The 57,671-nt window shown below is 47.4% G+C and carries 53 protein-coding genes (2 of these 53 running past the window's edge); 32 read left to right on the top strand and 21 right to left on the bottom strand.

From position 1 onward, the window contains the following. The 3 genes from QWY22_RS16210 to QWY22_RS16200 form a co-directional block, all read left to right on the top strand. Positions 1–153: the 3' end of an O-acetylhomoserine aminocarboxypropyltransferase/cysteine synthase family protein gene (locus tag QWY22_RS16210; RefSeq protein ID WP_300981860.1), read on the top strand. 1,140 nt of this gene lie to the left of the window's left edge; the window shows 153 of its 1,293 coding nt (coding positions 1,141–1,293); its start codon lies off the left edge, out of view; it ends in the stop codon at positions 151–153. Positions 154–166: 13 nt separating this feature from the next. Continuing rightward, positions 167–1,180 carry a homoserine O-acetyltransferase MetX gene (metX, locus tag QWY22_RS16205; RefSeq protein WP_300981859.1) on the top strand — a complete coding sequence of 338 codons (1,014 nt, stop codon included), beginning with the start codon at positions 167–169 and terminating at the stop codon, positions 1,178–1,180. A gap of 129 nt (positions 1,181–1,309) precedes the next feature. Next, positions 1,310–1,966: a YjgB family protein gene (locus QWY22_RS16200; RefSeq protein ID WP_300981858.1), complete on the top strand. Its 657-nt coding sequence runs from the start codon at positions 1,310–1,312 to the stop codon at positions 1,964–1,966. A gap of 54 nt (positions 1,967–2,020) precedes the next feature. On the opposite strand, the gene QWY22_RS16195 is transcribed toward QWY22_RS16200, so the two are convergent. Continuing rightward, positions 2,021–2,251, bottom strand: a complete 231-nt coding sequence (locus tag QWY22_RS16195; RefSeq protein ID WP_036805687.1) for a helix-turn-helix domain-containing protein — start codon at positions 2,249–2,251, stop codon at positions 2,021–2,023. 239 nt (positions 2,252–2,490) lie between these two features. Between QWY22_RS16195 and QWY22_RS16190 the strand changes: the two genes are divergently transcribed. The 3 genes from QWY22_RS16190 to QWY22_RS16180 all read left to right on the top strand — a co-directional run bounded on the left by QWY22_RS16190 (position 2,491) and on the right by QWY22_RS16180 (position 6,444). Continuing rightward, positions 2,491–3,381: a DMT family transporter gene (locus QWY22_RS16190; RefSeq protein WP_300981857.1), complete on the top strand. Its 891-nt coding sequence runs from the start codon at positions 2,491–2,493 to the stop codon at positions 3,379–3,381. A gap of 92 nt (positions 3,382–3,473) precedes the next feature. After that, positions 3,474–4,166: a response regulator transcription factor gene (locus QWY22_RS16185; protein WP_300981856.1), complete on the top strand. Its 693-nt coding sequence runs from the start codon at positions 3,474–3,476 to the stop codon at positions 4,164–4,166. A gap of 142 nt (positions 4,167–4,308) precedes the next feature. Continuing rightward, positions 4,309–6,444 (top strand): histidine kinase dimerization/phospho-acceptor domain-containing protein, encoded by a 2,136-nt coding sequence (locus tag QWY22_RS16180; protein WP_300981855.1) that lies wholly within the window; start codon positions 4,309–4,311, stop codon positions 6,442–6,444. A gap of 204 nt (positions 6,445–6,648) precedes the next feature. On the opposite strand, the gene QWY22_RS16175 is transcribed toward QWY22_RS16180, so the two are convergent. From QWY22_RS16175 to QWY22_RS16155, 5 genes are all read right to left on the bottom strand, one after another. After that, the gene (locus tag QWY22_RS16175; protein ID WP_300981854.1) at positions 6,649–7,284 is read right to left on the bottom strand and encodes a response regulator transcription factor; all 636 of its coding nucleotides are present in this window, start codon (positions 7,282–7,284) and stop codon (positions 6,649–6,651) included. Beyond that, positions 7,281–8,306 (bottom strand): sensor histidine kinase, encoded by a 1,026-nt coding sequence (locus QWY22_RS16170; protein WP_300981853.1) that lies wholly within the window; start codon positions 8,304–8,306, stop codon positions 7,281–7,283. Before QWY22_RS16170 ends, QWY22_RS16175 begins: the two co-directional genes overlap by 4 nt. Further along, the gene (gene liaF, locus QWY22_RS16165) at positions 8,303–9,001 is read right to left on the bottom strand and encodes a cell wall-active antibiotics response protein LiaF (RefSeq protein ID WP_300981852.1); all 699 of its coding nucleotides are present in this window, start codon (positions 8,999–9,001) and stop codon (positions 8,303–8,305) included. The genes QWY22_RS16170 and liaF overlap by 4 nt, the downstream gene beginning before the upstream one ends. 65 nt (positions 9,002–9,066) lie before the next feature. Then, positions 9,067–9,705, bottom strand: a complete 639-nt coding sequence (locus QWY22_RS16160; RefSeq protein WP_074508642.1) for a PspA/IM30 family protein — start codon at positions 9,703–9,705, stop codon at positions 9,067–9,069. A gap of 12 nt (positions 9,706–9,717) precedes the next feature. Beyond that, positions 9,718–10,059 (bottom strand): lmo0954 family membrane protein, encoded by a 342-nt coding sequence (locus tag QWY22_RS16155; RefSeq protein ID WP_036805711.1) that lies wholly within the window; start codon positions 10,057–10,059, stop codon positions 9,718–9,720. Positions 10,060–10,235: 176 nt separating this feature from the next. Between QWY22_RS16155 and QWY22_RS16150 the strand changes: the two genes are divergently transcribed. From QWY22_RS16150 to trhO, 6 genes are all read left to right on the top strand, one after another. Next, positions 10,236–11,321, top strand: a complete 1,086-nt coding sequence (locus QWY22_RS16150) for a metallophosphoesterase (protein ID WP_300981851.1) — start codon at positions 10,236–10,238, stop codon at positions 11,319–11,321. Positions 11,322–11,334: 13 nt separating this feature from the next. Beyond that, on the top strand, positions 11,335–11,952 hold the full coding sequence (locus QWY22_RS16145) for a DedA family protein (RefSeq protein WP_300981850.1): 618 nt from the start codon (positions 11,335–11,337) through the stop codon (positions 11,950–11,952). Between the two features lie 83 nt (positions 11,953–12,035). Continuing rightward, entirely contained in the window at positions 12,036–12,986 is a 951-nt protein-coding gene (locus QWY22_RS16140; RefSeq protein ID WP_300981849.1) for a 2-hydroxyacid dehydrogenase, read from the top strand. A gap of 12 nt (positions 12,987–12,998) precedes the next feature. Continuing rightward, positions 12,999–13,412, top strand: coding sequence for a VOC family protein (locus QWY22_RS16135; RefSeq protein WP_300981848.1), 414 nt, complete (start codon positions 12,999–13,001; stop codon positions 13,410–13,412). A 53-nt stretch (positions 13,413–13,465) separates the two neighbouring features. Beyond that, complete coding sequence (locus QWY22_RS16130; RefSeq protein ID WP_300981846.1) at positions 13,466–13,669, top strand: hypothetical protein; 204 nt, start codon at positions 13,466–13,468, stop codon at positions 13,667–13,669. A gap of 670 nt (positions 13,670–14,339) precedes the next feature. Further along, the gene (trhO, locus tag QWY22_RS16125; RefSeq protein WP_300981844.1) at positions 14,340–15,302 is read left to right on the top strand and encodes an oxygen-dependent tRNA uridine(34) hydroxylase TrhO; all 963 of its coding nucleotides are present in this window, start codon (positions 14,340–14,342) and stop codon (positions 15,300–15,302) included. A gap of 57 nt (positions 15,303–15,359) precedes the next feature. Here the strand turns inward: trhO and QWY22_RS16120 are convergent, their stop codons facing one another. From QWY22_RS16120 to QWY22_RS16095, 6 genes are all read right to left on the bottom strand, one after another. Then, positions 15,360–16,886, bottom strand: a complete 1,527-nt coding sequence (locus QWY22_RS16120; protein ID WP_300981843.1) for a tripartite tricarboxylate transporter permease — start codon at positions 16,884–16,886, stop codon at positions 15,360–15,362. Positions 16,887–16,904: 18 nt separating this feature from the next. Continuing rightward, positions 16,905–17,354 carry a tripartite tricarboxylate transporter TctB family protein gene (locus tag QWY22_RS16115; protein WP_300981842.1) on the bottom strand — a complete coding sequence of 150 codons (450 nt, stop codon included), beginning with the start codon at positions 17,352–17,354 and terminating at the stop codon, positions 16,905–16,907. A 49-nt stretch (positions 17,355–17,403) separates the two neighbouring features. Continuing rightward, the gene (locus QWY22_RS16110) at positions 17,404–18,327 is read right to left on the bottom strand and encodes a Bug family tripartite tricarboxylate transporter substrate binding protein (RefSeq protein ID WP_300981841.1); all 924 of its coding nucleotides are present in this window, start codon (positions 18,325–18,327) and stop codon (positions 17,404–17,406) included. Between the two features lie 138 nt (positions 18,328–18,465). Then, positions 18,466–19,143 (bottom strand): response regulator, encoded by a 678-nt coding sequence (locus QWY22_RS16105; RefSeq protein WP_436836765.1) that lies wholly within the window; start codon positions 19,141–19,143, stop codon positions 18,466–18,468. Further along, positions 19,136–20,758 carry an ATP-binding protein gene (locus QWY22_RS16100; protein ID WP_300981840.1) on the bottom strand — a complete coding sequence of 541 codons (1,623 nt, stop codon included), beginning with the start codon at positions 20,756–20,758 and terminating at the stop codon, positions 19,136–19,138. Before QWY22_RS16100 ends, QWY22_RS16105 begins: the two co-directional genes overlap by 8 nt. Before the next feature lie 238 nt (positions 20,759–20,996). Continuing rightward, complete coding sequence (locus QWY22_RS16095) at positions 20,997–21,905, bottom strand: MerR family transcriptional regulator (protein WP_300981839.1); 909 nt, start codon at positions 21,903–21,905, stop codon at positions 20,997–20,999. Positions 21,906–22,158: 253 nt separating this feature from the next. On the opposite strand from QWY22_RS16095, the gene QWY22_RS16090 reads away from it, so the two are divergent. The 3 genes from QWY22_RS16090 to QWY22_RS16080 are packed head-to-tail and all read left to right on the top strand — an operon-like array spanning position 22,159 to position 26,041. Next, positions 22,159–23,640 (top strand): aldehyde dehydrogenase family protein, encoded by a 1,482-nt coding sequence (locus QWY22_RS16090; protein WP_300981838.1) that lies wholly within the window; start codon positions 22,159–22,161, stop codon positions 23,638–23,640. After that, a complete protein-coding gene (locus QWY22_RS16085; protein ID WP_300984415.1) occupies positions 23,630–24,826 on the top strand; it encodes a saccharopine dehydrogenase family protein in 1,197 nt (398 codons plus the stop codon). Before QWY22_RS16090 ends, QWY22_RS16085 begins: the two co-directional genes overlap by 11 nt. A 21-nt stretch (positions 24,827–24,847) precedes the next feature. Beyond that, complete coding sequence (locus tag QWY22_RS16080) at positions 24,848–26,041, top strand: acyl-CoA dehydrogenase family protein (protein WP_300981836.1); 1,194 nt, start codon at positions 24,848–24,850, stop codon at positions 26,039–26,041. Positions 26,042–26,244: 203 nt separating this feature from the next. Here QWY22_RS16080 and QWY22_RS16075 read toward each other — a convergent pair whose 3' ends face one another. Then, positions 26,245–27,162, bottom strand: a complete 918-nt coding sequence (locus tag QWY22_RS16075; protein WP_300981834.1) for a diacylglycerol/lipid kinase family protein — start codon at positions 27,160–27,162, stop codon at positions 26,245–26,247. Between the two features lie 200 nt (positions 27,163–27,362). Here QWY22_RS16075 and QWY22_RS16070 point away from each other — a divergent pair, with 200 nt between their 5' ends. From QWY22_RS16070 to QWY22_RS16050, 5 genes are all read left to right on the top strand, one after another. Beyond that, positions 27,363–28,559, top strand: a complete 1,197-nt coding sequence (locus QWY22_RS16070) for an alanyl-tRNA editing protein (protein ID WP_300981833.1) — start codon at positions 27,363–27,365, stop codon at positions 28,557–28,559. A 58-nt stretch (positions 28,560–28,617) separates the two neighbouring features. Further along, positions 28,618–30,765: a beta-propeller domain-containing protein gene (locus QWY22_RS16065; protein WP_300981831.1), complete on the top strand. Its 2,148-nt coding sequence runs from the start codon at positions 28,618–28,620 to the stop codon at positions 30,763–30,765. A gap of 104 nt (positions 30,766–30,869) precedes the next feature. Further along, positions 30,870–32,009, top strand: a complete 1,140-nt coding sequence (locus tag QWY22_RS16060) for a zinc-dependent alcohol dehydrogenase (RefSeq protein ID WP_300981830.1) — start codon at positions 30,870–30,872, stop codon at positions 32,007–32,009. 172 nt (positions 32,010–32,181) lie between these two features. Further along, complete coding sequence (locus tag QWY22_RS16055) at positions 32,182–32,937, top strand: threonine/serine exporter family protein (RefSeq protein WP_300981829.1); 756 nt, start codon at positions 32,182–32,184, stop codon at positions 32,935–32,937. Positions 32,938–32,948: 11 nt separating this feature from the next. After that, complete coding sequence (locus QWY22_RS16050; protein ID WP_300981827.1) at positions 32,949–33,416, top strand: threonine/serine exporter family protein; 468 nt, start codon at positions 32,949–32,951, stop codon at positions 33,414–33,416. Positions 33,417–33,440: 24 nt separating this feature from the next. Here the strand turns inward: QWY22_RS16050 and QWY22_RS16045 are convergent, their stop codons facing one another. Then, positions 33,441–35,447, bottom strand: a complete 2,007-nt coding sequence (locus QWY22_RS16045) for a bifunctional diguanylate cyclase/phosphodiesterase (protein ID WP_300981826.1) — start codon at positions 35,445–35,447, stop codon at positions 33,441–33,443. 307 nt (positions 35,448–35,754) lie between these two features. Here QWY22_RS16045 and QWY22_RS16040 point away from each other — a divergent pair, with 307 nt between their 5' ends. The 5 genes from QWY22_RS16040 (at position 35,755) to QWY22_RS16020 (ending at position 42,025) form a co-directional block, all read left to right on the top strand. Continuing rightward, complete coding sequence (locus QWY22_RS16040; RefSeq protein WP_300981825.1) at positions 35,755–36,318, top strand: copper resistance CopC family protein; 564 nt, start codon at positions 35,755–35,757, stop codon at positions 36,316–36,318. Continuing rightward, positions 36,315–37,376 carry a CopD family protein gene (locus QWY22_RS16035; RefSeq protein WP_300981824.1) on the top strand — a complete coding sequence of 354 codons (1,062 nt, stop codon included), beginning with the start codon at positions 36,315–36,317 and terminating at the stop codon, positions 37,374–37,376. The genes QWY22_RS16040 and QWY22_RS16035 overlap by 4 nt, the downstream gene beginning before the upstream one ends. Positions 37,377–37,432: 56 nt before the next feature. Next, entirely contained in the window at positions 37,433–38,368 is a 936-nt protein-coding gene (locus QWY22_RS16030) for a DMT family transporter (protein WP_300981823.1), read from the top strand. A 113-nt stretch (positions 38,369–38,481) separates the two neighbouring features. Continuing rightward, a complete protein-coding gene (locus QWY22_RS16025; protein ID WP_300981822.1) occupies positions 38,482–40,209 on the top strand; it encodes an ABC transporter ATP-binding protein in 1,728 nt (575 codons plus the stop codon). Continuing rightward, on the top strand, positions 40,202–42,025 hold the full coding sequence (locus QWY22_RS16020) for an ABC transporter ATP-binding protein (protein ID WP_300984414.1): 1,824 nt from the start codon (positions 40,202–40,204) through the stop codon (positions 42,023–42,025). The genes QWY22_RS16025 and QWY22_RS16020 overlap by 8 nt, the downstream gene beginning before the upstream one ends. A 539-nt stretch (positions 42,026–42,564) precedes the next feature. Here the strand turns inward: QWY22_RS16020 and QWY22_RS16015 are convergent. Further along, entirely contained in the window at positions 42,565–43,614 is a 1,050-nt protein-coding gene (locus tag QWY22_RS16015) for an acyltransferase family protein (RefSeq protein ID WP_300981821.1), read from the bottom strand. Between the two features lie 145 nt (positions 43,615–43,759). Here QWY22_RS16015 and QWY22_RS16010 point away from each other — a divergent pair, with 145 nt between their 5' ends. After that, positions 43,760–44,599 carry a GNAT family N-acetyltransferase gene (locus QWY22_RS16010; RefSeq protein ID WP_300981820.1) on the top strand — a complete coding sequence of 280 codons (840 nt, stop codon included), beginning with the start codon at positions 43,760–43,762 and terminating at the stop codon, positions 44,597–44,599. Between the two features lie 49 nt (positions 44,600–44,648). On the opposite strand, the gene QWY22_RS16005 is transcribed toward QWY22_RS16010, so the two are convergent. Next, complete coding sequence (locus tag QWY22_RS16005; protein WP_300981819.1) at positions 44,649–45,158, bottom strand: YusW family protein; 510 nt, start codon at positions 45,156–45,158, stop codon at positions 44,649–44,651. Positions 45,159–45,277: 119 nt separating this feature from the next. Between QWY22_RS16005 and kynA the strand changes: the two genes are divergently transcribed. After that, a complete protein-coding gene (gene kynA / locus QWY22_RS16000; RefSeq protein WP_300984413.1) occupies positions 45,278–46,132 on the top strand; it encodes a tryptophan 2,3-dioxygenase in 855 nt (284 codons plus the stop codon). 11 nt (positions 46,133–46,143) lie between these two features. After that, on the top strand, positions 46,144–46,857 hold the full coding sequence (locus QWY22_RS15995) for a glycerophosphodiester phosphodiesterase family protein (RefSeq protein ID WP_300981817.1): 714 nt from the start codon (positions 46,144–46,146) through the stop codon (positions 46,855–46,857). A 79-nt stretch (positions 46,858–46,936) separates the two neighbouring features. Here QWY22_RS15995 and QWY22_RS15990 read toward each other — a convergent pair whose 3' ends face one another. The 3 genes from QWY22_RS15990 to QWY22_RS15980 all read right to left on the bottom strand — a co-directional run bounded on the left by QWY22_RS15990 (position 46,937) and on the right by QWY22_RS15980 (position 49,625). Then, positions 46,937–47,956: a DUF2804 domain-containing protein gene (locus QWY22_RS15990; RefSeq protein WP_367281312.1), complete on the bottom strand. Its 1,020-nt coding sequence runs from the start codon at positions 47,954–47,956 to the stop codon at positions 46,937–46,939. 113 nt (positions 47,957–48,069) lie between these two features. Continuing rightward, positions 48,070–48,924: a DegV family protein gene (locus QWY22_RS15985; protein WP_300981814.1), complete on the bottom strand. Its 855-nt coding sequence runs from the start codon at positions 48,922–48,924 to the stop codon at positions 48,070–48,072. A gap of 134 nt (positions 48,925–49,058) precedes the next feature. After that, positions 49,059–49,625: a glycerol-3-phosphate acyltransferase gene (locus QWY22_RS15980; protein ID WP_300981813.1), complete on the bottom strand. Its 567-nt coding sequence runs from the start codon at positions 49,623–49,625 to the stop codon at positions 49,059–49,061. Between the two features lie 156 nt (positions 49,626–49,781). Here QWY22_RS15980 and QWY22_RS15975 point away from each other — a divergent pair, with 156 nt between their 5' ends. After that, complete coding sequence (locus tag QWY22_RS15975) at positions 49,782–50,660, top strand: SDR family oxidoreductase (protein WP_300981811.1); 879 nt, start codon at positions 49,782–49,784, stop codon at positions 50,658–50,660. 66 nt (positions 50,661–50,726) lie between these two features. Here QWY22_RS15975 and QWY22_RS15970 read toward each other — a convergent pair whose 3' ends face one another. Continuing rightward, positions 50,727–52,103, bottom strand: coding sequence for a dipeptidase (locus tag QWY22_RS15970; RefSeq protein ID WP_300984412.1), 1,377 nt, complete (start codon positions 52,101–52,103; stop codon positions 50,727–50,729). A gap of 144 nt (positions 52,104–52,247) precedes the next feature. Here QWY22_RS15970 and QWY22_RS15965 point away from each other — a divergent pair, with 144 nt between their 5' ends. The 3 genes from QWY22_RS15965 to QWY22_RS15955 all read left to right on the top strand — a co-directional run bounded on the left by QWY22_RS15965 (position 52,248) and on the right by QWY22_RS15955 (position 56,173). Then, positions 52,248–53,501 carry a CNNM domain-containing protein gene (locus QWY22_RS15965; RefSeq protein WP_300981809.1) on the top strand — a complete coding sequence of 418 codons (1,254 nt, stop codon included), beginning with the start codon at positions 52,248–52,250 and terminating at the stop codon, positions 53,499–53,501. 566 nt (positions 53,502–54,067) lie between these two features. Beyond that, positions 54,068–54,604, top strand: coding sequence for an RNA polymerase sigma factor (locus QWY22_RS15960; RefSeq protein WP_036803003.1), 537 nt, complete (start codon positions 54,068–54,070; stop codon positions 54,602–54,604). A gap of 111 nt (positions 54,605–54,715) precedes the next feature. Beyond that, positions 54,716–56,173 carry a phospholipase D family protein gene (locus QWY22_RS15955; RefSeq protein WP_300981808.1) on the top strand — a complete coding sequence of 486 codons (1,458 nt, stop codon included), beginning with the start codon at positions 54,716–54,718 and terminating at the stop codon, positions 56,171–56,173. A 55-nt stretch (positions 56,174–56,228) separates the two neighbouring features. On the opposite strand, the gene QWY22_RS15950 is transcribed toward QWY22_RS15955, so the two are convergent. Further along, positions 56,229–57,671: the 3' portion of an ABC-F family ATP-binding cassette domain-containing protein gene (locus QWY22_RS15950; RefSeq protein WP_300981807.1), read on the bottom strand. Its footprint extends 117 nt past the window's final position; only the last 1,443 of its 1,560 coding nucleotides appear in the window; its start codon lies beyond the right edge, outside the window; its stop codon occupies positions 56,229–56,231.

The raw sequence follows: 57,671 nt of genomic DNA, 5'->3' as shown, positions 1-57,671 counted from the left end.
TCGACCACGCATCAGCAATTGAAAAAAGAAGAACTGGAATTGTCAGGCGTTACCGAAGAATTGATCCGCTTGTCAGTAGGGCTTGAAAATCCGGAAGATTTGATTGCCGATCTTGAACAAGCCATCCAGGCAGCAGTTTTGGAAAACGTGTAAGGAGGGAACGGACATGACGACTGTATCCATAGGATCACTGACCTTAGAATCTACGGAAGTCTTGCATGATGTGAAACTTGCCTATGAACGCTGCGGAAAAGAAGGGGCTCCGGCCATCCTCGTCTGCCATGCGCTGACAGGCGATCAGTTCGCTGTAGGCACTGCTGAAAATCCAGGTTGGTGGTCGGGGCTGATCGGGCCTGGCAAAGCTGTGGATACAGACGTTTTTCAAGTCATTACCTTTAACGTGCTCGGCGGCTGCCATGGTTCAACGGGACCAACGTCGATAAACCCGGAAACCGGAGAACCTTACCGGGCCTCATTTCCGCTGCTTACGATACGCGACATGGTGCGTGCGGAATATGCCGCTTTGAAAGAACTTGGCATCTCTCATCTGACAGCGGTTCTTGGTGGTTCGCTCGGCGGGATGAAAGCGCTGGAGTGGGGGCATTTGTATCCGGATTTTGTAGATGGCATTTTGCCGCTTGCAGTGACGCCCGCCTATAGCGATTACGGAGTAGCATTCAACTGGATCGGCATTCAATCCATAGAAACTGATGCACTTTTTGAGGGCGGGAATTATGTGGATTCTGCAGATCTAAAAGGGTTTGAACTGGCGCGGATGGCTGCGATGGTCACTTACCGGAGCGGCAATTTGTTCGACCAGCGCTTCCGGCGCAGCACCAAAGAAGGACAGTTTCAGGTAGAATCATATTTGGACTACCAGGGGCAAAAACTGGCGAAACGCTTTGATGCCAACAGTTACCTGACTTTGTTGAAAGCGATGAATACCCATGACGTGTCACGGGAGAAAATCGATGTGGAAATCTTTACTCTATCCTTTACGTATGATTTGCTGTACCCGAGCGAGCAGATGATTCCGTGGTTAAAGAGCATGGCAAACGCTTCGTGGGAAATCATCGAAACCCAGTTCGGACATGACGGATTTCTGGTCGAGTTCGAAAAATGGGGAGAGTATATCCAAAAGAAATTGAATAGCCTGGTCGTTCCTGAACTCATGCGATAAGCATGGGTTTTTCTTTTGTGCAATGGATTTCACTTAACTTATTGAAAGCGAAAGTTTTTGGTATGCAACAAACCCTGAGTTCGAGCGTCTGTAAAGTAGAATATTCGAAATTCGGGAGGGGGTTGTTTTATGGTTAAAAAGCTATTTTGGTTAGGCAGCGCAGCCACGCTGGCTCTCAGCTTAGCCGCGTGCAGCGAAGCGAGCAGCAACGAGGATGTGCCAAAAAGCCATACAGAAGAACATTCAACTGAAACAGTGGAAGAAACAGCAGCAGCAGAGCCGGAACAGGAGAAGGCGGAAGAGAGTGAAAGTGGAGTGGAAGAACCGGTAGTCGATGACGAGCAAAAAGGAATGGCAATAGACACTTTAAAAGAAATTGTAAAAAACGCCGAAACCGGTATTGTCTACCGATTCTCTGATGGGTTTCAAGTCGGGAAAGCAACGCGCGATGAAGTGTATGCCGCAATAGGCGAACCGGAGGAGCAAGTGGATGAATTCGATTTTTATCACGGTTCGATGGGAAATGCTTCTTATCAAATTGCCTATGACAAAAACAATGTCATGGAAGAAGCACGCTATTTCGGCACCAACGTGGAGCGCCAAACGAATCTTGGCGGCATTACAAAGAAAGATTTGCTTGAGCATGTTGGAGAGCCGGCGGAAGAACGAAAAATTCCAGCTACCGGTGAAACAAATCTTGTCTATCATGCAGGAGATTACGAATTGCAGTTTGTCCTGGCGAAAAATGGCACGACAGATCATGTTAATCTTTTGAAAAAACAGTAGAGAGAAAAACGACACGGCCGGTAAATTTCCACGGCCGTGTTGTTTTATGTTTTTTTAGTCTTCATCTTGGATATCCACATCATCCGGGATCGGAGTCGCACGCCATTCTTCAAGGGCCTGTTTGGCTAATTCAAGCTGCTGGAAATGCGTTTCAAACTGTGAGGTGTTGACCAAGTACTGCTCTCCGTCATGGACTGCGCGAATGCGGCCTTCAAGCACATAACTCAAGATTTGTTCTTCAGGCATCGACAGAAAAGCGGCAGTTTCCGGGATTGTCATATACATGTGATCATCTCCTCTCTTTTCTTCCATTATAATTGATGAAGACAGGTATCTCAAAGCATTCATTTCATGATAAAGTGAAACTCAATTAATGGGGATTTTCTTCATCCCCATTGATTGTTAGTTGGACCAATCGGACTTTTACGATCAGTGGATCTCCCGCTCGGAAAAAGCGGGAGTCTTACTGCCCGTTAAAGCGGGATAAAGTTACTGCCATAATACGAAAAAAAGAGGTGTTGGATATGAATTACTGGCCATATATATGGGTATTGCTTGGGGCAATGCTGTGGGGGACGACGGGAACTGCACAAAGTTTTATCGATGGAACGGCCCATCCTCTGACAATCGGTGCGCTGCGTTTGAGTATAGGAGGCTTTACGCTTTTGGCGTTTGTGCTATGGACAAAAAAATTGAAGCTTCGCTCAATCCCATGGAAAGCTGTCTTGTTATCAGCAGCCACAATGGCACTGTTTCAGCCCTTATTTTTTTCATCAGTCCAGTTGACCGGGATTGCGATCGGAACGGTTGTTGCCATCGGCAGTGCACCGGTTTTTTCAGGCATTTTGGAATGGGCGGTGCTAAAAAGAAAACCCGACCGCATTTGGAGCATGGCGACCGGCTTAGCGATTATCGGCTGTTTGCTGCTGTTTGCGGATAAGGATGCACCTGCTGTTGACCCGGCAGGCATTTTGCTCGCACTGGGTGCCGGGTTGTCATTCGCAACTTACGCCGGTGTCAGCAAGAAAGTGTTGGAACGTATGGACGCTGTTCCGGCAGTTGCGGTCATTTTCTCGTTAAGTGCACTGTATTTAATGCCGTTCTTATTCTTTTTTGATTTGTCATACATAGCAGCACCGGAAAATTTAGGTGTCATTTTATATCTGGGATTAGGAGCGACCAGTCTTTCCTATATTCTATTCTCCAGCGGCTTAAAGCTTATACCATCTTCTTCTGCGGTGACCTTGTCGCTTGCTGAGCCAATGACAGCCGCTCTGCTCGGCGTATTCATTGTCGGGGAAGTGCTGACGGGAATTGCCTGGGTCGGCGTTTTGCTGCTGCTTGGCGGGATTTTGGTTTTGACGTTCGGCAGAAAAAAGGCTGATTCAAAACGCAAAGCTCTTTCTATAGAATAGCTAAAGGTTTCTTAAGAATTTCTTCAGATTTATCCTAAGCTGTACTTAAGAATTTTCTTTTACAATAGACTTCATAGAGGAAAGAGGTGCAGATGATGGTGCATACAGTACTGGTCACGGACGACGATCAAGATATCCGGGACGGCATTGAAATATATTTGAAAAATGAAGGCTACCATGTATTGAAAGCGGCAAACGGCTTGGAAGCGATCCAATTGCTTGAAGAAAATGAGGTGCATGTCATGATTCTCGATATCATGATGCCGAAAATGGACGGGATTTCAGCGACTTTTAAAATCAGGGAACAGCGCAATATCCCAATTATTATGCTAAGTGCAAAAGCGGAGGATTCCGATAAAATCCATGGCTTGTCAGTAGGGGCGGATGATTATGTCACAAAACCGTTCCATCCGATGGAACTGGTAGCCCGGGTAAAATCCCAACTCAGACGTTACGTGACGCTCGGGAATTACGAGGATAAAGCCCAGCGCATTGAAATAGATGGGCTTATATTGGATACGAATGCGAAAGATGTAACGCTTCATGGCGAAACGATCAAGCTGACGCCGATAGAATTTAAAATAACGGAATTGCTCATGGCCAATGCCGGACGTGTGTTTTCAATCCATGAGATTTACGAACGTGTCTGGAACGAGCCGGCTTACAACGCTGAAAATATCGTTGCAGTACATATTCGCAAAATCCGCGAAAAAATCGAAGCAGATCCGAAAAATCCGAGATACGTAAAGGTGGTGTGGGGCATTGGCTACAAAATGGAAAAATGATGTATGGTCGATTGTAGCGGTTATTTGTGCCTTGTTCAGCTTGCTTTACTGTTTTTCGTTTATCGTAGAATTTTTTTTCGTGTCGCCATTTGAAGGATTGCTGGCTTCTCTTCGCAATTTATCTAAAGGAGAGGTTTGATCAATGAAGAAATGGCTTTGGTTATTAACTGCATCCATGGTTTTGATTGGCATTTTCAGTGTTATGGAACTGGGGCAGAAATACTTGGGGAAATCCTATACAGACACGGCGGATTTCGAGAATGATTTCGCATCTTTTACAGACCGCCTGATTGCCTTGGAATTGGATCCGTTATCGTCCGAGGAGACGGTACCGGTCACTTCAGAAGAAATTGAGGAATACCGCAATCGCTATGGATCGCTTGCCGAACAAATCCTCAGTATCCAAAATCAATACACAACCGATATTGAAGACGCGGCTTTAGCAGACAATAAAAGCTTGGAAGAAGCATTGATTCAAGAGCGGGATAAGAAAATCAAAGAAATCCGCAATAATTTTTCAGAAAACGAAACAGTCATCAAAAAAATAGAGGAAGAGCACAAGGCTGAGATTGAGCGGATAATCCGCGAACAAAGAAGTGAACGAACCGCTTTCCTCGAAGACTCGCAACACTACGTATACGAATTGACAAATTCCGAAACCGGAGAAACGTTTACGAAAGGAGACTTTTCTGGAAAACCATATTTTGAAAAGGCTTATTCAGGCAGCAACCCTTTAAGTGCCGAATCTGCTCTCTACACGACAGATTTCGGCACTGAAATTAAATCAGATGCCAACTTTGTTGGAACGATTCAAATTGACCGGTCATTGCTGGCGGCATCGAGCCATGGGAAAAGTTTTATGCATTTTACAACCGTTAAGAGCATACTTTATGGATTAACTGCTTTAGCAATTGCAGGAGGAGTTCTCTTATGGACACATCTGCGGTTTGATCTGAACTGGTTCACCCGAATGCACCTTTACAAGAAATGGATCGGCTTAACAATGGATGTCCGCTTTTTACTGGTGTTTTTATCATCGTTTTTCGGACTGTATGCAGTGACGAAGCTTTTCCGGTCGTTGATGGCTATCGGATTTTCTGATCCTATTGGGTTTGGATTGGACTTCGGGTGGAAACTGTTTGTCGCACTTGGATTAATCGGCATATCTCTTTTGCAGATTATCTGGTTGTTTGCTTATTATAGAAAAGTAGAATTGCTGAAATTTGAGTTCCAGCAAAGCCTTGTCCTCCGGAATATACGGAATGCAAAAGAAGCCTTCCTGGATAAATCGATTGGAGTCCAGAGTTTAATGCTGCTTGTTATCGTCTTTTTATGGGGAGCTGGAACCGTAATGGCGCTCGTCTATCCGCCTTTATTTTTGGTATGGATACCGTCAACTTTACTGATCGGCATCCCGGTCCTGCTCATGATGATGAAGCGTTTCGGTTATTTAAATGTGCTGATGATGCAAACAGAAGCGATTGCCAATGGACAACTGAACCAAGAGCTTCCGGTACGCGGCAAATCGCCTTTGGCCCAGCATGCCAAACAGCTGAACCAGTTGAAAGAAGGCGTGCGCTTGTCGATGTCGGAGCAGGCGAAAAGCGAGCGGCTGAAAACGGAATTGATCACCAATGTCAGCCATGATCTGCGAACGCCTCTGACTTCAATCATCACCTATACCGATTTAATGAAAACGCCTCATTTATCGGACGAAGAACGCATATCCTATGCAGAAATCCTGGACCGCAAATCGCAGCGTCTGAAAACATTGATTGAAGACTTGTTTGAAGTTTCCAAGATGGCAAGCGGCAATATGGAACTTCACTGCACCCGCATTGACCTAAACCAATTGCTTCAGCAGGCGATTGCCGAACATGCAGAAGACATTGAACTTTCCGGTCTCGATTTTCGCATTTCCCAACCCAATAAACCGGTCTATGCACAAGTGGATGGCCAAAAATGGTGGCGGGTGCTCGATAATTTGATTTTGAATGCCATTAAATATGCGCTGCCTGGCACACGGGTTTATTTATCGCTTGAGGAAGCGGAAGGACAAGCAGAATTTACGATAAAAAACATCACGCGCTATGAGCTTGGCGAAAACACCGATGAATTGTTTGAGCGTTTTAAACGGGGAGATGAATCGCGGCAAACGGATGGCTCCGGGCTTGGGCTTGCCATTGCCCAATCGATTGCCGAACTTCACGGAGGCGCTATGAAAATTGAAGTGGACGGGGACTTGTTTAAAGTGAAAGTTTCAATTCATACTGTATAAATAAAAACAGCGATTCCGGTTTTATGGAATCGCTGTTTTATATTTAATGAAAAAGAAGTATAGCTTTTTAGCTTTTTATTTCATGTCCAGACTCCAGCGCCTAGCCCCTCGAGACGCTTCAGGCTGGCCTGCGATGGCAGAAAGCGCCATCACTGGCCAGCCTTCCAGCGCTTGTCGGGGCTAAACAAGGCGCTTGCGCTTTTCTTATTGCGGAGGAGAGACCAGTTTGTGCTGGAAGGCGTAAATGACGGCTTGGGTGCGGTCATGGACTTCCAATTTTGAAAGCAGATTACTGACATGGGTTTTGACGGTTTTCAATGCGATAAAGAGTTCATCCGCTATTTCCTGATTGGTATAGCCATTCGCCAACAGCAGCAGGATTTCCATTTCGCGCTCGGTCAGATCTTCATGCAGCACATGGTCATGGCGCATTTGCTTCATCATTTTGCTCATCACTTCAGGTTCGAGCACCGGGGTGCCGTTCATCGTTTCACGGATGGAATCGGCAATGCGGGATGCTTTCGACGTTTTCAGTATGTAGCTGACGGCACCTGCCTTCAGCGCCGGGTAGACTTTGTCGTCATCCAAAAAGCTGGTGACAATCATGATTTTTGCTTCCGGCCATTGGCGGATGATGGCTTCGGTGGCTTCTGCCCCGTTCATGACCGGCATGACCATATCCATCAAAATAACATCGGGGCGGAGATCGAGCGCCATGTGGACCGCTTCTTCACCGTTCACCGCTTCACCGACCACTTCCATATCGCTTTGCGACTGCAGATACGCCGAAACGCCAATGCGCACCATTTCGTGGTCATCAACCAATAAGATTCGAATCATTGAGAAACCTTCCTTTCGATAGGGACTTTTACTTCCACAATGGTGCCTTCGGAAGGCACAGAAACAATTTTGCTGGTAGCACCGATTTCAATGGCTCTTTCTTCTATATGCTTCAGCCCGTAGGAAGTCGATTTCGACTGTTCACTTTCAAAACCGACTCCGTTGTCCTGGATGCGTAAAATGGCAAAGTCGTCGCGTTCAATGAATAAAATGTGGACTTCGGTCGCTTTGGAGTGGCGCAGCGTATTCGACAGGGTTTCCTGGGCGATGCGGAATAGATGGTCTTCCGCGCCTTTTGGCAGCGGCACTTCTTCGAGTTTGTGCTCAATGGTGAAATACACTTTTTCTTTCAGTTCGGATACGAGTTCAAACAAGCCTTGGCGCAGGCTCTTGTCATGAAGCGCAGCCGGTCGCAGATGCAGGAGCAGGGCGCGCATTTCAAGCTGGGCCTGCTGCACCATTTTTTCGGTCTGCAGCAGGCCGGGAGATGCCCCTTCCTGCTCAGTCATCGAAGACAGCAGCATTGAAGCGGCAAACAATTGCTGGGAAACCGAATCGTGCAGTTCGCGCGCGAGCCGCTGGCGCTCCATAATCAACCGTTCCTGAATGATCTGGTCCTGGGTTTCTGCCCGTTCGTTGGAAATGCGTGCTAAGCTTTTGCGCTGGGATTCCAGCAGTTTCTGCAATTTTAGAATCGATAAGGACAACTGATTCGGCAAAGTTTTCATTTGGGCGGCTTGGATGACGGTTTGGTCTTCGTTGCGGAGCAGTGCCTGAAAAATGTCATCGAGCTCCTGTACCTTTGAACGCGACAAAGATTCCGACCACCAGGCGATTCCGGACGACAAGGCAAGCATCAGCACGAGGATCCAGATGCCAAAAGGAAGGCCGGCGACAAAATCTTCCCATAGCACCGACCATGTGCGTTCAGTCGGAAGCCCCAATAATACAATCAAGATACCAAATATGATGAGAGCGAATAAGCCGACGAAGAATAAGCTGCGCGGAAGGATTTGTCTCATCTGCGAATCACCTCGACATCGCCCATCCAAGTTGAAAGGGAAACAATCAGCTCGGTTTTACTGTAGCCATCTGGGCTGTAGCCGTCTTCTGCATGGATGGTGCCGTTCCAGATGCGCTTCTTTTCACCGGTGAAAAATTGAGCATCGCCTAAAATCGTCGTGTAGTAAATGCGTACGGGAATTTCATAGGGCACGACAATTCTAATTTTGCCAAACCCTTGGCGGATAGAGATCAAGGAAGTTTTTTTCGGGAGTACGGTTTGCGTTACATCCACCAGCAAATCGCCGACAAACCCTTGGACGTGGATGTCTTTCCATTCATAGGATTCAATAGGGGTGCTTTGGGCAGACAAGATTTTGTTCTGAATGAGGCCTTTATCGACGGTGCCTTGAATCGGCACGCGCTGCTCCCATTCCTCGCCTTTCCACAAGCGCACCAGCAGATAGACCGCTATGACAAAAATCATTAAGCGCAGGCTCCACATCGACAGCACCGAGATGCCAATCAGGATTAAGCCTGTCCACATATAGGTTTTTCGCGTTTTGGCACTTTTGTTCATTGCGTAATAAATGAGTCCGATACCAAGAAGAACCAAAAATACGCTGCCATTTCCGAAAAATGCAGCTTCCACGAATATGAGAAGTAAAGCGCTCAATAGGAAAAACGCTTGTTTGTTAGTTGTGAACTGTTGCATCGCAGTTTTGCCTCCTTCTTTGTAGCGGAAAAGCGAGAAGAAGGAATCCTTCTTCTCACTCTAGTTTAACCAATTTCTTCGTGTTTGGGGCTGTTTTTTTCCAAAGCTTCCAGCCGGCGTTCCATAGCGGAGCGTTCGTGTTCCTCTTCAACTTTTGAACCCAGCGTTTTGATGTACGACGCCATGTCGTCATAGGATCCGATGCGTTCCGCTGCCAGTTGCGGATTCAGAACTTTGTCCATCTGGTGATGGGCGCGTGTGGCATTTTCCTTGCCCATGAGCTGGAGCTGGCGCACTTTCATGTCTTTCACTTTGTGCTTCATTTCTTCGTAGCGCTGTTCAAGGCCTGTCAATTCAGCAAGGTTCTCCGTAAGAGTCTGTTCCAGCTCCGCTGTGCGGTTTGAATAAGTGGCCACTTCCATTTCTGCAAAAGCAGACAAATCGCTTTCTCCGGAATTTCGGGCTAATTCGAGCTGTGCCTGCCGTTTTTCGAGCATAGCTGAAGCTTCCGCCAATTCCTTTTCAAACTTGCTGTTAAGCTTGGCTTGGCGTTCCACCCATTTGCCGGTTTCTTCTGTTTGCTTTTCGGCTTCCACGATGTAGCGGTTCAAGACCGCCAGCGGATTTTTCTGTTCTTTCTTTGATACAAGTGTGTCAACGTCTGTTGCGACTGCAAATTTTAAACGTTCCCATAAAGATGCCATTTGTTTTCCTCCTTATTTTGTCAGTTTGTCCCATTGTCTTTCGAAATTCATAAACGGATCGTTTGTTTTAGCAGCAACGATTGGGCGTTCATTCCAGTTGCGGTAAATCCACCACAGTCCGGCAGCTGCCGCAACTCCGATCAAGGCCGGCACGTTGGAGATGGCTGATAATACACCGACAGCTCCGACAAACCCCCACCAGATTTTTGCTGCAGTCGATATGCTTTTCAAGTAGAAATGCACACCCATGTAGAGAATCAAACCGGAAACTGCCAATCCCATCATAGCGCCGAGGTTGGATAGTACGATGATGCCGGCAACGATGCCGAGTGTAATCATCCAAAACTTATTCAATTTAACTCCTCCTCTCAATTTGTAACCTAATCTTATCAAGGAAAGAATCTTTCCAACACGGTCCCTGACTGCATCTTTTACTAAGACCTGAGGCGTAGTTGGAGCTAGGTAAGGTGGTGCTGAACGAAAAATGCTATAATATCCCTACTATAGAACAAAGAGGAGGGACAGCTGCTATGAAAATCATTGCGTCGATTATCGGATCGCTGGCAATTTACCTGGCTCTTGTGGCGTATTTAGGCTGGAACGTGTATATATGGATGGACTCATGGGCGCAGTGGATTTATCCGACCCTGTTCGGGGTTGTTTGGCTCCTCATCGCGTTCAGTTTCTTTATCGGACGTTTAGGGCACCGCTTTCTGGCTTTTACCATCATCGGCGCGTATTGGTTTGCATTTCTGGAATATGCCCTCCTTCTCTTTCCGGTAGCGAATATTGTTAGTTTGCTTTGGGAGGGGACTCAAGAAGCGCTGATTCTTGGAAATGCAGTGGCGGTTATTTTCCTGCTGATTTTTATTGCCGGAACTTTTCTCGCTTACAGCCCGGTTGTACGGAACTTGGAAATTACGGTCGATCGTCCAGCGGCAGAGCCGCTTCATCTTGTTATCGGGTCAGATTTTCATTTGGGGATACTGTCCGGCAGGCGGCACCTGAAGCGTTTTGTCACCCATGCCAATAAACTGAATCCGGATGTCGTATTGCTGGCCGGCGATTTAGTAGATGACGACCCTGTTTGGTATGCAAGGTACGGGATGAAAGAGGAAATGGAAAAACTGGAAGCGAAGCTCGGGGTTTATGGTGTTTTAGGGAACCATGAATACTACGGCAAAAAAATTCCTTTATTGGTCAAGCTGATGGAAAGTTCGGGCGTAAATATCCTGCGGGATGAAACTATTCTGGTTGGAAATCGTTTCTATTTAACAGGACGAGAAGACCGGACCAATGGAAAGCGGCATGCGCTGCAGCTCTTGCAGCCAAAAGACAAGCTGCCGTGGATCATCATGGACCATACACCTTCGGATTTAAAGACTCCTGTACAATTGGGGGCAGATTTACATATATCGGGCCATACCCATAAAGGGCAAATGTGGCCGAACCGCTTTATCACAAAAAAAGTATTTGAACTGGATTATGGACATCGTCTTGCAGGAAAAACCCATCTTCTTGTATCTTCCGGTTTTGGCTTTTGGGGTCCGGCTATCCGGATCGGAAGCCGTTCGGAACTTTGGTCAATCAAGATGAAATTTGAGCCGACAAGCTAAGGAGCGCAATGGAATGGAACAATGGATTACATCAATTATGTCTGACTATGGTTATCTCGGAATCTTTTTGCTGATTATGCTGGAGAACGTATTTCCGCCAATTCCGTCCGAAGTGATTTTGACGGTTGGCGGCTTCATGACGACAACGACGGATATGACGATTCTGGGCGTCATCTTGGCTTCCACAGCGGGATCCGTGTCCGGTGCACTGATTCTTTACGGAATCGGATTGTTGCTGGATGTGGAGCGCCTGGAAAAAATCGTGGAGAAATACGGCCACATCCTGCGGGTGAAAAAAGCGGATATTCACCGGGCCGATGCCTGGTTTGACCGCTACGGCATTTGGACGATCTTTTTCGGCCGGCTCATTCCGCTGGTCCGCAGCCTGATTTCAATTCCGGCCGGAATGGCCAATACAAAGTTTTGGCTGTTCCTGACGTTCACGACACTCGGAACACTGCTTTGGAATACAGTTCTTGTGTTTGTGGGAGAAGCGGTCGGAGAAAACCGCGACCAAATTATGGAACAGCTCGATATCTATTCAAACGTCGTTTACGCTTTGATTGTGCTGGGCGGGCTTGCAGCTGTTTGGTATTACGTAAAGAAAATCAGATCCCGCGAGATGGATTGAGTATTTCTGGAAAAACTGTCGGTTGTTTGCCGGCAGTTTTTTTTATTGTTATAATTATTTGACAATAGAAATGGAGGGTCAGCATGAAACCAATTGTTTACATTACACAGAAATTGCCTGATGAGGCGGTATTGGGTCTGCAGGAGTCTTTCGAAGTACGGATGTGGGAAGATACGGAGACTTCCGCGCCGCGCGAGGAACTACTGAAACAAGTGGGAGAAGCTCAAGCACTTTGGACGATGCTATCGGACCAGATTGATGCAGAAGTGTTTGAAGCTGCACCGAACTTGAAAATCGTGGCGAACCTGGCAGTAGGCTATAACAATATCGATTTGGACGCGGCACATAAACATAAAGTATTCGTCACCAATACACCTGATGTATTGACGGAAACCACAGCCGATTTGACATTTGCCCTGCTATTGGCAACCGCACGCCGCATTGTGGAAGCGGATCGGACAGTCCGTTCGGGTGAATGGAAGTCCTGGAGCCCGCTGGGAATGGCCGGCATGAATGTCGGCGGCGCAACCCTCGGCATCATCGGCATGGGGCGCATCGGCGAAGCCGTAGCAAGGCGCGCCCAAGGATTCGGCATGAATGTGCTTTACCATAACCGGACGCGCAGAAGCTTGGAAGACGTGAAGTATGCAACACTGGAAGACCTGCTTCAACAGGCGGATTATGTGGTCATCTTAACGCCGCTGACGGACGAAACAAAAGGGATGATCGGCGAGCATGAATTGTCGTTAATGAAGGAATCCGCTGTTTTGATCAACGTGGCACGCGGCGGCATCGTCGATGAAACTGCGTTATACGAAGCGTTGAAAGCAAACAGGCTATGGGGTGCCGGGCTGGATGTTTTTGAACAGGAACCGCTTCCGACGGACCACCCCTTATTGTCGCTGCCGAATGTGACGGTGCTGCCGCATATCGGCAGTTCAACGGTCCAAACCCGCATGGCGATGATGGCAATGAACGCAGAAGCGATTGCTTCATGCTTGGAAGGCCGTTCGGTAAAAAATCGAATCTGTTAGGGGATGGGGAAAATGAAAGGTGCAATCACGCCGTATTTAAGCTTTTACGGGCAAGCAGATCAAGCGGCTTCTTTTTACGAAGAAGTTTTCGGGCTCGAACGAATGGCGAGCCAAACTTATGGGGACTCAAATTTCCCAGCCCCGGACCACGCCAAAGAATTTCTGTTGCACTGCCTGCTTCAAAAAGGCGATTTCAAGCTGATGATGGCTGATTCTGTGGAAGAACAGCCCGTTCAGCCGCGTTCCGGATTGGCTTTAGTAGTAGAATGCGAAACCGGTGAAGAAGCGGTGGAGATTTTCAGCAAGCTGTCCGACGGCGGACAAGTGATCATGGAACTGCAGGATACGTTCTGGGGAGCCAAATACGGAAAAGTCAAAGACAAATTCGGCTTTGTCTGGGACTTAAACGTGGAAAAAGAAAAGTGAAGGCGCCTGCATAGCCCCGACAAGCGCTGGAGGACTTGAGGAGATGGCGCTTTTTGCCATCACCGAAAGACCGAAGCGACCTCGAGGGGCTGGGCGCCGCAACTGGACAAAAGAAAAGTGAAGGCGCCTGCTTAGTCCCGACAAGCGCTGGAGGACTTGAGGAGATGGCGCTTTTTGCCATCACCGAAAGACCGAAGCGACCTCGAGGGGCTGGGCGCCGCAACTGGACAAAAAGAAAAGTGAAGGCGCCTGTTTAGCTTCGGAAGGTAAAAAACAGCTGTTCAATATAGCTATCAACTTGTAGACAAAGTTTAGATGAAATGAATAGCGATGCATCAAATCAACCGGACCGGCCACTTCGCTTTCCGTGGGCTCAGCTTCAGCCTCCTCGCTGCTTCGAAACCCGCTGCTCCTGCATCGCTGCGCTAGCTTCGTCGCAAAGACTTGGCCTCACTGCCTTCGGCCAATGTCTTGCCTGCGGGGTCTTCAACTTTCGTCGCTCCGTCGCGTTGCTCCTTCACTGCTCCCACAGGAGTCTCCGTGGCCGGACCGGTTGAGGTGGCTCTCTTTGATTCGAAAGTGAACGATGATCCGATTGAAGCCAAACTAACTAGTTAAAAAAGAAAAGCGACACCTTTCGATAGCTTCACGTTTAGGATCCGAAGTGAAAGAAGGTGACTCCAGCGCGGCGCGAGCCCGCGGAGCGCGTCCGGCTGAAACGGAGGATTCAGTATTCTCTCTTCAGTCGTATACTTATTCGGCTATCATGTGTAACTATTCTTTTGTCTACAAGCTCACAGCTGTTCAATACAGCTGTTTTTTCAATTCTGTAAAAGTTGAAGTTTGCGGGTTTTTATTGTAAAATGATTGAGGTTTTTGAAGTCAGTAGGACTTATGAAACAAATTGAAGAATAGGGGGTATGATTCATGCAAAATCATACACACAACGTTTTACTTTATTATTTATATACACCGATTGAAGATCCGGAAGCTTTTGCAGCTGAACATTTGGCAGCTTGCAAAGAACTTGGATTGAAAGGCCGTATCCTGGTTTCCCATGAAGGGATCAACGGTACTTGCTCCGGTATGATCGAACAGACGGAAGCATACATGGAAATGTTGAAAAGCGATTCACGTTTTGCGGATATCGTCTTTAAAATTGATGCAGCTGATGGCCATGCATTCAAAAAAATGCATGTACGCGCGAAAAAAGAAATCGTTCATTTGGGGTTGGAAGAAGACATCAATCCACATGAATTGACTGGAACTTACCTCGAACCTGCCGAATTCTACAAACGCATGCAGGATCAGGATACAATCGTGCTTGATGCACGCAACGATTATGAGTATGACTTGGGCCATTTCCGCGGCGCTGTGCGTCCGGATGTTGAAAACTTCCGTGATCTTCCGGAATGGGTCCGTGAAAACAAAGAAATGTTTGAAGGCAAGAAAATTTTGACTTACTGCACAGGCGGAATCCGCTGTGAAAAATTCTCCGGCTGGCTGAAAAGAGAAGGATTTGAAGATGTGGCGCAATTGCACGGCGGCATCGCAACTTACGGAAAAGACCCGGAAGTGAAAGGGCAGCTTTGGGATGGCCAGATGTACGTCTTTGATGAGCGCATTGCCGTTCCGGTTAACCAAGTGGAGCATGTCATTGTCGGAAAAGACCATTTTACCGGCGAACCTTGTGAACGCTACGTAAACTGTGCAAATCCGGAATGCAACAAGAAAATTCTTGCTTCTGAAGAAAACGAACACAAATACATGCGTTCATGCTCAGACGAGTGCCGCGAACATCCGCGCAACCGCTATGCATTTGAACACGGCTTGACAGGCGCTGAAGTCCAGGAACGCCTGGATGCCCTTAAAGAAACAACAGAAGTTTAATAAACAAGAAAAACCGTCCTCGAGGGGACGGTTTTTTTATGGAAAGAATCACGAGGATTAGCCTTCTTCGTTCAAGACGACAGAGCGCCCTTTCAATTTTAAAAGCAATGGAACGAGCAGCCATGCTGCTGCTATTAAAAGCAGCACTAAAGAAATTGGATTGGTGACAAATGTGGAAAAGTCGCCGTTTGAAATGGTAAGCGCACGGCGCATATTGTTTTCAATCATTGGCCCAAGGACCAGTGCCAAGACCAGTGGGGCGACCGGGAAATCGTTCTTAGTAAATAAGTAGCCGAGCACACCGCAGGCAAGAAGCAAGTAAAGGTCGAACGTCGTGTATTGCACCGCATAGACGCCGAAGAACGAAATGGCGATAATGATCGGCAATAAATACTTTTTAGGCGTCTGGATGATTTTGGCGAACACTTTTACTAGCGGCATGTTCAAGATGAGAAGCATTAAATTACCGACGAACATACTGGCAATCAGACCCCAAGCTACTTCCGGGTGGTCATCGAACAACAGCGGGCCTGGCTGGATATTGTACATGATCAAGGCACCCATAAGGATTGCGGTAGTTCCCGATCCTGGAATCCCGAGAGTCAGAAGGGGGATCATGGCGCCGCCGGATGCTGCGTTATTTGCAGATTCTGGGCCAGCAACACCGGCAATCGCGCCTTTGCCGAACTGCTCCGGATTTTTGCTGAATTTTTTCTCGCCAATATAGGAGAAAAACGAAGCAAGTGTAGCGCCTGCACCTGGCAAAACGCCAATAAAGAAGCCTAAAAATGAACCGCGCAAAATAGGAGCGGCACTTTCCTTCAAATCCTGGCGGGTTGGAAGAATACGGCCGATTTTCGCCATCGTGCCGTCTTCATGGTCACGCTCCAAAACCGTTTTAAAAACTTCTCCTAGAGCAAATAGGCCGACCGCGATCGTAAGGAACTCGAGTCCGGAATACAAGACCGGAATGTCATAAGTAAAGCGGGCGATGCCGGATACTGCGTCAATTCCAATCGTTCCGAGCATCAGGCCGAACACGGTCATCATCAATGCTTTCGTCATGGATTTTCCGGCTAGGCCGCTGACTGCCGCCAGTCCCAACAGCATAAGGGAGAAATATTCAGCAGGGCCGAATTGGAGAGCGACATTTGATAGGGGTTCTGCCAGCAGGACAAGTCCGATAAGGGAAATGATTTCTGCCGCAAATGAGCCGATTGCGGCAATGGACAAAGCCGATCCAGCCCTTCCTTGCTTTGCCATTTGATAGCCATCAAGCGTAGTCACAACTGATGAAGACTCACCTGGCGTATTGAGCAGGATGGAAGTGGTCGAGCCGCCGTACATGGCGCCGTAATAGACGCCGGCCAATAGAATAATCGAACTTGCTGCCGCGGCTTCTGTCGGAAGCCCTGCCGTCAAAGTTGCGGTGACGGGAATGAGGAGGGCGACACCGCTCATCGGACCGATTCCAGGCAAGACGCCGACAGCTGTTCCGATTAAAACGCCAACAAACGCAAAGAGGATGTTCTGCCATTGAAACGCAATGCTGAACCCATCCATCAGAAATTGTAAGGTATTCATAATACTCCACCTCTCTAGTTAAAATACAGGGAATCCTGGCAATGAACCGCCGAGGAACTCGGCAAAAAAGTAATAGACGCCAAAAGAAAATATGCCAGCGATTATAATGGATTTGATCCATTTGCCGCGTTCCATCGTCTGGAAGGCAATTAAAAGAAACGCAAACGTTGTAATAACGTAGCCAAGAGGCTCAAGCAGTGCAGCGTATAAAAGTGCGCTGACAAAGATGATAAGGAATTTTTTGTACAGGACGGGTTCGCCGCTCTCGGTTTTCGCCTGATAACGGAATGTTTCATATAGCAAACGCAGGCTCAGCAAGATCAAAACTGCGCCAAGGCCGATAGGGAAAATGTCTGGACCGACTGCCGAACCATACGAGCTTTTGGAAATCCGCTGGCTCTCAAGGACAAACAGAAGGCCAATCAGTAAAAAAGCGATTCCTGCAAAGCGATCGAAGGTTTTACTCATTGTCTTTCACTCCTTTTAAAGTAAGAAAGCGGCCGAAGCCGCTTCCACATTATTTTTGCATGTCGAGTGCTGTCAATAATTCAACAATCACTTCTTCTTGAGTTTTCAAGTATGCTTCAAAGTCTTCGCTGTTTTTGTATTCACTTTGCCAGCCGTTACGCTCCAGCTCTTTTTTCCACTCGTCCGAGGCGGACATTTCTTCTAATTTGGTTGACCAATATTCCTTCGCTCCATCTGTCATGTTCTTAGGTCCGAAAATTCCGCGCCAAATTGTAAATTCTGCATCAATTCCTTCTTCCATAAATGTCGGAACTTCGCTTAATTCTCCTTCAAGCCGTTCCGGCGAACTTACAGCAAGCACCCGGACATCGCCCGATTTCACATATTCTGCAATAGTGGATGCATCGGTCGTAATCACATCTGCATTGCCGCCGAGAAGAGCAGCTACAGCTTCACCGCCGCCGTCATAAGAAACGTACTTGACTGATTTGGGATCGATTCCGTATTCAAAAGCAGGCAAGATGCCCACTAAATGGTCCATCGATCCTGGAGCAGAACCACCGGCCAATGTAACACCCGTAGCGTCTTTTTTAATGGCATCAAGGACATCCGTCAAGGTTTGGAATTTTGAATCAGCCTTAACGACGATTGCTCCGTAATCGCGGGTCAACTGCGCAAGCGGCGTTGTGTCTTTATAGCCGTATGGGCTGTTGCCTTCCGCTTTGTTGTTGTTGATCAGAATCGGCGGAGATTTTACAAGCATCATGTAATCGTTGTCGACTTCTTTTGTCGCATATTCCGCCATGTAAACGGCTCCGCCGCCGCCTCCAGCACCCGATGGAGCTACGAGGGTAATTCCGCGTTCAGGATAATTTGCATCTCCGTTTGCTTTGGTGCTTTCTTCTGAAGAACAGGCAGCAAGGCCAACAGCCAATACACCAGCAAGTGACACAGAAATCAACTTTTTCAACATATCATTCATCCCCTTTTAAAATAATAAAAAAGACAGCGCTTTCATCTGCTGCCTTTAATTTATCAGAACTTTTATTCAATTCAATGTTTATGGGCATAAGGGGGATACTGTCCATAAACTTAATACTGTTCATATTGTTCACGTGCGGGGGAAGTACCGCCGTTCCGGCCTGCCGATGGTTCCGTAAAGCAGCTCGGCTTTGGCGGATTGCTCGGCTACTAAATGCTCCAGGTAGCGCCGGGCCGTCGAACGGCTCATTCCGCAAACCGAACCCATTTCTTCAGCGGTAATGCCGTTTAAAGCAGTGGACAATTTTTCTTTGATTCGGAACATGGTGTTCGGGTCAATGCCCTTTGGTGTCACCAATGGCTCCGAGAAAACCGGCCGGCTCTTATTCCATAATAGATGGATTGATTCTTCATCGAGCTTGCCGTCTGTTTCTAACGAACGCCGTTTTTCCTGATACATCAGCAGACTATCCTTGAAACGGTCAAATGTCAGCGGTTTTAATATATAATCCAGAACTCCGCCCCGCAATGCTTTTTTCACAATGTCGGTTTCGGAAGCCGCCGTAATGAAAATGACATCGGATTCAGGGCTTTCCTGTTGGATATACGGAATCAGCTCAGTTCCTTTCATGTCAGGCAAGTGAACATCCAGCAAGATTAAATGAGGGCGCAGCACTTGGATCCAATCCATTGCTTCGCTTCCGTTATAGGCGGATCCGACAACTTGAAAGCCATCGATTTTTTCAATAAATCGTTTATGAATATCAGCGATGCGTTTATCGTCTTCAATAATCAGTACTTCAATCAATGCTATTCCCTCCGATTTTTATCGAAATTATGAACAAAGCCCCTCCAAGATCACCGCTTTCCATAGCGATTTCTCCTTGCAGATCCTGTACGTTTTCATACACTTTTACTAACCCGTAGCCTCGGTCATCGCCGTTTTTTGTAGATATACGTTTTTTGAAAAGGTCAGATAGTATTCCGGAATCCAGACCTTTTCCTGAATCCTCCACTTCAATCAGGATTTCGCTGCCATTGTCTGTTAAAAGAAGCCGGACAATTCGGCTGTCTTCGGGAAGATGTTCGACCGCTTCGAATGCATTGGTGACCAAATTGCCTAAAATAGAGACAAATAACCCTTTCTCAAAATGCGAAGGAAGCTGTTTTAACCAGCTTTCATCGTCGAGGATCAATTTTACTTTCAGTTCACGTGCACGGTTGAATAAACCGATCACGATCCCCCCAAGAAAAGGATCCTGCAATCGCTCGGTTACAAAGCGCACCAGCGACTGCTGTTCTTCAGATTCGTCATGGATGAGCTCCATGGCTTCTTCAAGAGAATTAAGCTGGATCAAGCCTGACAATGTATACAGCAAATTCTGGTGTTCGTGTGTCTGTGCACGCAAAGCTTCTGCATATTGGCGCACTTGCGATACTTCGTTTCGAAGTCCTTCAATGTCCGACTGGAGCCGGAAACTGGAGACCGCGCCGATGATTGTTTGGCCTTGGCGAATAGGGATGCGATTGATGATCGTCTTTTTCCCCCGGATCGTTGCAGGCTTGTCCAACTGCGATTCACCTGTTTGCAATACCTGCAGCAGCTGGGTATTCGGAACAATTTTTTCAATCGGCTCACCGATCAGATTTTTCTCTTTTGAAAAAGACAGCACTTCATAAGCAGAGCTATTCGCCATCGTAATCTTGCCGTTGTTGTCCACCATAATAATGCCTTCTCGGACCGATTCAATCAAAGCGTTCCGTTGTGTATATAAATTAGCGATTTCAACCGGCTCTAAACCAAATAAGGTTTTTTTGATGTTGCGGGCAAGAACCATTGAGCCGAGAGCGCCAAATACAATGGCAATCAGCACAATGCCGACAATTGAATCGGCGTATTGAAGAAAAGTGGAAGTTATATTCGTTTTTAGAAAACCAACCGAAATAATGCCGACAATCGTGCCATCTTCATCAACTATAGGTGCTTTCCCCCGGAGCGCTGGCCCAAGGGAACCGGTAGCTTCTGAAACATAGGATAATCCCGATACAAGGGCACGTTCATTGTCATCACCGACCATCTTTTTTCCGATGCGCTCTTCCACTGGATGGGTCCGTATGCCTTCCGTATTTCCAATGACGACGTATTCTGCACCGGTCTGTTGCCGAATTTCCTCAGCGATCGGCTGGAGCGTGGAAGTGGGGTCTGCCTCTTTAAAAGCATTTTTTACGTTTTCGCGGTCTGCTGTTGTACCGGCGATATCCAGTGCACGCTGTCCGACTTGTTCTTCAATCGCTTCGGAGATTGTGTAGTAAAAAGAGATCCCAGCCAGCACCATGACAGCAGAGATAAACAAAGCTCCGTATAAAAAAATTCTGCGTTGTAGTGGCATGCTGCATTCACTCATTTCTTTTTGATAGTTCATTTTATCCAAATCCTAGCCGTTTAGAAAGACATGGAAAGAAAGAATTTAATTGTGGGAATAATAAAGCAAGAAAAAAACGCAAAAGAATTACTTTTGCGTTTGGTCGTTTTGAGGTTTTGGTTCTTTTAATTCAGCGGCGCAATCAAAACAATACAGCTTTCCTTCTACATAAACGCCGTCCAAAAATCCATCACGGCAATAAATGTCTTTCCTGCAATTGTTGCAGGGGCCAATCAGTTCACGCATGCTGCTGCATGCTTTCTGCGTGAATGTACATCGCTTCTTTTAAATATTTCGATAAGCCTTTGCCATGCTGGTCGATATTGTTGGCAAAGCGGCTGTCGGATGCATACAAATCGGCAAGCCCCCGGAACATTTTAGGTGTGCAATCGTAAAAGCGATTTAATAATACGTAATAAGCTTTCATTTCAGTCTGCACTTGCGGAGCATCCGGGGACAGGTGCATCAATGACGCAACTGCATTGTAAATCCGGTTGCCTTCGCGATTGATTTCTTCCAAATCTTCTTCTTCTTTTTCCGGCTTCGGCTCTTCAGCAGGAGGCGTGATTTCGTAATCGTGCAGCTCTTCAAGCGCTGGCGATTCCTGTGCATCCAAAACAATTTCTTCCACTACAATTTCCTCAACAGGCGTTGTGGCCGCCGCCGTTTCCAGATCGTCAATTTGCGGTGCGTGTTCAGTGTCTGTTGATTGAACTGGAGCTTCCGCTTTCAGCATCGCTGCTGATTTATATTTTTCAATCGTGTCATCCGATTTCTTAGCGGAAAACGCTTCGAAACGCTCGCTATTGGATAGGGTAGCCAAACCTTCAAGTTCTTGTTTGGTCCGTTCTGCATTTTGAATCAGTTTTTCCATGCGCGCTTTTTTCTTTTCCAAGAGCTCTGCGTGCTGAACCAAAGCGAACTTCGGATCAAAACCTTCTGCCACAATTTCCTGGATTTTCTTCAGCGAAAAGCCCAATTCTTTAAAGAATAAGATATGCTGAAGCAATTTCAAATCTTCGTCGTTGTAGTAACGATAACGGTTGGATCCGATGTTGGACGGCTTCAGCAAACCGACGCTGTCATAATGATGGAGTGTGCGCACACTGACTCCTGCAATCTTTGCCACTTCCTGTACTTTATACAAGTAAATCACCTCTTCATTATTGATTAGACTATGACGCACCGTCAGTGTCAATAGATATCAGCGATTTAATATGAAATAGCACCTTATTCATAATAGGAGAGACTGTCAGCAAAAATAAAAAGGGCACTTTCGCTCACGCAAAGAATAAAGATAAAAGACAGATATTTCTAACAACTCCTGGAGATTTCATGAAGAGTATGGAATAATGACAATGAAAGCGTTTTCAGTAATGATGCTAAAGGGGGAAATCGGAATGAAATTGATGAATTACGTGAATGGGCACTGGCAAGACAAACCGGATGCTAAGTATACAGCTGTGCTGAATCCTGCGAACGGCGAAGAATTGGCGCAGGTTCCGTTATCGACAGCGAAAGAAGTCGATGACGCCGTCCTGGCAGCGAAAGCAGCACAGAAAAAATGGGCCAAAGTTCCAGCTCCTAAGCGGGCGGACTATTTATATGAAATTGGGCGCTTGATGAAGCAAAAGAAAGAAGAGCTGGCACAGGTGTTGACCAAAGAGATGGGAAAAGTGATCGAAGAAGCACGGGGAGAAGTGCAGGAAGGAATAGATATGGCTTACTACATGGCTGGGGAAGGGCGCCGGTTGTTTGGTGAAACGACGCCGTCGGAACTTGCTGATAAATTTGCGATGAGTGTACGTGCACCCATTGGCGTAGTAGGGTTGATCACACCTTGGAATTTTCCAGTGGCGATAGCGACATGGAAGTCATTTCCCGCGATTGTGGCAGGCAATGCCTTCATCTGGAAGCCTGCGACCGAGACGCCAATGATGGCTTATGAAATGGCGAAAATATTCGAAGAGGCTGGATTGCCTCCTGGTGTTGCGAACGTCGTATTCGGCTCGGGCTCTGAAGTGGGAACCGCCATGATTGAACATCCCGACGTTAAAGTCATTTCGTTTACCGGTTCTACAGAAACCGGCCGGAAAGTGGCGGAAGCCGGTGGACGGAATCTGAAAAAAATCTCGCTTGAAATGGGCGGGAAGAATGCCGTTATTGTCATGGAAGATGCAAACCTCGAGCTGGCTGTCGAAGGGATTTTGTGGAGTGCATTCGGAACCGCCGGACAGCGCTGCACAGCATGCAGCCGGGTCATCGTGCATAAAGATGTAAAAGAGGCCTTGCAGAACTTATTGTTGGAAAAAACATCTGTATTGACAATTGGCGACGGTTTGGACGAATCGGTGAAAGTCGGACCGGTGATCAACAAAGGCGCATTGGAAAAAATCCATTCCTATATTGGCATCGGCCAGGAAGAAGGAGCCACTTTGCTTACCGGCGGCAAAATCCTTGAAGAAGCTCCGCATGACAAGGGGCATTATTACGCGCCTACCATATTCACAGATGTTGCACCGGATATGCGGATTGCCCAGGAAGAAATTTTTGGGCCGGTCATTTCAATCATTGAAGTCGGCAGTTTTGAAGAAGCGATCGAAGTTAATAACAGCGTAATCTATGGCTTATCCAGTTCGATTTATACAGCCGATGTAAACCGCGTATTCAAAGCGCAGCGGGATTTGGATACCGGCATCGTTTACGTTAATGCAGGCACGACTGGCGCAGAAATTCATTTGCCGTTCGGAGGAACGAAAGGGACAGGCAATGGCCACCGGGATTCAGGAGTGGCTGCACTGGATGTCTTCACGGAATGGAAGAGCGTTTATGTGGATTTCAGCGGGAAGCTGCAGCGTGCCCAAATTGACAATGACATCTGAACAGGAAGGGGAGATAGAAATGAAAGTGGTTGTATTGGGAGCGGGGTTGATGGGCAAGCAAGCGGCAGGTGATTTAGTCGCGAGCAGCAAGGTAGAAAAGGTTTATTTAGCTGATATGAATATTGCGCAAGCGGAACTTTTTAAAGAGTACGTCGAAAGCGACAAGCTGGAAGTGCTTTATCTGGATGCCAATGACGACCTGGAACTGGCGGCTGTCATTTCGAAAGGCGACGTCGTGATCAACGCCTTGTTTTACACATTCAATGAAAAGGTGGCCAAAACCGCTCTTTCTTGCGGCGTCCATTACGTCGATTTGGGCGGCCATATCGGAGGGGCGACAGACGCCGTTCTGGGATTGCATGAAGAAGCAGAGAAAAAAGGCATCACGCTGATCCCCGATCTTGGAGTAGCGCCTGGAATGATCAATATTCTAGCAGGGCATGGTGCCGCAAAACTTGACGAAGTACGGGAAATTAAGCTTTTTGTCGGCGGGATACCGGTAGAACCTGAACCGCCGCTTGAATACAATCACGTGTTCTCGCTTGAAGGGGTTTTTGATCATTATACAGATCCATCGCATGTCATTCGGGGAGGAGAAGTGAAAGAAGTCGCTTCCTTATCCGAAATTGAAGCGGTGGAATTTGACGGGTTCGGAGAGCTGGAAGCGTTCCATACTTCCGGCGGCACGTCGACATTGATTGACACGTTCAATCATATTGAAACCTTGGAATATAAAACCTTGCGCTATAAAGGACATGCAGAAAAATTCCGGATTCTCGTGGAACTGGGCTTCACCGACCGGGAAAAAACGGTGATGGTCAATGGCGTATCCGTCAAGCCGCGGGATGTGCTGCGCGAAGTATTGACGCCAATCACTGAACTCGGCGATAAACAGGATGCGGTAGTGCTCCGTGTCCAGGTTTCAGGAATAGAGGCTGAAGAGGAGCTGACGTACGAATACAATATGGTCACTGTCAAAGACGCCGAAACTGGAGTGACAGCTATGGCGCGCGCAACGGCGTACACGATTTCCGTTGTGGCGCAAATGATCGGCAGCGGCGTCATCGATAAGCGGGGAGCCATTCCGCCGGAACTCATTGTGAAGGGTGATGAGTACATGAAAGAAATGGCGAAACGCGGGGTCGAAATTCACGAAACGATTCACCGTTCAGCATATCAAAGCTGAAAGAGAAAAGGGGGAAAAGGAATGGATTTCGAATTTACACCGGAACAGCAAATGCTCCGAAAAACCGTCCGCCAATTTGTGGACGATGAAATTCTGCCGCATATCGCCGAGTGGGATGCAACGGGCGGATTTGATCAGGGTCTTTGGAAACGGCTAGCCGAACTTGGTCTAATGGGTGTCTGTATTCCGGAAAAATACGGCGGCAGCGGAATGGATTACAATGCGCTGGCCATTGTATGTGAAGAATTGGAGAGGGGAGATACCGCATTCCGCACAGCGGTTTCTGTCCATACGGGCCTAAATTCCATGACGCTTTTGCAGTGGGGAAGCGATCAGCAAAAAGAGCAATTCCTTGTACCGCAGGCTAAGGGAGAAAAAATAGGAGCTTTCGGTTTGACAGAACCGGGCGCAGGCTCGGACGTAGCTGCCCTCTCCACAACGGCTGTGCGGGACGGCGATGACTATATACTGAACGGACAGAAGACCTGGATTTCCCTATGCGATGTGGCCGACCATTTTATTGTGTTTGCCTATACCGACAAAGCGAAAAAACATAATGGCATCAGTGCTTTTATCGTCGAACGGACGCGGGAAGGCTTTTCTTCCAAAGCGATCAAAGGCAAATATGGCATACGTTCCGGCAATACCGGCGAATTGTTCTTCGACGATGTGCGGATTCCAGCGGAAAACCGGCTCGGCGAAGAAGGGGAAGGGTTTAAGATTGCCATGGCCTCGCTTGATAACGGGCGATTTACCGTCGCAGCAGGGGCTTGCGGATTGATCATGGCTTGTTTGGAGGAAAGCGTAAAATATTGCCATTCACGCTCCACTTTTGGGAAGTCAATCGGCGAACATCAGCTGGTCCAGCAAATGATTGCCAATATGGAAGCCGGATTCCAAATGAGCCGTCTGCTCGTCTACCGCGCCGGTGAAATGAAAAACAAAGGCCTGCGCAATACGCGTGAAACATCAATGGCCAAATGGCAAGCCTGCGATTTTGCCAATAAAGCGGCAGACGATGCCGTGCAGATCCACGGTGCATACGGCTATTCCGATGAATATCCGGTTGCCCGCTTTCTCCGGAATTCCAAAGCGCCGGTCATTTACGAAGGCACCCGGGAAATCCACACCATTATGCAGGCCGAATACGTGCTTGGCAAACGGGAAGACAAAAAACTGAACCGGATGCTGCCGAAGTGGCCATTTGAAGAATAGGAAAGGAGTTGTCCCAAAAATAATTTGGGACAACTCCTTTGCGACGAAGCTAGCGCAGCGATGCAACGGTTTTTCATGTCTCGAAGCTAGCGCAGCGATGCAGAGACAGGAGCAATAGTATTACCACATCCTTTTTTAGAAGCAAGGGGCTGTCCAATAAGTCTATTACTCGACTTATTGGACAGCCCTTTTTCCTCTGCCTTTTATGAAATTGCAGTTTCTTCCGGCGTTCTTGGAACGAGCATCTCCAATTTCTTCGGCTGGATTTCAATCGTAACCGGTGTTTTCAAGTAAATTTCCCCGTCCGTATCCACGTCCATTTCGTTTTCCGTCCGGATGACAATATGCTTTCCTTGGTGATGGGTGATATGGTCTAATTCTTCAGGAGAAACATCTGGCTGTGACAGTGAAAACCATTCGCGGATTGCGGCGATAGACGGCGTCTGGATGATAAATATATCAAGCAAGCCATCGGCCGGATCGATGGTACTGAGCGGGAATGTATGGGTGCCGATCGATTTGCCGTTCATAATCAGCACGGCGGCGCCTTCTTCCGTATAATGGACGCCATCGATTTCCATGAAAATAGAAAAGTTTTCAGACTGCCGCATGGTTTGAAGGGCGCTCATAAAATAACTCAATTTGCCGTAGCGGTCTTTCAAGTCCGGATCGATGTTCAATGATGCGTCGGCAATCAGCCCGATGCCGGCAAAATTCAAGAACGAATGATCGTTGATCCGAGCGGAATCGATTTCTTTCACTTCGCCTTCAATCAATTCTTCTGCGGCTGCGTCAAGCGCCATCGGAATGGTAAGCGTACGGGCAAAATCATTGCAGGTTCCGCTCGGAAGAATACCAAGAATCGGAGCTTTTTCCAGGCTGGATAGCACTTGGACAGCAGTATGGACGGTCCCATCTCCTCCGGCCACAAAGAGAACATCTGCTGAATCTGCCGCGATTTTACAAGCTTCTTCAAATTCCTCTTTTGAATGGGTTTGAACCAGTTCCAGCTTTTTGGAAGCTCTAGCCAAAGCCGGAACGGCCAAAGGAAGGACTGTCTCGCTCGTAGACGCACCTGCTGCGCCGTTATACAATAAAACCGAACGCTCAAATCTCGGCATGCGTAAACCCTCCTAGTAGTTAACTTAAAGTACAGGGCAGAAAACGCCTTCTAGTTCAAGCAAGGTTTCGCTGCACCAAAGGATAATCAGGAGGACGAAACGTCCCACTGATTAAATCTTTTTCATTTCTTATTTTCCACTAAACCGTTCCCTGTAAACTAAAGAGAGGGAGCTATTCAAAAAGAAAGAGGGTTATTATTATGACATCAAGGCTTTATTACGAGGATTCGGAACTTTCGCAAGCAATAGTCAATATCGTTGCAAGCGGTGAAGACGAAAACGGAACTTATGCCGTTTTGGATCAAACCTGTTTTTATCCAGAAGGAGGCGGGCAGCCGTCCGATACCGGCTATATTGGCGAAGTACGGGTGGTGGATGTGCAGAGCGTTAAAGATGAAATCCGGCATTACACGGCGGATCCGCTGCCAACAGGAAGCTTTAAAGCGGAAATTGAATGGAATCGCCGCTGGGACCATATGCAGCAGCATGCCGGCCAGCATGTTTTAAGTGCCGTTTTGGACGATCATCATCACTTGAAGACGGCCAGTTTCCATTTAGGGGAAGAGCGGGTATCGATCGATTTGAATGCAACGCAGATTTCCAATATCCAGCTGCAGCAGGCGGAACGGGCAGCGAATGAAATCATCCGGAAACACCTGCCGATTTCCACACAATGGGTTTCAGACGTGGAGGCGCAGACGATGGCTTTAAGAAAGCCGCCGGCGGTAAGCGGAGAGATTCGGCTGGTGAAAATTGATGGAGTCGACTTAAATGCGTGCGGCGGCACCCATCCCAAAAATACAGCAGACATCGGAATGATCAAAATTATCGGGACAGAAAAGGCGAAAGGCGGCACCCGTGTGTATTTCTTATGCGGAAACCGGGCAATGGACCATTTCGATTTGCTGCTCGATCAAACCAATGAATTGGTGCAAAAACTCAACGCCCCGCTGGCTGATTTGCCGACAGCGGCGGATGCACTGCTGCGTGAAAAAGCGGAACAAGACAAGGAAATGAAAGAATTGCGCACAAAATTGCTCGAAGCAGAAGCACAGATGATTCAGCCGGAGAGCGGCACCGGAATCATCCATCAAGTATTTTCCAGCCGGCCAGTGAAAGAAGTGCAGCAATTGGCTCGGCTGACGGTCGCCCAGCACCCTGAAGCGGTGCTGCTGTTTTTGATTACTGAAGACGAAAGCATTCGTTTTGTTTGTGCGAAAGGCGAACAAGCGGAAGGCAATATGAAAAATGTCCTGCAGGAACTTCTTCAGTTGACTGATGGAAAGGGCGGCGGGAATGCCCAGCTAGCACAAGGCGGCGGAAAAACAGTGCATGCTCCTGATGTGTTTTTCCAGACCTTCCAATCGAGCCTGAAAAATATCGAAGGAATTCTGTAACTTTTTCCGGTATTTCCTGTCTAATGGGAAAAGAGCGGTTTGAAAGGCGGAGGCGACTATGAAGAAAAGGAGTATTTGGCTATTGGTTGCAGCAGCCATTGCGGCTATTGCGTTGTCGTTTGTGTGGATGAACGATAAGGTATCGGTAAATGCATCTTCCGTTGCCTTAGCGGAACAAGGATGGCGGGCAAACTTTTCTTCAGCGCTCGATCCGGAAGCCATCGAAAGAGGGGATTTGTACTTGACGGATGGAAACGGGGAGCCGATTGAAGTTGAAATGGCACTCCATCAAAACGGCAAAACAATTGAGATTCCCCAAATTCCGATCGGCAATTACACACTTCATATCAAAAAGTCAGCACTGCAAAGAGATTTTTTAAAGTCGTTGGATATTAAGGAAGTGGCATTCAGCGTCCAGGAAGAAATCAAAACGCTGGCGAACGAAAAAGAATTGAAAGCTTATTTTGCGCAGTTGCTGGAACTTCAGAAAAACAACGAACAATCTGGCGTGTTCAACAATGAAGGCGGCGTTACGGAAGAGTCCGCCGACAGCAGCGCCACCAGCGGAGGAGCAGAAAACGGCGGTGAACATTCAACCACCAATAACCAAGTGGAAGGAGTGGACGAAGCTGATTTAGTGAAAACGGACGGCTCATACATCTACTCGATCAGCGATTCCCGGGTTCTCGTTACGGATGTCCGCAATCCGGAAGCTATGAGCATCGCAAGCGAAATCAAATTCGAACAGGAGATGTATCCGCAGCAGCTGTTTATATCAGGCGATACACTGGTTGTGCTCGGCAGCCGTTACACAGCCATTCCGTTTGAAGGCACCATCCCAAATTATCAATCGCAAATCGGGCTGGTATCTGTTTATCTTTACGATATCACGGACCCCGCAGCACCGCAGGAACTCCGTGAATTTGGGACAGAAGGCAATTTGAATAATGCACGCCTGACAAACAATATTTTGTATTACGTCACCCATGTGTATCCTGATTTCTGGGCAATTGAAGAACAGGACAACGGCGAATTGCGGCCGCATACCTATGACTCCGAAGGAGATGGCGAGCTTCAGCCAATGGCTTTTGAGAGTATTTCCATCTTGCCGGGGTCGATGGAAGGCAGCTACAGCATCATAACGGCTATCGACTTGTCGAAGCCTGAGCAAAATGCCGTTTCAACAAAAGGTTTTTTAGGCGGCAGCGAGCAGTTGTATATGACAGAAGAATCGTTGTATTTAACGGCGTCTCATTATATGCCAATCGATGAACAAAATGTTGAAGGCGACGCCAGCATGGCGATTTGGATGCCGCAATTTGCCAATACGGAAATCTTCAAGTTCATGCTCAATGGGACGGATGTCCAGTTCCAGGCATCAAATGAAGTGACCGGAACGCTGCTCAACCAATTTTCAATGGATGAGTACGGCGGGCATTTCCGGATCGTGACGACTGAAGGTGTGGCATGGGATGAAGCCGCCCCTTCCAAAAATCATTTGTTCATCCTCGATAGTGGCATGAAGCAAGTGGGGTCTGTAGAAGACCTGGCTAAAGGGGAGCGAATCTATTCCGCCCGCTTTATCGGAGATACAGCGTATATGGTGACGTTCAAAGAAACGGATCCTTTATTCGTCATTGATGTCTCGGTTCCGTCTTCTCCGAAAGTTCTGGGCGAATTGAAAATACCCGGCTTCTCCAATTACCTGCATCCGCTGGATGAAAATCACTTGATCGGATTTGGCTCTGACACCAAACTGGAACCTGTTAAAGACGGAGAGCCGATGGTCGTTACAGGGGGCATGAAAATCTCTTTGTTTGATGTCAGCGATTTCGCCAATCCAAAGGAAAAGGATACGGAAATCATCGGTGGGCGCGGCACTTATTCACCTTTGCAATACGACCACAAAGCCTTATTCGTCCATCCGGAATCGGATCTATTCGGTTTCCCGGTGACGATGTACGAAGAAGCGGCCGGGGGCGATGTTAACTTTGAAGCACAAGGTGCGATGGTTTATACCATCACGCCGGAAGGCATCAGCGAAGCAGCCAATTTGATGTCGAAATCCGATATGCCCTATGAAGAGTGGGAAACGAGCGTCCAGCGCATCCTATCCATCGGAGATACCTTGTTTACCGTAGCAAACAGCGAAGTGAAAAGTTACGAAACCGATACCTTTAGTTTATTGAATACCTTAAGCTATTAAGCGGAAAACAGGCGAAGAAGTTCTTCGTCTGTTTTTTTATGACGTTTTCCATTAGCAGAAAAAGGGAAGAAGAAAAGTATTCTGAAAAAAACGGAGGGATATGGATGAAAGCGGTAACTTTTCAAGGCACAAAAGACATGCAAGTGAAAAACGTGAAAGATCCAGAAATCCAAAAAAGAGAAGACATTATTGTCAAAATCACTTCGACGGCAATCTGTGGAACAGATTTGCATATTTATCAAGGTGCACTACCGACGACAAAAGATACAGTCATTGGCCATGAACCGATGGGGATTGTAGAAGAAGTGGGCCCTGACGTAACAAAGGTGAAAAAAGGCGACCGCATCGTATTGCCGTTCAACGTCAGTTGCGGCCAATGCTTCTATTGCAGCCATGACATGGAAAGCCAATGCGATAACTCGAACGGCAATCCGCATTTTGATACTGGAGGCTATTTCGGCCTGACAGAGCGCTACGGCGATTACCAAGGAGGCCAAGCTGAATACCTGCGCGTTCCGTATGGCAATTTCATGCCTCTAGTGATTCCGGAATCGTCGGAGCTTGAAGACGAATCCTTGCTGTTCTTATCGGATGTATTGCCAACCGCCTGGTGGAGTGTTGAAAATGCAGGAGTAAGACCAGGAGACACGGTAGTTGTCCTAGGCTGTGGGCCAATTGGGCTGATGGCGCAGAAATTTGCCTGGATGCAGGGAGCTAAGCGCGTTATTGCAGTGGATGAAATTCCATATCGCATGAATTTGGCAAAAAAAATCAATAACGTAGAAGTGTTCGATTTTTCGCAGCATGACAATATGGGTGCGTTCATCCATGAAATTACAAGCGGCGGCGCGCGCGTCGTCATCGACTGTGTAGGGATGGATGGCAAGAAATCCCCGGCTGAAGCCGTTCAGCAGAAGCTGTTCCTTCAAGGCGGTACCTTAAGCGCCATTAAAACGGCGAAAGATGCCGTCAGCAAGTTTGGAGTTATCCAATTGACAGGTGTTTACGGATTGAATTACAACCAATTCCCGTTGGGCCACCTTTTCGAACGCAATGTGACGATGAAAATGGGCCAAGCGCCGGTCATTCATTTGATGCCGATGCTTTATGAAAAAATTGAAAACGGCGAGTTTGATCCGCGTGAAATCATTTCACACATCATGCCGCTTGAAAAAGCGAGCGACGCTTACCAAATTTTCAATGACCATACAGATGATTGTACGAAAGTCGTCTTGAAACCGTAAAGCTGAAAGTATGCTATAATTTCGGAGGATCAAACGCCCCTGTAATTCGGGGGCGTTTAATTTTTTGATGAAATACGCTATCATGAGGAATAAAATGAAATCAATCAGCGGGGGATCGCTCATCTTCCGCTGATTGTCCGTTGAACGGGGTAAAATTTAGGGGGGAAAGCAAGTGGTTCAAACTGGAGAAACAAGGCGCGAGCTTGCCCTGGATTGTTTTTTGCTAGCAGGTAAAATATTGATGGAAAATGGGGCGGAAACGTATCGCGTGGAAGACACGATGATCCGGATGGCTGTTTCACAAAAAATGACGAATTCCCATTGTTTTGTGACGCCGACCGGCATTATGTTTTCACCGAGCGACGAACTCCCAACTCGTTTTGTCCGCATCAATGCACGCCAAACCGATTTAGAGCGGGTAGCGCTGGTCAATGCAGTTTCAAGGAAACTGGTTGCACAAGAGTTGACGCTTCAGCAAGCGTATGAGGAATTAGAGGGAATCGACCAAACCAATTACAAATTTAACATGTGGCTGCAAATCCTGGCAGCTGCCACAGCAAGCGGCTGTTTTTTGATTTTGCTTGGCGGCAGCTGGAATGATTTGCCGTTTGCGTTTGTTTTTGGAGGTACGGGATTTATTATCGTAGAGACGATTTTGGAAAGAACCCGGGTGAAGTTTTTTGCGGAATTTATCGGGTCTCTGGCGATCGGGATATTGGCCATATTAGCTGTCTACTCCGGGTTTGGCATTGACCGGGATACCATCATCATCGGATCGATCATGCCGCTGGTCCCAGGCCTGCTCATTACCAATGCCGTGCGTGATTTGATGGCCGGTCATTTTGTTTCCGGGTTGTCAAAAGGGGCCGAAGCATTCTTGACGGCATTTGCCATCGGGGGCGGCATCGCGCTCGTATTATCATTTTAGGAGGAGATGGAATGAATTGGCCATTAGAGGCGTTTCTAAGTTTTTTGGCAGCTGGCGCCTTTGGCGTGATTTTCAATACACCGCGCCGCACTTTAATCAGCTGTGGGCTGGTCGGCATGACCGGCTGGCTGATTTACCGGAGTTACGAGCTTTTGCTGGGCGATCCTGTCCAGGCTACTTTTGCCGGGGCGTTCGGCGTGGCGCTTGTGGCGCATTTATTGGCGAAAAAGTTTCGGATGCCAATGATTATTTTCAGTGTTGCCGGCATCATTCCGCTCGTTCCGGGAAGCAAAGCGTATAATGCCATGCGAAATATTGTAGAAAATAATTACCTGGAAGCCATTAAATTCGCTTCTGAAGCCTTGATGATTTCAGGAGCTGTCGCGATGGGGCTTGTCTTTGCGGAAGTGCTGATGCAAGCGGTATTTAAGCAGCAAGCAAAACGGATACAACGAAAAATCGGTATGACCCCGGATTAATGCCAGGGCCATACCGATTTTAAATTAGTTCAACCACTTTTCCAGATCATGGGCTTCCATCGGGCGCCCGGAAATATAGCCTTGGATGATATCGCAGTCCATGACGCGAAGCAATTCAAGCTGTTCATTGGTTTCAACGCCTTCGGCGGTTACCTGGAAATCCAAGCTCTTGCCGAATTGGATCATGCCTTTGATCATTTTCTGCATTTTTTCCTGCTTTGTAATGGACTGGATGATGTCACGGTCGATCTTTAAACTTGAAATCGGGAGCAGGAGCATATAACGGAACGATGCATAGCCTGTGCCAAAATCGTCTAGCGAGAAAGAAATGCCGGCTTGGTGCAGCTGTTTCATCTGTTTGATGATGGATTGTTCCGCTTCTGCTTCCAAAGCGAATTTCTCGGTGATTTCAATTGTCAGCGAGTTTGCGACTCCTTCATTCAGTGCAAGCTGCTCCAGAAAAACTTTAGCCATGTCCTTATCCCGGAATTCCCGGATTGAAGAGTTGATGCTGACGTTCAAATCGATGCCGCGTGATTTCCATTCTTTCTGCTGAGCGCAGACTGTTTCAAGAACGAATTTGCCAATTTCATGAATCATGCCGCTTTCTTCAGCGATGGGAATCAGTTCATCCGGTGTCACAATGCCGATTTCCGAGTCTTCCCATCGCACGAGCGCTTCCACGCCCTCCACTTTGCCGGTGCTCAAATTGACTTGAGGCTGGTAAAGCAGGCGCAGGTTGCGGCGGTCCAGTGCATGGATCAGGCGCCGTTCAATAAGGGAAGTGCGGTTAAGGCGCTCGTGGTCATCGGAAGTAAGGGCGGAAATGGCGCTGCCGCCGCGTTCTTTCACTTTTTTGATTGTCGCATGCGAAGCTTTGATCAAATGGACAAACGATTGCTGGTCTTCCGGATACCGTGTAATCGCTCCGCTGACGGTCAATGGAATTGCGGTGCCGTGCATATAGATAGGATGCTGCTGCAAATAGTGAAGGAACCCTTCGATAAACCAATTGCTGAGCGGCGTCACCAATGCAAATTCATGCAGTCCTGCGCGGGTAATGATTGAGTCGGAGAAATACATCCGCAAACGTTTCGTGAATTCAACAAGAAGTTCGTTTTCCGTATCGGTATCCGATACATCCTGCAATGTGTAAAAACGGTCAATGTCCATGTATACAAAAGAGAAGTGCTTGCGTTCTTCAATGAATTCATTAACCACCTGCTCCAAACGGTGCCGGTTTTCAAGGCCCGTAATGGGATCGATAAAAGCGATGGCTTCTAGATGGTGCTGCGCCTTTTTGGAGGCTGTAATATCTTTCTCCAGGAAAATGTAATACGTGTCATCGCCTTTGACCTGCATGGGAATGGCGGTTAAATCCACCCAATAGACGTCGCCGTCTTTTTTCAATTTCTTGGCTTGCCCATTCCAGACTTTGCCGTTTTTCAGCGTCGCAGTCAGTGTTTCAACAAAATGAACATCTTCGCCGGCTTCGCCGAACATTTGCCAGATTGGTTTTCCGAGTATGCGTTTCGGTGTCCATTTGCTTAATTTCAAAAACAGGGGATTGGCATACGTAATCAGGAAGTCTTCATCAAAATACAAAAGCATGAACGAGTCGTCCAGTCCGTTTCGCAAGCTGTTCAATTCTCTGCTTGCTGAGCCTTCTTCATCCGCTTCATCCACTTCAAAAATGGACATGATAAACTGTTCGCCGTCTGCGGCAAACGATTTTGTGACGATTGTCGTATATGTATGCCCGCCGGTGCCTAAACCAACTTCCACGTCTTCAAACCGGACAGGTTCCTTGCTATGTAAAATCGTTTCCCAAGAATGTTTATAAAGTGCAGCTTTTTCAGGGTTCATATAAGGATAAAGTTGCCCTTTAATGGAACTGGATTCGACTTGGAAAACACGTTCTGCATGGCGGTTGCACCATACAACAAGCCCGTCTTTGTCCATAATGATAATGGGAAAAGGGATGTGGTTGAAAACGAGATTATTCGATAGTAGGTCTTGCAATTCACTCATTCCATAACGCTCCTTTTCCATAGTTTATCCCGCTTCAGCGGGCAATGCTCCGCTTCTTGAAACAGGAGAGCCTACGACCGCAAAAGGCCGGTTGGTCCATTTCACAGTCAGTTGAATAAAGAGAAATTTACCAACGGAATTTTCTCTTTATTTCCATTATAAAGAAGAAAAGGAATATAGTCATCCTTTTCAAAAAATTGTAAATAAAATTTTACATATATTCACTATGCTTATTTTATCAGCCGTGAGAGAATGGTGGAAGAAAAAAAGAAAATAATGAGAGAAATGAAAGAAGAGGGAATAAAAAATGAATAAAATTATCACTTTATTATTACTTTTGATGTTAGCTACACCACTTTCCGCACAAGCACATACGACCTTGACATCTTCTACACCAGCGGAAGGCGAAGTCCTGCAAGTGCAGCCGAAAGAAATTGAACTGGTTTTTGGCACCGTTATTGAAGAAGGAAGCTCCATGGTTTTGGAAGGCGCTGAACAAAATTATGACGTGGAAAATATTTCTATAAACGAAAATGTCATGACGGGATCGCTTACTGAAGAGCTTCCAAATGGCCAGTACATCATTGTCTGGAAAATCATTGGAGAAGACGGCCATCCAATTGAAGGGCAAGTGCCATTTGGCATAAAAGCGGAAGAGGTTGCCGAAGAGGAGTCTGCCGAAGAAGAGTCTGCTGAAAGTGAAACGCCTGAAGAAGAGCCGGCAGCAAACGAACAAGCAGAAAGCCCCGAAGCGAATGAATCCGTTGAAAGCAGCGAGGCGGGCAGCGGTCTATTGTCCACCATCCTTCTTATTGCGGCAGCTGTGCTAATAGGCTTTAGTTTGTACAAGCTGCTTAAGAAAAAAGCATGATTTTTTTTACGGCAATCTCGGATGTCTTGTTGTATCTGGCGTTTTCCTATATTATTGGTTGCATTGTTCTAAGCTTTGTTCCGGCGAACCGCAAACCGCTATTTCAGGATTCCAGAAAACTGCAGCTGATAAGTGTTGCGGGCATTGCGCTGTTTTCTTTGGCGCCTGTTATCGAATTGGTCGTATTTTTAAATAACGGCCAAGGCGTGTTCAGTACGTTTTTTCGGGTTTTGGTGGATTTTCGCATCGGAAATGGCTGGGTTCTCACATTGCTTTTTTGCATTTTGCTGGGTCTGACGGTTTTTTATAGCGGCTCCGTGCATATGCGCGCGTACTATACCGGCATCCTGGTTTTGATTGTCGGCTTTTTCAGCCACGTTTCCACCTTGAATTTATGGGCAGGGTTTTTTAGCCATTCTATTCATTTTCTTTCTATGTCGCTTTGGATTGGTGTCCTGCTGCATGTAGCCTGGTTGGCGCATGACGGCTCAAATTGGAAATCATTCACTGCCTGGTTTACTCCGTTCGCCATTGCCTGCCTAGCTGCCTTGTTTATCAGCGGCATCATCATTATGCTGTTTTTTGTAAATCCTGCAGACTATGCGAAATCATGGGTATTGCCTTATGGCCAACTGCTGCTGCTGAAGCATCTGACGATTATTCCGATACTGGCCGCAGCCTTGATCAATGGGTTTTTGAATAAAAAAGGCGTCTATGAACGTGTATGGCTGAAAGTTGAATTCTTGTTGATTTTGCTGGTCTTTGCTTTGACTGCTTTCATGAGCAAGCAAGCACCGCCTCATGATATCAATGACACTTTCCGTTCAGAAGGGATGGCGCCTTTCGTCGAATTGCTGAAAGGGCCTCAATACATACCGATAGACGGTGCGTGGGCTTTTTCTTTGAATGGCGCTTTGCTGATAGCCATCGGGCTGATGTGTCTGGGGCTGATGGTGCTGGGGTATAAAAAGCAATTGCCGCCTTGGCTGTCTCTTCTGTTCGGGCTTGTATTTGTAGGGGCGGTTTATGCCGGTTTAATGTTGAATACAGTTTTCTAAAACGATTGGAGCCATTCTACTAAACGTTAATGTTTTACGGTGAAAGGAGAGATTCGATGAATCGTGTCAAAGGGATAGCCATGATTATAAGCGGGGCGATGCTTTGGGGAGCGACGGGGCCGCTGATGCAGTGGTCGCTCGGCACCTTCGGATTTTCTCCGGAGTTTTTATCGACGGTTCGCCTGATACTTGCCGGCTTGCTGCTGCTCGGCTTTTTAAAGTTAAGAGGCGTGCAGGTCACATCCATTTTCAAAGGAAGGATCTGGGTTCGTCCGTTGCTGATTTTTGCCGTATTCGGCATGCTCGGCGTTCAATACACCTTTGTTTCGGCAATTGAAGCGAGTGATGCGGTCGTTGCCACTTTGCTCCAGTTTCTTGCGCCGGTTTACATTATTCTGTTTGTCTCGCTGCGCCAGAAAAAGTTCCCACCGGTTTACCAAATTACCGGCATGGCAGGAACCTTGATCGGCTTGTTTCTTTTGCTGACGAACGGCTCCTTGGACAAACTGGCCATCAGCGGGGAAGCTTTGTTTTGGGGACTTCTTGTCGGGCTGACTTTTATGTTTTACACCTTATATCCGGCACGGTTAATGCAGGAATGGGGCGTTATGCTCGTAGTCGGATGGTCGATGCTTTTTGGCGGTGCCTTTATGGGGCTGGTCAAGCCGATATTCCTTTCTTCAGAATGGACGAAGTTCCAGGATGTCCGTGCCATTTGGGCAATGATCGCCATTATCATCGTCGGTACGGTGGCGTTTGTGTTGTTTTTGAGCAGCATGCGCTTTATCTCGCCAGTGGAAACGAGCATTCTTTCTTCTGTTGAACCATTGACGGCCATGGTCATTTCTGTTTTTTGGTTCCAGCAATTGTTGGCGCCTCCGCAACTCGGCGGTGCGCTGATCATGCTGGTATTCGTCACGTGGCTGTCTCTTGCCGGCAATATAAAACCGAAGAAAAAGAAAGCAGGATATTCCGAAAGCAGCGCCTCTTAAGGTGCTGCTTTTTTCTTTTTTTCAGGGAATAAAACTGTCTGTTGTCAGAGAATTGTGGCATAATAGTCAACATAAAAGGTTCGTGTTTCGAAATTCTTAGGGGGTTTTTCCAGATGAAAACTGTCTTTTCCTACGCCAAGCCATATAAAGGGCTTATCATAATTGCATTATTCTTTATGCTTCTGGAACTGACGGTGGAGCTGTTTCAGCCACTCGTCATCTCAAAAATTATTGATGACGGAATCCTTGCCGGCAGCCAGGAACGGATCATCCAATATGGAATCGTATTGGTAGCCATGTCCGGAATTGCTTTTGTCGCTGGGATCATCAATTCCTATTATGCGGCCCACGTGTCGCAAAGCTTTTCTTTTGATTTGCGCAAAGCGGTGTATGGGCGCATCCAGTCTTTCTCGCTCGCCACATTCAACAAATTTCCGGCATCCGGCTTAATCACACGCTTAACGAGTGATGTCACGATGGTGCAGCAAGTGCTGTTCATGGGGCTGCGCATCATGCTCCGTGCGCCGCTGCTTGTTATCGGCAGCATGGCCATGGCGCTCGTTGTAAATGCTAAACTGGCGCTTTATTTGGTGATTGTTTTTCCGTTCTTATTGATTTTTTTATACGTTATGGTCAAAAAAGGCGTGTCCCATTTCAGTTTTGTCCAGTTGCGGCTTGATCGCTTAAATCGGATGATTCAGGAAAACTTGCAAGCGGTGCGTTTGATCAAAGCGTATTTACGGGGGAAATACGAATCCACTCGTTTCTCAGAAGTAGCAGGATCGCTGAAGATGGATACGGTCAAAGCGCTGCGTGTCATGGAAATTATCTTGCCGATTCTGCTGCTTGGCATGAACCTTTCGTTATTGGCAGTCATTTGGTTCGGCGCTTCGGAAATCCGTCAAGGCGGCGCCCAAATCGGGGAACTGGTAGCTATTATCAACTACGCCATGCGCATGACCGGTGCTTTTTCGATGTTTTCGTTTATCATCATGGCTTATGCCCGGGCGAAAGCTTCTTCCGAACGGATTGAAGAAGTGCTGGTGGCTGACGATGTCCGTGAAAAAGAAGAGGCGGGAGAAGAACAGGCAATCCGCCAGGGCGAAGTGGTATTTGAAAATGTCTCATTCGCTTACCCTGGGGCAGAAAGCCCGGTGCTGAAAAACATCTCGTTTGAAATGAAACCCAATGAAAAACTGGCGATCATGGGGGCAACCGGCTCCGGGAAATCTTCGCTGCTCCAGCTGATTCCCCGCTTCTATGATGCGACGGAAGGAACCGTCTATATCCACGGCCGTGATGTGAGAAATTGGTCTTTGCGGGCGCTCCGAAAAACGATTGGCATCGTTCCGCAGCAGTCTCTCCTCTTTACGGGAACGATCTCCGATAACTTGTCCTGGGGCAAGGAGCAGGCAAAACAGGAAGAACTGGCAGGGGCAGCAGCGAAAGCCCAAATTCACGGCACAGTGGAGCGGTTCCCAAAAGGCTATGCTACCCGGGTCGGCCAAAAAGGCGTTAACTTGTCGGGCGGGCAAAAGCAGCGCCTGTCCATCGCCCGGGCGCTTGTCCGGAAGCCGTCCATTCTGATTCTGGACGACAGTACAAGCGCGCTCGACGTGAAAACGGAAGCGGCGCTATGGCAAGAACTAGAACGCGAAAATGCCACCATGCTTGTGGTAACTCAGAAAATACGGACGGCTTTAAAAGCGGACCGCATTTTGCTGATGGAAGAAGGCCGGATTTCAGCGTACGGCACACACCAACAGCTGATGAGAACGTCAGAACTCTACCGGCAAATAGCGCTTTCGCAGCAAGAGGAAGAGGTGGATGAATATGTTTGATGCCATTCGACGGCCTTTTGGCTATGAACCGGTTATAAAAAAAGAAGATTTAGCGAAAGATGCCCCCAAAAAACAAGAGCGGGCAGAAAACTGGAAATCCACTTTGCTGCGGATCTGGAAGCTGGTTGATGAACACCGCATGCTGCTGGTCACCGTGCTGGTTATGGTGTTTATCAGTTCGGCGCTGGCTTTATTGGGGCCCTATTTGATCGGGTATATCATTGACCACTATATCGTACCCCAAACCTTTGAAGGGATGGGTCCGATTGTACTTTGGCTCATCCTTGTGTATATCGGCTATTCCTTAACGATGTACTTGCAGAACTACTGGATGATCGGCATTGCCCAGCAAGTGATTTACCGGATGCGTACCGGACTGTTCAAGCATTTGCAGCGGCTGCCGGTGTCATTCTTCGATAAGCGCCAGCACGGCGAGCTGATGAGCCGGATGACCAATGACATTGAGAACGTTTCAACGACATTGAACAGTTCGTTTATTCAAGTATTCTCCAGCGTCTTGACGCTGACTGGGACGATGATCGTCATGCTGATACTGAGCCCGTTATTGACGTTGCTGACACTGATCATCATTCCGCTGATGTTTATTGCCATGCAGTGGATTACGAAAAGAACTGGACGTTTATACAAGGAACAGCAGCAGGCCATCGGTGAATTGAACGGCTTGATCGAAGAAAGCATTTCCGGACAGAAAATCGTCAAAGCCTTCTCTCAGGAACCTCGTGTCATGGATGAGTTTTTGGTGAAAAGTGAGCGCCTCCAGAGAACCGGATTCTGGGCATGGACGTATTCGGGATTTATCCCGAAAGTCATGAACTTTTTGAACAACGGCAGCTTTGCGATTGTAGCAGGAGCCGGCGGGCTGCTGGCTTTGAACGGCGATATTTCCATTGGCGTTATTGTCATTTTCACGGAATATGCACGCCAGTTTACGCGTCCGCTCAATGACTTAGCCAACCAGTTCAATACCGTCCTTTCGGCGATTGCCGGAGCGGAGCGCGTGTTCTCCATCATGGGAGAAACCGAAGAAAAAGACGACGAAGTTCAAAATGCAGACAAAGAACTGCAGGGCTATGTCGAATTTGACGATGTCTCTTTTAAGTATGAAGGGGCAGAGGAAGACTGGACAATCCGCAATGTCAGCTTTAACGTCGGAATCGGCCAGACAGCGGCCCTTGTCGGTGCTACAGGCGCCGGAAAAACCACCATCATGCAATTGCTCGCCCGCTTCTATGACGCCAATGAAGGGGAAATACGCCTGGATGGCACACCGATTGCCGACATGCCGCGCGAAACGCTCCGCAAACAGATTGCTTTTGTGCTGCAGGATCCATTCCTGTTTGAGGCGACTGTTCGGGAAAACATTCGCTATGGCCGCTTGGATGCGACAGATGAGGAAATCATCGAAGCCGCTCAAAAAGCGAATGCCCATGATTTTATCGCCAAACTGCCGGATGGCTACGATACAGTCTTGAAAGGGGACGGGTCGATGATCAGCCAAGGCCAAAAGCAATTATTATCGATTGCCCGGGCATTGGTAGCCGATCCGGTCATCCTGCTGCTCGATGAAGCGACAAGCAGCATCGACACCGTGACCGAACTGAAAATCCAGGAAGCACTCGAACGGCTCATGGCCGGACGGACCAGTTTTGTCATTGCCCACCGCTTAAATACGGTGCGGCAAGCAGATCTCGTGCTGGTCATGGAAATGGGCGAACTCGTGGAATACGGTACCCAGCAAAAGCTGATTGACAGCGGCGGCATCTACGCCAATATGCTGGCGGATGCAAAATTATAAGAAGGAATGGAAAAGGCTGATCCGAAAATGGATCAGCCTTCAGACTGTAGACAAAGTTTAAATGAAATGAATCTACATGCATAAACCCAACCGGCCCGGCCACTTCGCTTTCCGTGGGCTCGGCCTCAGTCTCCTCGTCGCTGAAAACCTTGCTCCTGCGGGGCCTTCGACCTGAGCTGCTCCCACAGGAGTCTTCGTGGCCGGGCCGGTTGGAGCGTCTCTCTTTGATTAGAAAATGCATGCTCATCCGATTGAAGCTTAAACAGACAGTTCAAGAAGAAAAGCGATACCTCTAGATAATCTTCATGTTAAGGATCCGAAGTGAAAGCCGGCGACTCCAGCGGGGCAGCGTAGCAACGAAGTGCCGAAATCCACTCGGGACGTACGTTCCAAGTTAGTTCGGTGTGAGCCCGCGGAACGCGTCCGGCTGTAAAGGAGGATCCGGCATGTCTGGTTGGATGTTCATTCATCTCTCAAGCTTAAACATTCTTTTGTCTACATGCGAAAGGCTGATCCGAAATGGATCAGCCTTTCTTTCATTAATGCAATTGCATGCGTGTTTTTGGCTTGAATCGCCCAAGCAGGATTTCGCCAAGCGGAATGGTTTTGGGAATGGCGATTGACAGCATAATCGGAATCAGTAAACCAAGCGCCGTATAAGTGAACAAATTGAATGGCAGGAAATCCTCAACCAGGAAACCGATAAAGATATGCAGGTACATGATCGAGATTGAATGCTCTTCAATTTTCACCAGCCACGGGAAAGTGATTTTGGCAGCAAGCAGTTGAAAAAAGCCGACCACGAGCAGCGTAAAGGCAAGCGGAATGACCAAGTCGAGCAGGAAATGGTCGTAGCGCAGAAACTTCATGCTCAAGTGATAATCGATCCAGCCGGCACGGTCAGCCGATACAGCAGCAAGTGCAATGGCTGCCGCCGCCGCAATGGCGTATTTCGGAATGCTCATCCAGAAGGACTTCAAGTAATAGCCGATAGCGTAGTAGACAACGGCCAGCAGTGCAACGTCCAGATTCCAAAGCATGGGAATCTGCATAGAAGCTGCATCCGGCTCACTTGCCAGGCTCATCGCAAATTTTCCTTCGAGCTGGGCTAGGATGTAGCAGCCGGCCAAAATCATCAATTGGATAGAACGCTTAAAGCGCGTGATCCATAAAAACAATAGGTAAGTTGCAAACATCACGGTGACAAACCAGAAAACCCCGTGTTCACCGCGGAGAAAACGGCCGCCGGCAGCCAGTTCAATCAAGTCCTGTCTCAGGAACGCCGCGGTAAATGTGCCTTCGCCGATTGCCATACCGTATTTAATGGACGTCAGCAACAATAAAAAGAATATGTATGGGACCAATAATTGCATAAAGCGTTTTTGGATAGCCGGTTTCAGTTGCTGATTTTCAGTGATCGGCTTAAAGAACAAGCCGCTCAACAAAAAGAACGCCGGCATGTGGAACCAGTAGATGTACTTAACGAGCGGAAATTCTGTGGGCATCGGCCCCGAAAAATGGCCGATAACAACCAAAATCATTAAAAAGCCTTTTGTAATATCCACCCAAGTTAAACGTTGTTTTGCCAAGACGATGACCTCCGAATTTAAAACTAACCAATTTAGTATATCCCAACCTTAAGCCGTATAAACGGTTGATACAGAACGGTAAAAAAACGGTCAATTCTGTCATCATATGTTAGGATGAAAATAATACTAGAAAGGTTGGTGGAATATGAATATTTCCCTGTCTATTGAATCATTTCCGCTGGATTCACAAACAATTAGCGATATGAAAAAATTACTGGCTCTATTTCAGAAAGATTACAGCGTAGTGCTCCAAGAACCGGTGTGGGATCAGCCCCATAGCCGCGGGTTTGCCGTTGTCGCATATAGTGATGACGGGGAATTGATCGGATTTGCAACTTCCGTTGACATCATCGGCCTTCATCATTACGAATGGTCGGCAGTTGTCCATCCGGATTACCGCAGGCAGTCCATTGGATCTGCACTTGCTGAAGGCATTCATCACGGGCACTCGCAGCGCGAAGCCGAGAGCGAATTGGCAGCTTTTATTGAAGATAAGGAAGCGGCAGGGTTTCTTGCGAGTTTGGGCTATAGCGAAGACTTCAAGGAAATCCAGCTGGGCGTAGAGTCTTTGGAAACCGTGGATTTACCTGAAGGCGTATCGGTAACGCAGTTTAACGAAGAACGGGAAGAACTGGAGTCACTTTTGCGGGCAGCTTTTGACGAAGAAGTAATCCCGGTGATTACGCATAACTTGGAAGAAGCGGGAAGAGATGTCTGGCTGATGAAAAAAGAAGGAAAACTAGTGGCGACAGCAACCTTGGTGGCAGAAGAAGATGCGCTCTGGGTAACTGCATTTGCCGTCCATCCTGAAGAACAGGGAAAAGGATACGGCCAGGCCTTTTTGGCATGGAGCCGGAATCTGGCGCATCAAAAAGGCAAACAGCAAGTGCTGCTTGATGTCGAAACGGATAACAATGCGTTAAACGTCTACGAAAAAGCAGGTTTTCAGCCCATCAATACCATCGCTTATTGGAAACGGGTTTAATCCATCCAACAAAAAAACCATCTGCTGAGGCAGATGGCAAGTGGCGGAATCAGTTTCCTTTGCCTTTAAATTCTTTTTCCGTGCCGTCGGAGAACCGGACGTCTATTTCAATCGTTTTGTAGCCTGCTTCAATGCCAAAACCGCCTACCACTGATTCGATGGCTTCTTCATCAGTCATATCCGAAGTTAAATCAAGGGTCTGGAAAACCGGTTCAATTTCATCCATAGCTTCATCTCCGGCTAAATTCTGATTCTCTAATTTGTTTTCGTAACTGGCTTCTATATTGTCACGGTCTTCTTCATAACTGATATCAATGGCGTCATCCTGGTCGGGATAATCCACATCTACGCTAAACTCGGTAAAGCCGAATGTATCGCCGCCAATGCTTTCTTCATCGGTTCCGCCGCCAGGGGAGGCATCTCCTGAACCGGGTGCCGGATCCGTTTGAGATTCGTTGCCGACAGGTTCGTTTACTTCATCGCTTTCGCCGCAGGCTGACAGGGCGAGTGTGGAAGAAAGCAGCAATGCTGTCAGGACAGATGTTTTCTTGAAGGTCATAGAAGTCATCCTTTCACAATTAAATTAGTTAAATTCTGTATTCCCGAATTCCCTATTTTTAATCGTTGCATGGAGCTGAGCGGAGATAGAAAAAGATGAGCCCGAATGGAGCGGTGATCATGAAAGATTACACCAACGGCCAAAACATTGCAGCAGCTTCTGAAAAAGGAATCCATACAGATTTCGAGGGAAATATGACATACGGAGAGTATTTGCAGCTGGACAAGTTGCTCTCTGCCCAAATTCCGGTAAGCGGCCAGCATGACGAAACTTTGTTCATCATTATTCATCAGGTCTCTGAATTGTGGATGAAGCTGATTTTGCACGAATTGCAATCTGCGATCGACTGCATCAAAAGGGATGATTTGCAGCCGGCGTTTAAGCAATTAGCCAGGGTTTCAAGAATCCAGTCTCAGATTATTCAAGGGTGGGACGTGCTGGCAACCATGACTCCGACCGATTATTTGAAGTTCCGGAACGCCCTTGGAAATGCGAGCGGCTTTCAATCTTATCAATACCGCATGATTGAGTTCGCTTTAGGGTATAAAACAAAACATGTACTAAAAATTTATGAAAAAGAAAAAGAGCTCCACCAGCAGCTTCTTTCAGCATTCCGAAAGCCCGGCCTTTATGATGCCGCTATTCAAAAGCTGGCCAGAAGCGGCTTTGGGATAGATCCGGAACTGCTGGACCGGGACATTACAACGGTTTACGAAAGCAATGACAGTGTTAAGCAAGCATGGAAAGCCGTTTATCAGGATACGGAGTCTTACTGGGAGCTGTATCAGTTGGCAGAAAAACTTGTGGATATTGAAGACAGCCTGCAGCAATGGCGATTCCGCCATATGAAAACCGTTGAGCGCATTATTGGCTTCAGGCAGGGAACCGGAGGCTCATCAGGCGTCCATTATTTGAAAAAAGTGCTGGACCATTACTTTTTCCCGGAACTTTGGGAACTGCGGACAGAGATTTAGGAGGATAAGACATGAAGATTTATGCACACAGAGGGTGTTCAGGGACCTACCCGGAAAATACATTGGCTGCTTTTCGGGCAGCCGCAAAGTTGCCGATCGACGGCGTCGAAATAGATGTTCAATTGACGAAGGACGGCAAAATGGTCGTTATCCACGATGAAAAAATCAACCGGACAACGGACGGGAAAGGCTATGTCAAAGACAAAATGCTCGATGAACTGCAAAGTTACGACTGCGGTTCCTGGTTTTCAGATGAATGGAGCGGGGAACGCATTCCTACTCTTGACGAAGTCATGGACGTATTTCAAGACACCCCACACCGATTGAATATTGAAATCAAATCGGATATTTTCCCATACGATGGATTAGTGGATAAAGTCATCAACCTGGCGACGAAAAAAGGAATGCTGGACCGGTTGCTTATTTCCTCCTTCAATCACGAGGATGTCCAGAAAGTTTGCCTGGAAACGGATTTAGACTCTGCTATTATCACGTCTCAAATTTATGTGGATATTTACGATTACGCCCGCGTCATCGGAACGAATCGCCTTCACGTTTCATTGCCTTCAGCTTTTCGGAAAATGACGACGAATGCATTGCAGAAAGGGGCGATTGTCTATGTCTGGACAGTCAATAGCCTCGACTATGCCCAGGAACTCCAGAAAATCGGCGTGCACGGCATTTTCACCGATTATCCCGAGAGAATGCTGAATGAACTAAAATAAAAAGAGGCGCAATGGTGCTGCACCCAAAAAGCCGGAGTTGAAAAACTCACTTTGCGGGAGAGCTGCCATTGTGCCTCTTTTACCATTTTGCGTAATGTTCTTCAATTGACCCGAGCACTTCAAGGATTTTTACTTTTTTTCCGTCCGGATAACGGACATAGCCGTTATAATAGCCAAACAGCTGATGGACTTCGGACTTTACCAATTTCATATCACTGATGGAAACGCGTTCGAAAAACGGTGTGAACGTTAATTTAACATCATCGGAGAATTTCGTATGAATCAGCCATGGTTCCTTATAATTTTCCCGATTGTAATGAAACAGCACGTCTTCATGAATTTTAGTCATTTTCCCGTTGACGAAAAATGCATTTTCCGTCATGCCGGTGCCGTCTGTCCATTTGCCGCCGAAATTAAGTCCGATTGATCGCCCAAGCGAGCGCTGCGAGGCCATCGCCCAGTTCCAGGAAGATTCCCGCGGCCAGACGCCGCGTCCATAGTCCAGGACTGCAAAACTGTATTCAGGTTCGAATTCAAATTGCTGATTGCCGATTCTTACCGTCCCTGAAGCAGGCAATGACAAGTGTTTTCCAGTAAATTGAAATGTTTGCCGGTTCCAGGGAATGACAACGTTTAGCGAATCATACGTTTCAGGATGCTGGATATCGAAAGAAGCATGAAGCGCTTCGCCGTCAAAATCTGCTACATTTACTTGGAGATGTGTCTTATGCTGCTGGTAATCAATTTGGATGGCCATATCACCGTGAAAGAAATGGCAAGCGTCAAGTACTTTATCGGACAATTTCAGCTGGCGGGTAAAAGGTACGACAATGGTTTTTTCATGAAACCGCTGCGTTTCGTAGTTTAACAGATAAACGAAGCAGACCGTCGCGTAATCCAAGTGGCTTATGGTCGCAGAAAACAAAATTTCCTCACCAAAAACACACCAGTAATTCCACTTTTTCTTTCTCATGAAATTGCCGCGCAGATTGCTGACAACGAAGGGTTGGCGTGCATATCCAATAGCGCCCGGATTTAATTGGCCTTTTGCATCACAAAGCATTACGTGTTCTGTAAGTTCCCGTTCTACATGCTGCATTAAATCCACCTCGCTCATCACTCTACTTCTATTTTATCAGAACAACTGCTTGTAAAATTTGTATTAGAAATTGGGGAAAGGGGATAGCCTATTCCCCTGATTCTTTAATGCTGTTACTTTACGGGCCTTCTCCACATCAGTGCAATGGTCCCTTCGCCGGCATGGACGGCAAGCGAAGAACTTAAATCACCAATCTGGACTTCAGCTTGCGGATTAAACTTCAAGATTTCCTGCTTAAAGCTTTCGGCTTCAGCGTGCACATTTCCATGCATGACCTGGAATGTATCGATTCCAAATTTTTCGTGATCCGCTTTGGCGTGGTCGATTAAATACTGTACCGCTTTTTTATGAGAGCGCACTTTGTCGATCGGCACCAACTCTCCTTCAGCACTAAGTTGGACGATCGGTTTTACTTTTAGAAGGCTTCCTAAATAATATTGGGCACCGCTCATGCGACCGCCTTTATACAATTGCGATAAATTGCCGATTAAAATGTAATTCCGGAAATTTTTTGTTTCCAGTTCGAGCTGTGCGGCGATATCTTCTGCTTCCATGCCGCCTGCAGCAAGTGTCATGCCCCGTTCAATCAGACCGGACAAACCATAGGACAATGCCAAAGAATCGACAGCAAAAACTTTAAAGCCGGTCATTTCCGCTCCTGCAGTTGATGAAGCAATCGTGCCGCTTAGTTTGGCCGACGCGTGGACGGCAATGGCACATTCATACTCTTCCTGCAGTTTTTCATACAGCTCCGCAAATTTGCCGGCAGCGGGCTGAGAAGTCTTGGGGAAATCGGTCGCCTTTTTGATGCGTTCGTACAGCTGAGAATTGCTTAGATCTACGCCATCAATAAATTCTTCCGTGCCAAAATGGATGTTGAGCGGCACAATATAAACATCTGGATGAGCTTTAAATTCTTCCGTAACGTATCCAGTCGTGTCCATTACCCATGCTATTGGTTTTTTCATTTTAGCCATCCTATCATAAAATTATTTTGAATAATTAAACTATAACACGTATAGAGACCCTTCGATAGACAAATGGGTGCAGAAAAAAGGCACATCTTCCCGCAGGTGTAAAATCTTTAGCCATTTTCTAGCCCTTATGGTTTCGAAAAACGGTTTTGAAATGATTCCTGGATATCTGCCTGATGTTTAATGAGAATCAGGATAACGGCTAAACCAAGCGGCCAGTAATCCATCCAGCCTTCATTGAAGGCTAAGGCACAGAAAAATGCTGCGTAGCTGATCAACATGGTCAATGTCGCACTTTTCAGGACAGGGAAGAAAAGGGCGAAAGCCAGGAACATAACCAGAAAAAAGAACGGTGTTAATGACAAGCTGACGCCAATAAACGTTGCAATGCCTTTGCCTCCGCGCCCTTTTAGCCAAAGCGGAAAAAGATGTCCGCAAATTACGGAAAGGCCGCCAACCGCAACTACCCATTCTTCGAATCCGGCTAAATGGCCGATCGCCACGACAACCGACCCTTTAGCCGCATCCCCTAAAAATGTCAGGACAAATGCCGATTTGCCGATAACGGCTCCGGCATTCCGGGCGCCGAGGTTGCCGCTCCGTTCTTTTCGCAAATCGATTCCTTTCCATTTGCCAATCCACCACGCTGTCAAAATATTACCGATTATATAAGCCGCAATCCAATAAATGACCATGCTACGCCTCCAGGGAAAATGCTGTTGAGTTTATTTAACCAGTTTCCCCGCCAGAAAGAAACCCTATGCACCGTTCGAATCCACCGGAGCTAAATGGATAAGCGAGTTGAATCTTTGCAAAGCGGGTATAGCAAGGAGAAAAAGGAGCGTGTACTGATGGAGGATCTGACACAGGAAAAATATTTGGCTGCAGGCATCCCGCCCCAATCCCAGTCGAGGAAGCCTGGTCTGGAAAAAGTAATGGATCCCCAGCCGGTTTTTGATTTGAAGAGCCGCAAAGGAAGCGGCAAGCTGGCCGGCAAAGTGGCAGTGGTTACAGGCGGAGACAGCGGCATTGGCAAAGCGGCGGCTATCGGATTTGCAAAAGAAGGAGCGCATGTGGCGATCATTTACTACGATGAGCATATCGATGCCGAGGCGACGAAGCATTTGATTGAAGAGCAAGATGTCCGCTGTACGCTTCATGCAGGCGATATATCAGATGAAGTGTTTTGCCGAAAAGCGATTGAAGACGTCATCGAACTTCATGGCCAGCTCGATATTCTGGTCAATAACGCTGCATGGGCCAACCGTCAGGAAAGCATCTTGGATATTTCGGCAGAACAATTGCAAAAAACTTTCGCCACCAATATTTTTTCGATGTTTTATTTAACGAAAGCGGCGCTGCCGCATTTAAAAGTGGGCAGTTCCATTATCAACACGTCTTCAATTGATGCGTATGCAGGCCAAACCGGACAGGTGGACTATTCCACGACAAAAGGCGCCATTGTCGCATTTACGCGTGCCATGGCGAAGGAACTTGCACCCGATGGTGTCCGGGTGAACGGCATTGCTCCAGGCCCAATCTGGACGCCGCTCGTCGCATCAAGCCATTCAGAAAAAGAAGTGGCGGAATTCGGCAAGTCCACGCCGCTTGGCCGGCCCGGACAGCCGGTGGATTTAACCGGAAGCTTTGTGCTATTGGCTTCTACTGACGGCGCCTATATGACAGGGCAATTCCTTCACGTCAACGGAGGGGCTTACATGTCTTCGTAAATGGCCAGCCTGGATAACCATAAAGAAAAGGCCTTTCCGGCTATCGGAAAGGCCTTTCTCCATTGATTATAAGTTTGCTGCTTCGAACAGGTAATCGCTGATGACGCGGAGCCCTTTGTCGAAGTTTTCCAAGTGGAAATGTTCGTTCGGGGCATGGAAGTTCTCAGACGACAAGCCAAAGCCCATCAACACAACCGGCAAGCCAAGCACTTGGTCGAATACAGCGACAATCGGCACCGAACCGCCCATGCGGGTAAAAGCAGTTTTGACATTGTAGACTTTTTCGTACGAACGCCCGGCAGCTTGAATGGCTGGATGGTCGTAAGGCGTCAGGAACGGCTGGCCTTTGTCAAAGTCAGAGATTTCGACAGTAACGCCTGCTGGTTTATTCGCTTCAACATGTGCGCGGAGCTTCGCGACAATATCGTCAGGATCCTGATCCGGCACTAAGCGGCACGTGATTTTCGCGCTGGCTTCTGCGGGCAATACGGTTTTGATGCCTTCCCCGGAAAAGCCGCCGGTGATGCCGTTGATTTCGAGTGTCGGGCGGATCCATGTACGTTCAACAAATGAATAGCCTTTCTCGCCGAAATCATCTGTGATGCCCAAGTCCTGTTTTTCTTTTTCAAGATTAAATTCCAGAGCCGCAAATTCAGCGCGCTCTTCGTCCGATACTTCCAGTACATCTTCGTAAAAGCCTTCTACTTGGATGACGCCTTCTTTATCGCGGAACGATTGGAGAATCTCAACGATGGCATGTAGCGGGTTCTGCACAGCACCGCCGTAGAGTCCGGAATGCAAATCGCCTTTTGGCCCTTTCACGTCAATCTGGATGCCGGCAAGGCCGCGCAGTCCGTAGCAAACTGCCGGACGTCCTGGCCCTTGCATGCCTGTATCGGAAATAACAATCAAATCAGCCTTCAGTTGTTCTTTGTTTTGTTCAACGTATTTTGGCAGTGTGGGGCTGCCGATTTCTTCTTCGCCTTCAACGATGAATTTGATGTTCACAGGAAGCTCGCCGTTCAATTGAAGCAAAGCTTCAACCGCTTTTACATGCATAAAGGTCTGCCCTTTATCATCGCTCGCTCCGCGTGCATACAATTTGTTGTCGCGGACTTGCGGATCAAAAGGAGGAGTCTCCCAAAGGTTCAGTGGATCGACCGGCTGAACGTCGTAATGGCCATAAACCAATACAGTCGGTTTGCCTTCGGCATGAAGCCAGTCGGCGTAAACAACAGGATGCCCTTCAGTTTCAAACACTTTCGCATTTTCCAGACCCGCTTTTTCCATGGCATCGCGCAGCCATTCGGCGCCTTTTCGAACATCATCTTTATGTTCGGACAATGAGCTGATGGAAGGGATCCGCAAGAATGCTTTCAATTCTTCTAAATGTTCTTCCCGGTGGTTCTTGAAATATTCGTCTATCATTTGTGCATTCATTATATCCCTCAATTCCTATTTTTTAATTATGGAAAAATTATAACATAGGAGCTATGTGTTTCGACAATTGGAAAATCGCTATGGTATAATCTTTCATACGGAAAGAGCTCGTAAAAAATTGTGTTTTATACACTGGAGGAACTAAATTTGTTTATTGCACTGGGAATTTGTTTATTCATGTCGTTTTTCTTCTCCGGAAGCGAAACGGCATTAACGGCTGTTAATAGGATGAAGGTCCATCTTCGCGCAGAACAAGGCGATGCAAAATCGCAACGTGTACAGAAGTTAATCGCGAAGCCGGACCGAATGATCACGACGATTTTAATCGGGAACAACATTGTAAACATCTTAATGCCGACTTTAGTAACGACGATCGCCCTCACAAGAGGCTGGGAAGTCGGGGTGGCAACCGCTGTACTGACAGTGGTCATCATCATTTTTGGCGAAGTGCTGCCAAAAACAATTGCGGCAACTTTTGCTGACCGCATTGTCTACGTGGTGGCTCCGGCCATCAGTTTTTTTGTAGTTATCTTAAAACCGCTTACATGGCTGCTGTCGCAGTTTACGAATATCTTTATCCGCATCATTTCCAAAGGAACAGTAAAAGAAGCGACATTGACGAAGGAAGAACTTCGTTCGATGGTGGATATCGCTTCTACTGAAGGAACATTCGAGGAAGAAGAATCAGAGCGGATTAAAGGCATACTGGATTTTCCGAACAAAGATGTATCGGATGTTATGTCCACCCACCGTACCGATACGGTAGGGATTGCCATCGACTCCAATTACGAGGAAGTAAGGGATTTGATCCTGGACTCTTCTTATACACGCTATCCGGTTTACGAGGAAAGCCTGGATAATATTGTCGGCTTGTTTTACTCGAAAAAATTGATTGAGTGGTCGATGAACCCGAATTTGACCATTGAAGAGTTGATGGATGACAATCCGCTTTTCGTCGTCCAATCAGTAAGCGTCGAGAAAGTCTTTAAAATGATGTTGTCGAAGAAAAAACACATGGCAGTCATTTTGGATGAGTACGGCGGTACGCTTGGCATTGTCACACAGGAAGACATTATCGAAGAAATGATTGGCCAGGATATCGAAGACGAGACGGATGTAGAAGAGGACGAGCTTGTCTTTGAGATGACGGATACACAATTGTCCTGCCACGGCCGCCTGGAAATCGAAGACGTCAATGACATGTTCAAAGTGGAAGTGCCGAACGACCATGATACGATTGCGGGCTTTGTCATGCAGCAATTGGGGCATGTGCCGGATGAAGGCGAAGAATTCACCTACGAGAATCTCCATGTTAAAGTGAACGAAATGGACCGCAACCGGATTATCCGCTTGACCATTACGAAACTGACAGAAGAAGAAATGATGGCAGACCCTGTATAATGCAGGGTTTTCTTTTTGTTTTTTTCGCTTTGTAACTTGCCGATCGTGAGCAGGCGCTTCCGCTTTTCTTGTTGTCCAGCTGCAGCGCCTAGCTCCTCGAGACGTTTCAGGCTGGTCTGCTGAAAACAGAAGAGCATGCAGCCAGTTTATCTAAACCCTGCTCCTGCAGCACTTTGTGCTTCGTCGCAAAGATACGGACCAAACTTCTTTTGGTCCATATCTTGCTTGTCGGGGCTAACCGGTCGCCTACGCTTTTCTTATTGTCCAGCTGCAGCGGCCAGATTCTCGGGGTCATAAGCCACCCCGGCTGTGCAGCTGGAAAGATGCCGCTTCCGCTTTTCTTGTTGTCTAGCTCCGGCGACCAGCCCCTCGAGACGCTTCAGACTTGCCTGCGATGGCAAAGTGCGACATCACCTGCAAGTCTTCCAGCGCTTGTCGGGGCTAACCGGTCGCCTACGCTTTTCTAGATTACAACTTTGTAAGTTTAATGAAAGTGAAAGCGATAGAGCGTAAGTTTCGGATAGGGCACAATAAGGTTAATAAGAAAAACGGACGGAGGCACGATCATGGAAAGTTTATATGCAGAATACAACCGCTATATTTATCATCTATGTTTGAAATTGACCCGCAATAAAGCTGAAGCGGAGGACTTGATGCAGGAAGTTTGGCTGAAAGTTGTGCGTTATGAGTCGTCGATTCAGGAAGTGGATCATTTGAAAGCATGGTTGACGACAATCTGTATGAACACTTTCCGTGACCGCTACCGCAAAAATGTACGCCGCAGCAAGCATGTAGCTTACCAGCCGGAAGGCTTGGATGTATCCCTTCTTGATTTGATCCCTTCTGACGAAGCCGGGGTATCTGAAATTTTGGAGCAGCAGGACGTTTCGGTGATGATCCGCCACAAAATTTCGGAGCTGGATTCGATTTACCGTACGACGATTCTTTATTTCTACGTTCACCAGTTGTCGTTGATTGAAATTGCGGAAGCGATGAAAGTATCGATCGGCACCGTGAAATCCCGTTTGTTCCGGGGCAAGCAACGCTTAAAAGACATGCTGCTTGAAGATGCCCGCACACGCGAATATGTTCAAATCGCTTAATTTCATAAAATCTACCCCACCAGCTGAGCGTTCGGCTGGTTTTTTATTCCAATAAAAAAAGAAATTCTTTCTATTCCTTCTTGTTATAATGAAAACGAGGGGGAAGTGTTCATGATAAGAAAGAGATTTCAAGGCTGGAGCAAGCGAAAGAGAATTGTAAGGGGAACGGCCGGCATCCTCGCTTTGCTGTATATAGCGGTTATTGTGTGGCATACTTTTAAGCCTTTGCCGCCGGGCGTTTCGTTTGCAGGGGAGATGCACCAACTGGAAAATATAGAGATGCTCTACGACCTCTCATATGCCCAAGATAAGAAAGGGGCAGGACTGGAACACGAACTGGAGATTTTTGATGAGATTAATGCAGCGATTGAAGAAGCGGAAGAGTTTATCGTCGTGGATTTTTTCTTATTTGATAATTACAATGACCAGAAAATTGATTTTCCGGCCGTCTCAGAAATGCTGACGGATCATTTATTGAAGAAAAAACAAGAAAATCCGGACATGCCGATCTATTTTATAACGGATCCGTTGAATAACGGTTATGGCTCGTATGAAAGCCAGCTGCTCGCCACGCTGGAAGAGGCAGGCGTGGAAGTGGTGTACACCGATTTGGATGCGCTGCGGGATTCCACTCCGCTGTATTCGGGATTTTACCGAGTGATTTTCCAGTGGTTTGATGTCGACAGCCGTGGCTGGGTGCCCAATGGCATGTCGAGCGATGCTCCTAAATTATCGGTTGCTTCGTATATGGAAATGATGAATATCAAAGCCAATCACCGAAAAGCCTTGATTACGGAAAAAGAAGCCATCATCAGTTCGGCCAATCCGCATAATGCAAGCGGGTTTCATGGCAATATGGCATTCAAGGTCAGCGGACCCATCATCAACGACATGCTGGAAGCAGAAGAAGCCGTTGCCAAATTTTCAGGCGGACCTGCAGAGCTGCCGCGAGTGGAAGCAACAGAACAGCAGGGGGAATATGCTGCGCAATACCTGACCGAACGGCAAATATTCGATGCGCTGCTGAAAGACATCGAAAAAGCGCAAAAAGGCGACAGTATCTGGCTCGCAATGTTTTATATTGCGGAAAGCGAAGTTGTGGATGCATTGAAAGAAGCGGCTAACCGCGGAGTGGATGTACGGATGATTCTGGATCCGAACGAAAACGCCTTCGGCACAGAAAAGACCGGGCTGCCGAACCGCCCGGTGGTCAATGAAATGTATGAAGAAGCGAACGAGAATCTGAAAGTCCGCTGGTACAACACCACAAAAAGCCAATTCCACACAAAATCCATCATGATCAATACCAAAAAAGAGCGGATTATTATGGGCGGATCGGCGAATTACACGGAACGCACACTGGATAATTACAATCTGGAAAATGATATCCGGATTCTCGCGCCGCACGATAGTGAACTGTCGAAAGATATGGACGCTTATTTCAATCGCCTGTGGAATAACGAAGACGCCTTGTATACTTTGGACGTAGAAGAATACCAAGACGGCTTTTCCTTCTGGCAGCGCGGCGTTTACGGCGTACAGAAAATCCTGAAACTGACAACTTATTAATAGGGCAATAAAAAACGGCCTCTCCTGTAAAAAGGAGAGGCCGTTTCGTGTTTTCTTATATTGATTGTTTGCCGGCGTTGATCCATTCTTCAACATTCCAGACTTTTGTCGCCAAGCCTTCGTAGAATTCAGGTTCGTGGCTGACAAGGACGATGGTGCCTTTGTAGGCTTGCATCGCACGTTTTAATTCTGCTTTCGCGTCAATGTCCAAGTGGTTGGTCGGCTCATCAAAAATGAGCCAGTTGCTTTCTTCCATCATCAATTTGCATAAACGGACTTTGGCTTGTTCGCCACCGCTTAATTGCGTCATTGAACGGGAGATGTGTTCGTTTTTCAGTCCTGTCCGGGCAAGGGCGCCGCGAACCTGGCCTTGATCCAGGCTCGGATAAGCAGCCCAGATTTCATCAAGCGGTGTGTGGGCAGGCGCTTTGACTTCCTGCTCAAAATAGCTCGGAGTCAAATATTCGCCGCGCAACACATCGCCGTCCAACGGTTTGATCTTGCCAAGCATGGTTTTCAGCAAAGTCGATTTCCCGACGCCGTTCATGCCAACCAGCGCAATTTTTTCGCCGCGTTCAATCATGAACGTCAGCGGCGGAAGAAGCGGCTTGTCATAGCCAATCGTTAAAGCTTCTGCTTCCACTACATAACGGCTCGGGCTGCGCGTTTCTTTGAAGGAAAACTGCGGTTTAGCTGCGATTTCCGGTTTTTCAATGCGGTCCATACGGTCCAATTGCTTCTGGCGCGATTTTGCGCGTCCTGTTGTAGATGCCCGTGCTTTGTTTTTCGCAATGAAAGTTTCGGTTTTCTTGATCATGTCGGCTTGGCGTTCGTAAGCGTCTAAATGCTGCTTTTTCGCCAATTCTGCAAGCTCGATGAATTTTTCGTAAGTTGCAGTATAGCGGGACAGACGGGAAAATTCCAAGTGGAAAATAACGCCTGTTACGCTGCTCATAAATTCCGTATCATGCGAAATCAACAGGAACGCATGCGGATAGTTTTTCAAATAGTTGACGAGCCACTGAATATGCTCTTCATCCAGATAGTTGGTCGGCTCATCGAGCAAAAGGACTTTCGGTTTTTCCAAAAGCAATTTCGCCAGAAGCAGTTTCGTCCGCTGTCCACCGGACAAGGCTTCAACCGGGCGTTCAAGCCCGATTGCATCAAGGCCGAGGCCGCGGGCAATTTCTTCAATTTTCACATCAAGCGTGTAAAAGTCGCCGGCATCGAGTGCGTCTTGCACTTCAGCCATTTCTTCTAATAATTCTTCCAAATTGGCATCCGCGTCGCCCATTTTCATGGCGATGTTGTTCAATTCTTCCTCTTTCTTATAAAGCGGAAGAAATGCGTCCTGAAGCGTTTCGCGGATCGTCCGTCCAGGCGTCAATTGCGTATGCTGATCCAAATACCCGTAATGGGTTTTCGGCTGCCATTCCACACGGCCTGAATCGTACATGATTTTCCCAGTCAAAATGTTCATCAATGTGGATTTGCCGAC

This window comes from Planococcus liqunii (assembly GCF_030413595.1).
GTDB lineage: Bacteria > Bacillota > Bacilli > Bacillales_A > Planococcaceae > Planococcus > Planococcus liqunii.
Note: the sequence above shows the minus strand (reverse complement) of the source record. Positions and strands in the feature narration are given on the sequence as shown.

Excerpts from the sequence above, each read along its gene's own strand:
- QWY22_RS16175 (WP_300981854.1), bottom strand. The coding sequence starts at position 7,284 with ATGATTCGAATCTTATTGGTTGATGACCACGAAATGGTGCGCATTGGC.
- QWY22_RS16100 (WP_300981840.1), bottom strand. The coding sequence starts at position 20,758 with ATGAACTATCAAAAAGAAATGAGTGAATGCAGCATGCCACTACAACGC.
- liaF (WP_300981852.1), bottom strand. The coding sequence starts at position 9,001 with ATGCAACAGTTCACAACTAACAAACAAGCGTTTTTCCTATTGAGCGCT.
- QWY22_RS16035 (WP_300981824.1), top strand. The coding sequence starts at position 36,315 with ATGATTTTTTTTACGGCAATCTCGGATGTCTTGTTGTATCTGGCGTTT.
- QWY22_RS16060 (WP_300981830.1), top strand. The coding sequence starts at position 30,870 with ATGAAAGCGGTAACTTTTCAAGGCACAAAAGACATGCAAGTGAAAAAC.
- QWY22_RS16120 (WP_300981843.1), bottom strand. The coding sequence starts at position 16,886 with ATGAATACCTTACAATTTCTGATGGATGGGTTCAGCATTGCGTTTCAA.
- QWY22_RS16170 (WP_300981853.1), bottom strand. The coding sequence starts at position 8,306 with ATGAGACAAATCCTTCCGCGCAGCTTATTCTTCGTCGGCTTATTCGCT.
- QWY22_RS15955 (WP_300981808.1), top strand. The coding sequence starts at position 54,716 with ATGATAAGAAAGAGATTTCAAGGCTGGAGCAAGCGAAAGAGAATTGTA.
- QWY22_RS16075 (WP_300981834.1), bottom strand. The coding sequence starts at position 27,162 with ATGCCGAGATTTGAGCGTTCGGTTTTATTGTATAACGGCGCAGCAGGT.
- QWY22_RS16180 (WP_300981855.1), top strand. The coding sequence starts at position 4,309 with ATGAAGAAATGGCTTTGGTTATTAACTGCATCCATGGTTTTGATTGGC.
- QWY22_RS16145 (WP_300981850.1), top strand. The coding sequence starts at position 11,335 with ATGGAACAATGGATTACATCAATTATGTCTGACTATGGTTATCTCGGA.
- QWY22_RS16025 (WP_300981822.1), top strand. The coding sequence starts at position 38,482 with ATGAAAACTGTCTTTTCCTACGCCAAGCCATATAAAGGGCTTATCATA.
- QWY22_RS15975 (WP_300981811.1), top strand. The coding sequence starts at position 49,782 with ATGGAGGATCTGACACAGGAAAAATATTTGGCTGCAGGCATCCCGCCC.
- kynA (WP_300984413.1), top strand. The coding sequence starts at position 45,278 with ATGAAAGATTACACCAACGGCCAAAACATTGCAGCAGCTTCTGAAAAA.
- QWY22_RS16115 (WP_300981842.1), bottom strand. The coding sequence starts at position 17,354 with ATGAGTAAAACCTTCGATCGCTTTGCAGGAATCGCTTTTTTACTGATT.
- QWY22_RS16040 (WP_300981825.1), top strand. The coding sequence starts at position 35,755 with ATGAATAAAATTATCACTTTATTATTACTTTTGATGTTAGCTACACCA.
- QWY22_RS16050 (WP_300981827.1), top strand. The coding sequence starts at position 32,949 with ATGAATTGGCCATTAGAGGCGTTTCTAAGTTTTTTGGCAGCTGGCGCC.
- QWY22_RS16070 (WP_300981833.1), top strand. The coding sequence starts at position 27,363 with ATGACATCAAGGCTTTATTACGAGGATTCGGAACTTTCGCAAGCAATA.
- QWY22_RS16185 (WP_300981856.1), top strand. The coding sequence starts at position 3,474 with ATGATGGTGCATACAGTACTGGTCACGGACGACGATCAAGATATCCGG.
- QWY22_RS15990 (WP_367281312.1), bottom strand. The coding sequence starts at position 47,956 with ATGCAGCATGTAGAACGGGAACTTACAGAACACGTAATGCTTTGTGAT.
- QWY22_RS16085 (WP_300984415.1), top strand. The coding sequence starts at position 23,630 with ATGACATCTGAACAGGAAGGGGAGATAGAAATGAAAGTGGTTGTATTG.
- QWY22_RS16020 (WP_300984414.1), top strand. The coding sequence starts at position 40,202 with ATGTTTGATGCCATTCGACGGCCTTTTGGCTATGAACCGGTTATAAAA.
- QWY22_RS16005 (WP_300981819.1), bottom strand. The coding sequence starts at position 45,158 with ATGACCTTCAAGAAAACATCTGTCCTGACAGCATTGCTGCTTTCTTCC.
- trhO (WP_300981844.1), top strand. The coding sequence starts at position 14,340 with ATGCAAAATCATACACACAACGTTTTACTTTATTATTTATATACACCG.
- QWY22_RS16160 (WP_074508642.1), bottom strand. The coding sequence starts at position 9,705 with ATGGCATCTTTATGGGAACGTTTAAAATTTGCAGTCGCAACAGACGTT.
- QWY22_RS15985 (WP_300981814.1), bottom strand. The coding sequence starts at position 48,924 with ATGAAAAAACCAATAGCATGGGTAATGGACACGACTGGATACGTTACG.
- QWY22_RS16045 (WP_300981826.1), bottom strand. The coding sequence starts at position 35,447 with ATGAGTGAATTGCAAGACCTACTATCGAATAATCTCGTTTTCAACCAC.
- QWY22_RS16200 (WP_300981858.1), top strand. The coding sequence starts at position 1,310 with ATGGTTAAAAAGCTATTTTGGTTAGGCAGCGCAGCCACGCTGGCTCTC.
- QWY22_RS15960 (WP_036803003.1), top strand. The coding sequence starts at position 54,068 with ATGGAAAGTTTATATGCAGAATACAACCGCTATATTTATCATCTATGT.
- QWY22_RS16065 (WP_300981831.1), top strand. The coding sequence starts at position 28,618 with ATGAAGAAAAGGAGTATTTGGCTATTGGTTGCAGCAGCCATTGCGGCT.
- QWY22_RS16110 (WP_300981841.1), bottom strand. The coding sequence starts at position 18,327 with ATGTTGAAAAAGTTGATTTCTGTGTCACTTGCTGGTGTATTGGCTGTT.
- metX (WP_300981859.1), top strand. The coding sequence starts at position 167 with ATGACGACTGTATCCATAGGATCACTGACCTTAGAATCTACGGAAGTC.
- QWY22_RS15980 (WP_300981813.1), bottom strand. The coding sequence starts at position 49,625 with ATGGTCATTTATTGGATTGCGGCTTATATAATCGGTAATATTTTGACA.
- QWY22_RS15995 (WP_300981817.1), top strand. The coding sequence starts at position 46,144 with ATGAAGATTTATGCACACAGAGGGTGTTCAGGGACCTACCCGGAAAAT.
- QWY22_RS16080 (WP_300981836.1), top strand. The coding sequence starts at position 24,848 with ATGGATTTCGAATTTACACCGGAACAGCAAATGCTCCGAAAAACCGTC.
- QWY22_RS16150 (WP_300981851.1), top strand. The coding sequence starts at position 10,236 with ATGAAAATCATTGCGTCGATTATCGGATCGCTGGCAATTTACCTGGCT.
- QWY22_RS16135 (WP_300981848.1), top strand. The coding sequence starts at position 12,999 with ATGAAAGGTGCAATCACGCCGTATTTAAGCTTTTACGGGCAAGCAGAT.
- QWY22_RS16090 (WP_300981838.1), top strand. The coding sequence starts at position 22,159 with ATGAAATTGATGAATTACGTGAATGGGCACTGGCAAGACAAACCGGAT.
- QWY22_RS16195 (WP_036805687.1), bottom strand. The coding sequence starts at position 2,251 with ATGTATATGACAATCCCGGAAACTGCCGCTTTTCTGTCGATGCCTGAA.
- QWY22_RS16010 (WP_300981820.1), top strand. The coding sequence starts at position 43,760 with ATGAATATTTCCCTGTCTATTGAATCATTTCCGCTGGATTCACAAACA.
- QWY22_RS16140 (WP_300981849.1), top strand. The coding sequence starts at position 12,036 with ATGAAACCAATTGTTTACATTACACAGAAATTGCCTGATGAGGCGGTA.
- QWY22_RS16190 (WP_300981857.1), top strand. The coding sequence starts at position 2,491 with ATGAATTACTGGCCATATATATGGGTATTGCTTGGGGCAATGCTGTGG.
- QWY22_RS16030 (WP_300981823.1), top strand. The coding sequence starts at position 37,433 with ATGAATCGTGTCAAAGGGATAGCCATGATTATAAGCGGGGCGATGCTT.